Raw genomic sequence first — 57,671 nt, forward strand, 5'->3', positions numbered from 1 at the left:
ACAAATCCAATTAGCTCTATGGCAAATACAGATGTCTTGGCAATAATTTGTTTTTGTATATTCTTTGGTGTTGGCTTAGCCTTTTGTAAAGAAAGCAATGATGAGAGGATAAAAAACTCAGCAAATACAGTTTTTAACTTTTTTGATGGTATTAGTGAAATAATGTTTAAAATGGTTAGATGGATTATGGAGTATGCTCCAATTGGTGTTTTTGCCTTAATGTTTGCTGTGTTTAATAAAAGTGGAGCTGGAGCTTTCTCATCGCTTGCAAATGTTACAATAGCACTTTATGTAGGACTTGCACTTCAAGTAATTTTAGTTTATTGTGGAATTTGCCTCATTATGAAACTAAATCCGGTTGATTTTATAAAAAAAGTAAAAGATCCTATGCTTACAGCTTTCGTTACAAGAAGCTCAAACGCAACTTTGCCTATTTCTATGGATACAGCCGAGCATAAAATGGGTGTTCCAAAAGGAGTTTATAGCTTTGTTTTACCTGTTGGAGCAACTGTAAATATGAATGGAACTACCGTTTATCTTGGAGTTTGCTCTCTTTTTATAGCAAATGCTTGTGGGATTGATCTAACTATGGGGCATTATATAACTATTGTTATCACCTCTATATTAGCAGCTATTGGAACAGCAGGAATTCCTGGAGCAGGAGCTATAATGCTTCTTTTAATACTTGAATCAATTGGTCTAAAAGTTGAAGGAAATGTCGCAATTGCCTATGGTATGATTTTGGGAATAGATGCAATTTTAGATATGGGAAGAACTTCTATGAATGTCGTTGGAGATGTTGTAGCTTCTATTTGGGTTGCTAAAACCGAAGGCGAACTTGATGAAAGTAAATGGGAACATATCTAAATTTTAAATTTTAAGAGGTAAAAACGCCTCTTAAAATTACTTTTTAATTCCATAAAACTCATAAAAATAAATTTATTGTATTTTAATATTTTTGAAGCTTTCTTTGTAAGGTTTTTAATCTCAAATTTAATTTTATAAAATTTAAATTGCTAAAAATTTTTTTATTTAAAAAAATAGTAGATAAAAATTTAACTAATTTATCTAAACAGTAATTTTAAATAAAAAGTAAAAACTACTTATTCTACAAATAAATAAATTCTAAAATTTTACATAAATATCAGCTAAACTTTAAAAATAGTAAAAATTTAAAACAATATTTCAAAAAAGCTTAAAAATATCTTTGTTTTTCAATTTTTTCACCAAAATTTTATAAATTTGTAATTTTAGCATAATTTTCCTTAAAAATATATTTTATTTAAGTTATTTTTAATAAAATTTCGGTATAATTAATTCCTTTATTGCTACAAACTACAAAGGAGTTTCCCACTATGCCATCAAATGCAAAAAAACCACTTACCACAAAACAATCATTAGAAGAAGTTGAAGAGCTTTTTAAAGAAAATGAAAAAGGATATGTAACATACGAAAAACTTATTAAGCTTTTTGATAAAAGTCCAACCCAAGCAAATACTAAAAAAATAGAGTCTTTAGCTAACAAACATAAAGTTACCTTAAAAACCTCAGCCGAAGTTGCAGAAATAAAAAATATTGAAGATGCCAAAAAAAAGGCATTAAAAGCTAAAAAATATATAGAAGAAAATTTAGATGAAGAATTTGATATAACAAATGAAACAGAACTTTTAGAATGGGGAAGAAGTGAAAATCCTGTAAGAATGTATTTAAGAGAAATGGGGCAAATTTCACTTCTAACAAAAGAAGAAGAAATTGAAATAAGCAAGCAAATAGAGCTTGGTGAAGATATTATAATAGATGCTTTTTGTTCGGTTCCATATTTAATAGACTTTATACTTGATTATAAAGTTCCTTTAATAAATCGCGAAAGAAGAGTAAAAGAGCTATTTAAAAACTTTGATGAAGATAATAACGAAGAAGATGATATAGAAGATGAGGATTTTGAAGAAAGCGAAGAAGATAAAAACTCAAATAGAGAAAAAAGAAACGATAAAAGAGCTATAAGAGTCACAGAAAGCTTTAAAGCACTAGAAAAAGCTAAAAAAGACTGGCTTAAATATGCAGAAAAAAATGAGGATATTATAAAAGAAGGTGAAGATATGCTTTACGCAAAACTTAGCCTTACTTTTAAAAAGAAAATTTTAAAAGAAAAACTTATGGATCTAGGCCCTACAAGCAAGCTTATCAATGAGATAGTTAAACAGATGGAAACTGCTTTAAAAAGCGACGATCATTTTGAAAAAGAACTCAAAAGACTTGAATATAGACTTCCTCTTTTTAGCCCAGAGCTTAAGGAAAATCATGCTAAAATTTTAAAAGATATCACAAAATTAAGTAAAGATGAAATAACTGAAAGAGTTCCTGAGGCAACTATGGTTTCTACATATGTCGATATCAAAAAACTTTTCCAAACAAAAGAGGCAAGTAAAGATAGTTTTGATATGGATCCAAAAAGACTAGAAGTTATTTTGGAACAAATTAAAAGAGGTAAAAATATTTCAGATCGAGCAAAAGGTAAAATGGCAAGATCAAATTTAAGACTTGTTGTAAGTATAGCTAAGCGATATACTAACCGCGGACTTCCATTTTTAGATCTCATACAAGAGGGAAATATTGGATTGATGAAAGCAGTTGATAAATTTGAGTATAAAAAGGGTTATAAATTTTCAACATATGCGACTTGGTGGATAAGACAGGCTATTTCAAGAGCAATTGCTGATCAAGCAAGAACTATAAGAATTCCTATACATATGATAGAGACAATCAATAGAATAAATAAAATAAATAGAAAATATATCCAAGAAGAAGGAAAAGAAGCAGATATTAATGTAATTGCTGAAGAAATTGGCATGAGTGTAGATAAAGTAAAGCAAGTTATTAAAATAACAAAAGAACCAATAAGCCTTGAAGCACCAATTGGAAATGAAGATGATGGAAAATTTGGTGATTTTGTAGAAGATAAAAGCTCACCTTCACCTATAGATAACGTGTTAAATGATGATTTAAAAGAGCAAATTGACGCGGTTTTAGAGCAACTAAATGAAAGAGAAAGAACTGTTATTAGAATGCGTTTTGGGTTATTGGATGATGAAAGCGATAGAACATTAGAAGAAATTGGAAAAGCACTTAACATAACAAGAGAAAGAGTTCGCCAAATAGAAAGCTCAGCGATAAAAAAACTAAAACATCCAAAAATTGGAAGAGACCTTAAGAATTATATAGAAATGAACTTTTTGAAAAATTAAATATATCTAAAAATATAAATGGCTCTTTTAAAATAAAAACAAACATTTTAAAGAGCCATATCTTTACTAATGATGATTTTTTTATAAAAATATTTAAATTTTCTATAAAAAATGTCAAGATAATTTATTTTTACTTTTTAATTAACATTTTATTATATAAATAAAAAATTTTAATGCACCGAAAATTTTTTTTAAAAAAGACCCAAATTTAGCAGTATTATTAACAAGCAAAATAAATGCACTACTCTATCCAATATATGAAAAAATATTAAAAATTTTAACGAACAATAATCAATTAATATAATTTATAGATAGCTTTAAAAATCCTAGATTTTATTAATAATTTTTTTTGAATAAAATTAATAAAATAACTCTATATATTTAAAAAAATATTCTTATAAGATGGAGTTAAAATAATTATATTTTCGAGTAGCTCCATAAATAAAAATTTATTTTAAAACATTCTAAATTTACAGCACTACATAAAAATCATCGATAAGATGATATTTAAAATTCCATCTTATTTTTTACTGTATTGAATGGGCTATATAACCTGTTTCTTTTGATATGGTGATAATGCCATTTTTATTTCCACCATCGCTTATTGTTATATTGCAATCATTTTGTAAAAGCCCTCTTTCACCAACCACGCCTAAAAAATTAGAATAAGGTCTTCCTATCTCATCAAATATTATCTCAGTTTGTCCATTATTTCCACATGTAGAAATTATGCTTGTTATGCCATATTTTCTTTCAAGATTTAGCTCAGGTGAGCCTGTTGGATTTAAGTCCTTGCCTGGTGCTTGTGGATTTTTAGCATTTGTATTTCCTGAAGTTATAGAATAACTATTATTATTAAAAGTTATTTTCCATCTGTTTCGATACCAGTTAGAATCTCTAGGATTATATTTATTATCTAGCATTGCAAGATGTTGTGTGTATCTTACATGTGAAGCTACTTGATTAGTTGCTTCAACTAAGGTATCTCTATCTACTCTAGGTATGACAGCAACAGCCAAAATACCAACAACAACTATTATCATAATAAGTTCAATCATTGTAAAAGCTTTTTTATAACACTTCATAAAAACCAACCTTTTTGTATAAATATTTAAAATTATAGCATATTTTTATAAAAACTTAGATAAAAAATCTATTCTATATTATATGTCACATATCCAGTTTCTGCATATATTGTAATAATAGCTTTTTTATCTGTGTCATCTATTAAAGTTATAGTGCAATTATCGTTTAAATATCTTTGCACGGATTCTTCATAAGTTATTTTATCATAATTACCAGTCGTAGCAACTTTTTGCATTGGTCTTCCTGTTTCATCAAATGAAATTGATTTATTCTTATTATTATTTTTAGTCCCTCCCCCGCAGCTTTGAGAGAAATTAATTTCTTTTATACCGTATTTTTTCTCTATATTTAAATTTGGATTTCTCTTTGCCTTATCAGAATTTGACATACCACTCCAACCAGCACTTAAATATCTATTTGGATTATTCGGATCTTTTGCCACTTCGTTTGATGAGTTTAAATTTCCACTTACTGTTGTATCGCTATAAATTTGATAAGTTAAGCAGTTTCCTTGGCAGCCATTTTTATTAATAGAGTAAGCATTTGCACTAAATTCTATCATCCACCTTTTTTTATACCAGTTAGGATCTTTTGGATTGTACTTATTATCCATCATTGCAAGGTGTTGTGTGTATCTTATGTGTGATACTATTTGATTTGTTGCTTCAAGTAAAGTATCTCTGTCTATTCTGGGTATAATGGCAATAGATAAAATCCCCACAACCACTATTATCATGATAAGCTCAATCATAGTAAAAGCTTTTTTATAAAACATATATAATCCTATAAAGTAATTTTATACATTGTATCAAAAAATATAAAACTCTGCTTTTAGGACTCCCATGTTCTTTATCTTTATAATATGCTTTGGATTTGTAATTGCCTCGCTAGATAAGATAAGACTTGAACCTCTTTCTATGCCATAAAATTTAAGCCTTAAAGCAAGTTCATCATCAAAAACTACAATTTTAGTTAAATCTAGTTTTTCTAACTCTTTTGCAAGCTCTTTTGCTATGTCGTATTTATAAATAAAATGTTTTTGTGGATTATTTTTAAAAAACAAAAAGTATTGAAGCTGATTAAAGACAAGAAACAAAGATGACAAAGCCAAACTAAAACCTAAAAAGAAAGCCAAAATATTATATTTTTTTCTAAATTTTGGAAGCCTAACTCTATAAGAATTAAAAAAAACTCTAATAATTAATGGCATTCCTATAACACAATATGGCAAAAACTCCTCTAGCTCAACCTTTTGCCTAAGAGATAGTATAAGACTTGCACAAAAAGAGGTTATAACTATAAACCAAAGGATATTTTTCTCCTCTTTTACCCAAATCCTATAAACACAGTAAATAAAAAATAAAAATAAAAGCGGTGAAAAAACAGCTGCATAAACACCAATAGTATCTAAAAAATAGCTTTTTGGCTTTCCGCTTATATTAAAATCATAAAAAATAAAAGTTAAAATAAAAAGTAAAAAAGAAGGTATAAAAAGTTTTTTCTCTTTTATATAAAGTCCATAGAAAAATACCCCTAAATACAATATATTGAAAGATTTATCTATAAAGACTGAAATAATTAAAATAAAAATGGCTAAATTTATCTTTTTAAGTTCAAATAAATACAAAAATAAAAGCGTGAAAAATATAGAAATACCTGCCATATTTACTAAAATTGCACTCGCCATAACTCCTGGCAAAAACATATATGAAACTACACAAAACAGCCTATCAATCTTTCTTTTTAAAAACTTTTTTGATAACTTATAAAGCAATATGGAATTTGCTAAACTAATCACTAAAAAAGGTAGTCTCAAAGCATAGTCATTTTGTCCAAAAATTTTACAAGATAAATTTATTATAAAATTTACTAAATTTGTGTCATTATAAAAAATCTTTGCCTCATAATAACTTATACTTAAATTTGAAATCGCATATAGCAATAAAATAGCATTTATTATAAAAATAAAGGCAAATAAAAAATTTTCACTCTTATAAATTTGATTAAAATTTCTCAATTTAAACTCTTTTTAAGCAGTATCGAAAAAATAAAAGATATAAAAAGCATAAAACTCATAAAAAATAAAAATCCACTCCAACCGGAATTTGTGTAGATAAACCCTGGTAAAAAGCTACCAATAGATCCACCAAGGTAATAAAAACTTACATAAAGTCCATTTGCAATTCCTTTATGATTTAGATTTATTAAATTTATATATCCAGAGCCACAAGTGTGCGATAAAAAGTTACCAAAACATACAACGAGCATAGCAAAAAACATAATATAAAAATTATGTGTATGAAGTAAAAATGTTCCTAAAATAAATATCACCACACCACAAATCATGCTGTTTTTACTGCCATTTAAAAATTTATTAATTTTAGAAATATTAAATGATATTATAAGTCCTATAAGCCAGCCTGCATACATAATTCCTGTTTTTGAACCGCTATAACTTCCATCAATTTTAACAAGCTCAAATGGTAAAAAATTAAGTACACCTTGAAAAGAGAAAAATATAAAATATATATATAAACAAATAAATGCATTTTCTTTTATTAAAAACATATTTTTTATATCACTTATTTTTGGTTTAATTAAATTTGAGCCTTTAGTACCGCTAATTTTTGTAACTAAAAACGATGCAATTAAAAGCAATATTCCAATTACAATAAAAAAAACTCTCCAATTTCCAAAAATATCGTTAAATAATCCAGATAAAAATCTACCCAAAAATCCACCTAAAATAGTTATTCCTATATAAATACCTATATTTTTACCAACAGAACTTTTTGGCGAGTTTATGGAAATATAACTCATTATCCCAGTCAAAGCAGCTGGAGCTATAAGTCCTTGGAGTCCTCTAATCATCAAAAGAGCTAAATAACTTGATGAAATTGCAAAAGCAATTTCTAAAATACCAAATATTAAAAAAGCAAAAATAAGTATCTTTTTAATAGCGAATTTTTCTAAAATATATCCGTAAAAAATACTTGCAAAAGCAAGAGGAGTTAAAATAGAAGTAGTAAAAAGAGAGGCTTGAAATTTAGAGATATTTAAAATCTCTTCAAATAATGGCTGCAATGGTTGGGTGGCATACATGACACAAAGTGTTAATATAGCACACAAATACATCACAAAAAGCTCAAATTTACTCACTTAAAATCCTTAAATTTAACTCCAAATTTTAAAATTCAAATTTTTGATTCAAAGGTGTCATTTTCCCAAAAAAACTCTATCCATTCATTGGCTTCTTTTACTGTGAAATCAGGCTTTATCAAAGCTCTTTCCTTAAAAAATAAAGTAGCTATTTTAAACTCAATCTTTGGGTATTTTTTGCTTAAAACCTTATGAATTTCAACCATACTTTCACCGCTATCTATCATATCATCAACTAAAACTACTCTTTTATAACTACTTAAATCAGGCACGTTAAAAATTTCAACCTCATCAAGCTTTTTTGTGTTATCATAATGAACTGAATTTAGTGCAAATAAATTTCTGCTTTTGAAAATTGTTGCTAAAAAATGTCCAGCTGTTAACCCCCCTCTTGCAATTGCAACAAAAGCATCTGGCTTAAAATTTTGATCAATTTTTTTTGCTAAATCTCTTATATCTTTATCAAATTCTTCATAACTGTAATAAACCATATTTTTTCCTATTTTATAATAAATGACAACAAGCTAATAAAAGCAAGAGTTAAAATTCCAATATTTATAGGCTCTCTCTTTACCAACTTTACAAAAAAGTAAGCCACAAATCCAAATGCCAAACCTGTTGTTATAGAATAAGTCAAAGGCATTAATATAACTATAAAAAACGCCGCAACAGCTGTAGCTTGGTCACTAAAATCTATTTTTGATAATTCACTAAACATTAAAACCCCAACCATAACCAATACTGGATAAATAGCATTTGGCGGAATTGCTTTAAAAAGTGGCAGCATGAATAAAGTTAAAATAAAAAACATTCCAGTAAATACCGCAGTCAAACCAGTTCTTCCACCTTCTTCTACTCCACTTGCACTTTCAGCAAAAGCCGTTGTTGTACTTGTTCCTAAAAATGAACTTGTAGTTGAACCAAGAGCATCGACCACCAAAGTTTTTTCAAATTTTTTCATACCATCCTTATCATCAAAAAGTCTTGCTCTATTTCCAACACCTGAAAGTGTTCCAAGTGAGTCAAAAAGCTGAGTTATAAAAAATGTAATTATTGCTGGAAGTAAAGCTAAGCTTAAAGCACTTTTCACATCAAGCTCTAAAAATATAGGAGTAATAGAACTTGGAAGTGAAAAAAAGCTAGTTGGATAAGGTGAAATTTTAAAAACCCAAGCAATTATTGAGGTTGTTAAAACAGCTATTATAAAGGCTCCTTTTACTCTTAATGCCCAAAAGCAAATCACCATTAAAAGTCCTAAAAGCCCAATTAAAGTATTTGTGTCGTGGAAATCACCTAAAGTCACAAGTGTTGCATCACTATGAACTATTATACCCATTTGCTTAAGCCCAACAAAACTTATAAAGGTCCCTATTCCAGCACTAATTGCAAGTCTTAAATCCTTTGGAATGCTTTTTAAAATCCAAACTCTAAACTGAGTGAAAGATAAAATTAAAAATATAAATCCACTTATAAAAACAACTCCCAAAGCTGTTTGCCAAGGAATTTTCATACCTAAAACAAGCCCAAAAGTAAAATAAGCATTAAGCCCCATTCCAACACTCATTGCAATTGGCGTATTTGCAATAATTCCATTTAAAACGGTTGCAAAAATTGTTATTAAAGCTGTTGCTGTAATGAGTGCTTCCATAGGCATTCCAGCATTACTCATAATTATTGCATTTACAGGAACTATATACATCATAGTTAAAAAAGTTGTAAATCCAGCACTAAACTCAGTTTTAACACTAGTTTGATTTTCTTTTAGTTTGAAAAAATCCATTAATAAACCTTTATTTCGTTATATAAACTATCCCTCTCAACAGGAATAAGCCCAGAGGTTTTAATAAGCTCTATAAAATCTCCAACTTGAGTGCCCTTATCACTACTTGCACCAGCACTACTTTGAATGCTTTCTTTTTCTATAGTGCCATCTAAATCATCACATCCAAACTCTTGCGCTACAAGTGCTAAATTTATAGTTGTTGTAGCCCAGTAAGATTTAATATGTTTAATATTATCAAGCATTAATCTTGAAATAGCAAATGTTTTTAAAATTTCAACTGATCCTAAAAACTCCTTTATTTTTAAATAATTATTATTTCTCTGATAAACAAGTGGAATAAATGCATTAAATCCACCTTTTTTGTTTTTAATAGCCTTATCTTGCACATCTCTAAGTCTTAACATATGATCAATTCTATTTGCCCTAGTTTCTAAATGTCCAAAAAGCATGGTTGCATTACTTTCATGCCCCATTTCATGCCAAATTTCATGTATTTTAAGCCACTCGTTGCTTTTTACCTTTCCATTGCAAATTTTTTTTCTAATCTCTTCATCAAATATTTCAGCTCCTCCACCAGGCATCGAATCAACACCGTAGCTAACCATTTTTTCTAAAACTTCTTCATAGCTAAAACCATTTTTTCTAGATAAAAAATCAACCTCAGCAGCTGTCATTGCCTTGATATGCAAAAAAGGATATTTTTCTTTTATTTTTTTAAAAATTTCTAAGTACCACTGCCAAGAAACATTTGGATTGTGAGCAGAGACGATATGAATTTCTTTTGTACCTCTTTTTACCGTTTCATCAACTATTTGCATAATCTCTTCATGACTCATGGTATAAGCTTTATCATTTTTTCTATGAGATGAAAAAGCACAAAATAAACAAACATCAGCACATAAATTTGTGGGGTTTATATGGCGATTTAAATTAAAATAAACTTTTTTGCCATTTATTTGCTCTCTTTTTTTATTAGCAAATTTTCCTAAAGTATAAAGATCAAAATCATAAAGCTTTAATCCATCTTCATACTCAAGTCTTATATCGTTTTCTAATTTTTCTAAAATTTCCATTTTTATCCTAAAAATAAAATTGAAATTACATTATAAGCCTTTTGCACTTAAAAAAGCTTTTATTTTTATAAATTTATGAATTTTAAAGCTAAATTTACTAAATTTGCCTTTGTTAAACTTAAATTTGTATAATGCTTAATTAAAAAATAAATATTTATTATATAAAAGGATAAATTTATGTGTGGTATAGTTGGCTATATTGGTCAAAAAGAGAAAAAAAATATAATATTAAACGGACTAAAAGAGCTTGAATATAGAGGGTACGATAGTTCAGGAATGGCTATTATGGATGAAAATGGAAAGATTGATTGTTTTAAAGCTGTTGGAAAAATAAAAAATTTAGAAGAAAAAACTAAAAATTTTAGTTCAATAGGACAAGGTATAGCAATAGGCCATACAAGATGGGCAACTCATGGTAAACCAACTGAAATAAATGCTCACCCGCATTTTGGAGAATATAGTTTTGTAATCCATAATGGCATCATAGAAAACTATAAGGAATTAAAAGATGAACTTGAAAAAGATGGTATTAAATTTTTAAGTCAAACAGATACAGAAGTCATAGTTAAACTATTTGAAAAGATAAATCAAAAAGAAAGTGACCCATTTAAGGCTTTTAAAAAAACTATTTCAAGGCTTATTGGGGCTTATGCGATACTTTTAATAACAAAAAAAGCAAATGGAGAGATATTTTTTGCAAAAAATGCAGTGCCTTTAATAGTTGGTAAAAATGATGATGGTGAAATCTTTTTTAGCTCATCAGATTCACCATTAATAGGATTTTTAAAAGATGTTGCGTACTTAGATGATAATACTTATGGCGTAGCTAAATTTAGTGATATTAAATTTTTTAAAGATGAAAATGAAATAAATCCTAGTAAAAAAACTCTTCCTAGCGATAGAAGTTTTGCTCAAAAAGAGGGTTTTAGATTTTTTATGGAAAAAGAAATTTATGAACAAAGCGTAGTTGCAACTGAAACACTAATGGGAAGAATAAAAAACAATCAAATTTATCTTGAAGAGCTTGATAAAGAGCTTTTTAATAACATTGATGAAGTTATAATGTGTGCTTGTGGAACAAGCTATCATGCAGCCTTAACAGCAAGCTATCTGTTTGAAAGAGTTGCAAAAATAAGAACAAAAGTTGAAGTTGCGAGTGAGTTTAGATACAAAGATCCAGTTTTAAGAAAAAACTCACTTTTTATAGTTATTTCTCAAAGTGGTGAAACAGCTGATACATTAGAGGCTTTAAAAATAGCTAAAGAAGCCGGTCTTAAAACTCTTGCAATTTGCAATGTTGATAATAGTTCAATTGTTCGACTTGCTGATAATACTCTTTTAACAAGAGCTGGAATTGAAAAAGGAGTTGCATCTACAAAGGCCTTTTCAACACAAGTTATAACGCTTTGGCTTGTTGTTTTATATCTAGCAAATTTAAATAAAACAATAAGTAAAAACGAATTTGAAAAAGAACTTAAAACTTTACTCAAAATTCCAAAAATTTTAGAAGTTCCATCTGATTTGCAAGAAAAACTTCACCGTTTAAGTAAGCACTATCTTCATGGGCATGGCTTTTTCTTTATAGGAAGAGATGTTTTTTATCCACTTGCACTTGAGGGGGCTTTAAAATTAAAGGAAATAAGTTATCTTCACGCAGAAGGATACGCAAGCGGAGAAATGAAGCATGGCCCAATTGCTCTTGTTGATGAAAAGCTCTACACAATTGCTTTAATGCCTGAAAATATGCTTTATGAAAAAACAAGAAGTAATGTTGAAGAAATTGTTGCAAGAGATGGATTTGTATTTGCACTTAGTCCAAAAGAGTTTGATTTAAGTGATGACTTTATAAAAACAAGCAAACAAGATCACTATATGAGCGAATTTTTTGAAATGCTTGTGATACTTCAAATTTTTGCACTTGAAGTTGCTATAAGACTTGGAAATGATGTTGATATGCCTAGAAACTTAGCTAAAAGCGTAACTGTGGAATAAAAAGAGTTAAATATGATTTTTAAAGATGACTTTATTTTTATCGAAAGAGAAATTTCACAAATTCCTTGGATTAAAATTTTTACAAATGATGGCAAAAAAGAACTTAGCTTTTGTGATAAAGATACTATAAATAGGCTTTTTGAAGCTGTTTTAATAAGTGAAAAAACTATGATAGAGTTTTATAAACCTAAAAAGATAAATATTGCCTCTTTTGCAAATTATGTTCCAAGAGTGCATTTTCATGTAATGGCAAGATTTGAAAATGACGATTTTTTTCCAGAGTCAATGTGGGGCAAAAAACAAAGAGATTCTAAGCTCATTTTGCCTGATTTTAATGAATTTACTAAAATTTTAATAAAAAATCTCAGCAAATAAATTTATAAAGCAAGAAATTATCTTGCTTTATAAAAACTAAATAAAAGTATTATAGATATCGTCTAAAAGTAAAAACTTCTTATCTAAAGTTCCTTTATAAAATGGAAGTAAGGTGCTTTCATAAGCTTGTTTGAAAAATCCTTCTTTGCTTAATTCCAAAATTGACTTATTAACAAATTTAATTAAATCTTTATTGTCTTTTTTTGCAGCTGCTGCAATAAAATCAATATTACCAACTATTTTTATAGACATTTCAAAATCAGGATCTAGCAATGGGATATATGCAACCAAAATATTTGTATGCAAATATGCATCGCCCTCTCCATTTGTTAACTTTTCAAAGCAATCCTTAGAATTAGAACAATAAACAAGATCAAAGTTAGAGATACCTTTTTCCTCTAACCATTCAATACTTGTGGTGCCCTTAATAACTAAAAGCTTAACATTATAGAGATCTTTAACAGTTTTTATATTTTTTGACTTGTGGCTTATAACAGCAAGATTACTTGATAAATAAGGCATTGAAAAAGAAACTTTTTTAGCTCTTTCATCGTTTTGGGTATAGTTTGCAACCAGCAAATCAACTTTATTACTATCTAGAAAAGGTATTCTATCATTTGCATTTACTCCGACTAATTCTATATATCCATTTTCTCCAACAAGTTTTTCTCCAAGTTTTTTAGCTAACTCGGCCTCAAAACCCTCAAATTCATTATTGCTGTTTAAAACAGAAAATGGCGGCTGTGATAATCTCACACCTATCCTAACTTTTTTAGTTCTTTGAATTGTAGCTAAGTCATTAGCAAAACCAAAAACACAAAAAAACAACAACAAAATAGCAGTTATTTTCTTAAACATTAAATCTCCTTATATATTTTTATAAATGAAAGGCATAATTTTATTTAAATTAATTTTAAAATTTGCTTAAATATATATCAATATATTTTAACATTTATTAAACATAAATTGTTATAATAATAAAACTTATTTATAAATTAAAAAAAGGATAAAAATGAGAAAAATTTTATTTTCACTTGCGGCTTGTTCGCTTTTAACATTTAGTCTTGCAAATGCAAAAGAATACGTAGTTGATACAGCTCACACAGATGTTGGGTTTAAAATAAAACATATGCAAATTAGCAATACAAAAGGAAATTTTGCTGATTTTAAAGGAGTTGTTGATTTTGATGAGCAAACTATGAAGTTAAACAAACTCGAAGCAACAATTCAAACAGCCTCAGTTGATACAGGAAATGAAGGAAGAGATGAGCATTTAAGAGATACTGACTTTTTTGATACTAAAAAATTTCCTGAAATGAAATTTGTAATGACTGAGTTTAAATTTGATGATGGTGAAAAAGATGAAGGTATTGTAAAAGGTGATTTAACAATAAAAGGCGTTACAAAACCTATCGAGCTTGAATATGAATTTGGCGGTATATCAAAAGGAGATGTTGAAAAAATAGGCTTTAATCTAAGTGGAAAAATAGATAGAACTGACTTTGGCGTTGGTGAAAAAAGCCTAGCAATTGGAAGCGAAGTAAAGCTTGATATTGAAATTGAAGCTGACGCAAAATAATATTTTTAGAAAAATCCAACTTAAGTTTTTAGGTTGGATTTATAAAACTATATCTAACATAACATTACCAATATAATTAAATGCTCTATTTGCGATTATATAAAATTAATTATGGCAATGACATAAATAAATTTGGTATAATTCCACTTTCAAGTCAAATAAAATACACAAAATAAATTTGTTTGATTTATAAAAATTAGAAAAGGAAGCAAAATCAAAACTTTTAGAAATTTAATAATTTTATTTTTTTCATTTTCTTTTTTACTTTTAGGATATATGTTTTTTGAGTATAAAATAGATCAAAGTGATGAAAAAATAAAAAGATTTTTTGATTTTAATGCTGAACTTCTTTTAAATACTATAGAAGAAGAAAGGCTTAATGTCCTTGCACTATCTCTAATTCTTTCCCAAAATGATGATATAAAAAGTTGTTTAAAATATGAAAATAGACAAACCTGTAAAAAAAATCTAAAATTTTATATATCGATTTTACAAAATGTTCCTTTATATAAGGATATTTTAATTCACCTACATTCAAATGATTTAAAAAGTGTAATTAGAAGCTGGGATGATGAAAAAAAGGGAGATGATTTAAGATATTTTAGACACACTATATATGAAACTAAACAAAATAAAACACCAACATCAGGAATAGAAATAGGAAAATGTGGAGTTTTTATAAGAGGAGTTTCTCCTGTTTTTGCAAATAATAATTTTTTAGGAAGCATTGAGGTTATGCTTGGCTTTAATCATCTTTATAATCTCTCAAAAAGACAAAAATATAATCTTTTAATCCTTATAAAGGATAACTATAAAATAGAATGTTTTAAAAACTCATATATAAAAATTCATGGCTTTAACATAATTGATAAAAACGATATAAATTTAAATATTTTGCCTTTTTTAGACAAAATAGACTTTAAAAATCGAAATTTTATTAAGCTTAAAAATGATTATTTTTACTCAAAAAAATTATATGATTTTAAAAATAATCATATTGGATACATTATAATGCACAAAAACTCCAAATCAAAAATTAATGATATTTTTTAAATATTATCTAAAAGTTTTTCTTCGTAGAGTGGAATTTTATAAGTAAAAATCGATCCTTTTTTAGGGGTTGATTTAACATCATATAAAATATCATTTTTATTGCAAATTTTCATAACTATATTTAGTCCTAATCCAAATCCACCCTGTGATTGATTTTGTCTTGTATATCTTTGCCAAATAGTATCAACATCTTTTATCCCACATCCAAAATCTTCAATTATAAAAATAGCAAAATTATCATCGCTTTTTAAATAAACATTTATTTTGCTACCCTCATTTGAGTATTTGATAGCATTTGATAGGTTATTATCAATCAATCTTGTTGCTTCAATCTCACTTAAAAATACCTTTAAATTTGGTGAAATTTCACTTACGATTTGTATTTTTTTACTATGAGCGATTGTACTTGAAAAACGAATTCTATTTTCTAAAAAATTAGAAAAATTTAAGACTTTTTTTGGAAATTTTATACGATCATTTTTTATAAAAAACTCAACATCTTCATAGGTGATTTTCATCTGTTTTAAGGCTGCTTTTATACGGTGTGTTTGTTTATTTTTTGTTTTTAAAATTTCTAAATTTATACTTGCAACTCCAAGTGGAGTCTTAAGCTCATGCATAGCATCATTAAAAAATGTATTCATCATCTTTTTTTGCTCTAAATGTGGCTTTGTTATACTTACATAGACAAAATACATAACCAACATACTAGCCATTATTGTTATTGCAAGCATAAACAAAGCTAAAAGAACAATTCTTTCATAACTAATTTCTTTGCTAATTATTAAAAAGTAAAACCCATCATCATAAAAAAAGAAATCTTTATAAAATAAATTTTGCTTAAAATTTAGCTCATTAAAGTCAAAATTTGGCGGTAAAATAGTTAAATTTGAAAATACAATATTTAAATTTTTATCTAAAATAGCATATTTATAAATCAAATTTGAACTAAAATTTATAGAGCTTACATTGGATTTTACTTCGTTGCTTTTTGCTATTAAATCAAATAAATTATCTTTTTCAAGCTCTTTTTTTGCCAAATTTATAATTTGCAAGCCTTGCAAAACAAACATAAAAGCAACTATAAAAGTGGCGATTAATGGTATTTTAATCGTTCTTAACATTTATTTTATATCCAAGCCCTCTTTTTGAAAGTATAAAACTTTTACTAGTTTTTTGGCGAATTTTCATAATATGCATTCTAATATCAACGCTTTCATAATCTTGCAAAATTTCATCTATCATCTCGCCAATACTTACAAAGCTATCTTTTTTCAAAATCAAATATTCTAAAATTTCATTTTCTTTTTGGCTTAAATTTATAATTTGATCTTTAAATTTAATATTTTTTGATGATGAGTTATAATAAAACTCATCATCTATTTTTATAATATTTTTATCATTTTTTAAATAATATTTTCTCATAAGTTCATTTACTCTAAACTTAAGTTCAGCAATGTCAAATGGCTTTTTAAGATACTCATTACACCCTAAAGAATAGCCAATCTCCATATCATCAATATCTATTAAAGATGTCATTATCATAATAGGCGTGTTTAAATTTAAACTTTTTGCATATTTCATCACTTCATGGCCTGAAATTTCAGGAACTTTAATGTCAAGTATCAAAAGATGATAAAAGTTATCTTTTATTTTATCACAAGCCTCTAAGCCATTACTTGCCTCATCAACTTCATAGCCAAGACTTTCTAAATACTCAGCTATTGTTTTTCTATAGCTATAATCATCTTCTAATAAAAGTATCTTCAAAAAAGTTCCTTTTAAAATATTTTAAATTCCCAAACAGACCTGCCCAGCATAAACAAAGAAATACCTCAAACAAACAACACCTGTTATTATGGCAAATGAATCAAGCACAATAAAAACTGGTCTATAAGCGTGACTTTTAAGTGCAGTTGAAGCTATAATAATTGGGGTTATAAGTCCTATTAACACAACTCCAAACCAAAACAAAACTCCATAAGTTTGATGAGTTAAAGCTTCTTTTGCAGAAACAGCACTATTTCCACCTTCAAAATACAGTCCCAAAAATAAAATGATTAAAAGCGGTATTTCAAAAACAACTGCTCTTAAATCAATTTTTAAAAGATATTTTATACTATCTTTATTCAAATTTCCTTTAAAAAATATAATACCAACTAAAACTGTTGTTGCAATTCCACTTGAAAAACCTGATAGCAAAAATAAAATAGGCAAAACAGGAGTATTCCAAAGTGGTATTTTATATGCAGCACCAAGTAAAAATCCAGTATAAAGACCAACGCAAAGTGCTAAAATAAAAATTAAATACTCTACGTATTTTGCTAAATTAGAAAAAACTCTTATTAATTTTGTAACTGGTCTTAAAAAAGCTAAAAATTTAGACTTTTCTATCTCATTTTCAAAAATAATTACTGCAAACAAATAACTAAGCGGTGTAAATATCAGTAGGCAAATTACACCTATACTCATAACAGAGGTTAAGTTATATTTAATTAAAATCCAATAAAAACTAAGCGGCTTACTAAGCTCAGCTATTAATAGCAAAAGTCCAATAGTTATAGCAATAGGAGCAACTAATGCGCCAGCTTTTACCATTGCATCCCAAATCGAGTTTGTATTATCACTATGCCAGTTCCACTTAACAAGAAGTGATATAATTATAGCTCCTGCACTAAGCCCTGCTAAGACTAAATATATTGCAATGTACCAGCCCCAATGAATTTCACTATATTGAGTCATACTTCCCCACATATTATTCATAACGACCTCCTTTTTTATTCTCTATGAAGCCCAAATTTGGTTTTGTTCCATGATAAGCTTTAGGTATTTTTATAGCATTTTTAGAAGCTATTTTTCTAACTGGACTTTGTGGATCATTGATATCGCCAAATATTAATGCATCTGTTGGACAGACACTAACACAAGCTGGATCCAAACCTCCACTAACTCTTGTTTCAAAACAAAAAGTGCACTTATCAACTGCTTTTGTGATAGGATCTATAAACCTTGCATCGTAAGGACAGGCTAAAATACAATATTTACAACCTATACAGGTTCTTTTATCTACCATAGTTATACCATTATCTAATTTAAAACTAGCTCCTGTTGGACAAACATCAACACAAGGACTATTATCACACATAACACAACTATGTCTTGTAAAATCCATCTTTAAATATGGAAACTCACCTTTTAATTTTGCATGAACTTGAAGTCTATAAACACCATCTGAGACTTCATTTTCATTTCTGCAAGCAACTGAACATGCCTGACATCCAATACATAAATTTTCATCATGAATCATTGCATATTTTTTCATATTTTTTCCTTTAAGCCTTACTTATTTCAACACCAACATTTGTCACCATTGTCCCACAAACCGCGCCAGAAACAGGGTTTAATAACTTACTTTGATTTAGTCCATCACCAAAGGTTCTTTTAAGCCCTTGGCTAATATGCCCAAATCCATGATATACAAATAATGTATCTTCTCTAATACCTTCTGTCACCATAACGTTTGCATAAGCACTTGCGAATTTGCTTTTTACTAAAACTCTATCTCCTGTTTTTAGTCCTCTTTTTTTGGCTGCCTTTGGATGTATCCAAATAGGTGATTGACTCATCATATCATTTAATACTTTTATGTTTTGCGTATGTGCATTTGTATGAATTGGAGTTTTTCCGCTAGTTAAGCAAAGCTCAAATCCATCATAAGTATCCATATTATTTATATTTAAACAACCCTCACCTGGAAGCATCTTTTCAACTTCCTCACAAAATAACTCTATTTTTCCGCTTGGAGTTTTAAACTTCATCTTAGAACTCATAAACCCATCTTCATCGACAAATTTAGCAGCTTCTGGATATTTACTAACAAATTGACTAACTGATTTTTTATCCATATAATAAAGTCTTGGAGCATCAAATTTAACATAACCATCTTTTATCAAATCTGCTAGAAGCTTATGATTTCCCTTTACTTGCTTCATTCTAAGCTCATCAATATCCTCCCACTCATAGTTTTGGTCAATATTCATACGTCTTGCAAGTTCTCTAAAAATTTCAAAGCCATTTTTTGTATCACCAATTGGCTCAATTGCTTTATTTCTAAGTGCATAAGCAACTCCTGTACCACTTTTATCTTGAATACTTTCATCTCTTTCTAGATATGTGCTTTCAGGCAAAATAACATCAGCAAAATAGCTAAAATCATTCATATAAATATCAACTGAAAGTATAAAATCAAGTTTTTTTATCGCTTCAATAGTTTTTTCCTCACCAGCAACATTCATTGGATGATTAAATCTCGTATTTACCCAGCCTTTTACAGGATAAGGTTTTTCACTTAATATCGCAGGTGCTATCTCCATTAAAATTCCATGTTTTCTTGGGATAAAAAAGTATTTACCCTCTTCTCCAGCACCATCAATCCTTGGATCTTTTGGAACTTTAAAATTTTTATTTAAATTTGCTAAAGTTGGATAAATTTCACTTCCACAAAGTTCGTTATAAGTATTTGCTTTTTTTGCAAATCCGATACCACCTTTTTTTTCAAAATTTCCCATCAAGGCATTTGCTATTGCAATTGCTCTTGTTCTTTGATACTCAGCCCTTGTAGTTGTTGTTTTATGTCCCCAATCAATTACAACTGCTGGAGCCGCAGCCCAAATTTCATTTGCAATTCGCTCAACACTTGAAGCTTTAATACCAGTTAGGTTTTCTTGCCACTGTGGGGTTGCATCTTTTACAGCCTCTTTTAAATTTTCAAGTCCTACTGTATATTTTTCAACAAATTCTTTATCATATTTTCCATCTCTTAGCCAAATATGAATTAAACTCATAACAAAAGCTAAATCTGTTCCTGGTCTTACTGGAAGCCACTCATCTGCTTTTGCTGCAACTACGCTAAATCTTGGCTCTAAAACCAAAAGTTTTGTATCTTCTCTAGCTGCATTTTTTGCAAGTGCTTTTGTATTTGAAATAACAATGCCCTCAAATAAGTTATGACCGAAATTGACTATATATTTTGCATTTTTATAATCAATTTTTGGAGTAAAGCCATAAGTATGAGGAACAGCTATTTTTTCAGTTATTGGACAGCAAGACCAATGAGAAAAAATATTTGGACTTCCATAACTACAGGCAAAATTTGCCATTTCCGTGTGAGAATCTCCACTTTTTGACGTAAAAATAACTGATTTTGCACCATATTTTTCTTTTAACTCATTTAATTTTTTAACGCAATATTCATACGCCTCTTCCCAAGTTGCTTCTCTAAATTTTCCGCTTCCTCTTTCTCCATCTCTTATTAAAGGTTTTACTAATCTTTCCTTATCATAAAGCTGATTAATTCCTGCTCCGCCTCTTGCACAAACGGATGTTTTATTGGCTGGGAATTTTGGATTTCCACTTATAAAATCACACTTTCCATCTCTAACTCTAACCTCGATTTGACATCTTGATGAGCACATTTCACAAATGCTTCCTACTTTTTTGCTAGCTCCACCAACAACATCTGTTATGCCAGCATTTAGCTTTAAAGATGCCAAAGTCCCAACAGCAAAACTTGTTTTTAAAAGTCTCGCCTTCTAAAATCACTTTCAAATTTGCTCATGACATTCCTTTTTTTAAAAAATACTTAATATCATTAAGATAATATAATTTTTCTGTAAAATTAATGTAAAAATGATATTTGAAGTTGTGTTGATTATTTGTTAAAAAAGTGTATAATCATATATAAATTCAAAATAAAGGAGTTTTTATGAGAGAATTAACTATTTTTATAGGCTCTGCTAAGTCTGCTTTAAGTCAAATAGAAAAATTAAAAGATGAAGTTTTAGAACTTTTTGCTTTGATTAAACAAGATGGTAAAGATGATATCTACTATAAATACAGCATAAAAGATGGGGAGTTTTTAAAATATAATTTTAAATCATTTGATGAATTAAGTGATGAAATTTCTTATATAAAAGGTCCTATTTTATTTATAGAAAGCATAAAAGATGATAACATTTCAATTGATACTTTTTTAAAACAAAATCAAAAAATATATATGCTTGAATACCTTGAACAACTTGAAAATAATAATGAAAGCTTAAGTAAAGAGGCTTTAAAAGAGATAGAAAAATCACTTAAAAAATATGAAGAAATGGCCGAGGTTATAGAAAAAGAAATTAAACATTTAAATTTATTTTTAAACTATAAAGAGTTTTTTGACGATAAAAAAGAAAACCTTATGTATGAAATCAAAAAAACAAACTTTAACTCACTAAAAGATAAAATAATGCTATTTTTTAAAGGGATAAAAGGCGGAAAAAATAAAAAAAATTATAAGGCATTAATCACAAATCAAGACTTAAAAAAAGAATGCTGTGATAATAAAGATGAAGTCAAAGAGTGTAATAGCGACAAAGATTTAAAAAAATAAATAAAAAACTTAAACCCATAAATTATTATTAAAATATGGGTTTATTCAGATAAAAATTTTAAGAAAATACTGAGAGATATCTCTCTCCTGTATCACATAAAATAGTAACGATAGTTTTGTCTTTATTTTCATCTCTTTTAGCTAGCAAATTTGCAGCAAAAACATTTGCTCCACTTGAAATTCCAACTAACAAACCCTCTTTTGTGGCTAAATTTTTAGTTGTATTAAAAGCATCTTCATCACTAATATCTAAAAACTCATCAATTACACTTTTATCTAAGTTTTTAGGCACAAAATTTGCACCAATTCCTTGAATTTTGTGACTTCCTGCCTCTTTTTTTGTAAGAAGTGGTGATGAGAGTGGCTCAACAGCTAGAACTTTAATATTAGGATTATAATTTTTTAAAGCTTTTCCTACGCCACTTACAGTTCCACCTGTTCCAAAACCAGCTACAAAAATATCAACTTTTCCATCAGTATCTTTTAAAATTTCCCTTGCGGTAGTAAGTTCGTGGATTTTTGGATTAGCTGGGTTGTCAAACTGGCTTGGAATAAATGAATTTGTAGTTTTGCTAGCTAAATTTTTACTTTCTTCAACAGCTCCTTTCATACCAAGAGATGGATCTGTTAAAACAAGCTTAGCTCCATATATTTTTAAAAGTTTTTGCCTTTCTATGCTCATAGAACTTGGCATAGTTAAAATAAGCTTAAGCCCATAGTAAGCACATATCATAGCAAGTCCAACGCCAGTATTTCCACTAGTTGGCTCTATAATAGTAGTATTTTTATCAATTTTGCCTTTTTTTATAGCATCATCTATCATAGAAAAGGCAGTTCTGTCTTTTATGCTATGACTTGGGTTTAAAAACTCCACTTTTGCTAAAATTTCAGCATTTTTTGAAAAACTATTAATTCTTACAAGTGGGGTATTTCCGATTAAATTTATAACGCTAGAAGCTACTTTCATATCTATCCTTTTTTTAAATAGTAGAATCTAAATTTTTTGAACTATCTTCTGTTGTTTTTATGATATTGCTTATGGGCAAGCTAAATACCTCTTTAAGTTTTTCATCGCCATTTTTAAAAAATTGTTGCAGTATCTCATCTTTAACATCTAAATTTGTCATCTTAAAATCTTTTTCTAATGTATGAAAAATATCGTAAAAACTTATCTTTTGGGCTGGTTTTCTTAAAAAATATCCACCGTTTTTACCTTTTTTACTAGAAATTATCTTTGCATTTCTTAAATCATTTAAAATTTGCTCTAAATATCCTTTTGAAACTCCTGTTTTATCGGAGATATCTTTTATAGAAATTGGTGTAAATTTACTAGCATTGGCTATTTCAGCAATAGCCATAAGCCCATAAACTCCTTTTGTTGTTAAAATTGGCATTATTCTAATCCCTTCTTTAAGTCATCTATTAAATCATCTGCATTTTCAAGACCTATACTAAGTCTAATAAGCCCATCTTTTATACCGGCTTTTTTAAGTTCATCTTTGCTTAGTTGGGAATGTGTCGTAGAAGCTGGGTGAGTTATGATTGATTTACTATCACCGATATTTACAACAACTGAGAAAAGCTTAACTTTATCTGAAATTTGCCTTGCTTTTTCATAGCTTTCAACCTCAAAAGCCAAAAGCCCGCTAGCCATACCATCTTTAAATTTTGATTTTATAATACTATTTGAGTTTGAGCTGCTAAGTCCTGGATAATTTACACTTTTTACCAAGGGGTGATTTTCCAAAAACTGAGCTATTTTTAAGGCGTTTTGTGAGTGTTTTGCAACTCTTAAATCCAATGTTTCAAGCCCTTGAATAAGCTGAAAAGCATTAAATGGTGATAGGGTAAAACCAAAATCTCTCATAAGTCCAAATCTAGCTCTTAAAGTAAATATATCAAAACTATCAACTAAATCAGCATAAACAAGCCCATGATAACTCTCATCAGGCTCGTTAAAATGTTGATATCTTGGATTATTTTTTAAAAAATTATTTAAATTTTTATTAGCTATTACAGCTCCGCCCAAACTCAAACCTTGACCGCTTATATATTTACTCGCACTATGGATTACAACACTAACTCCATCTTTTAAAGGGTTGTAAAGCGTAGGCGTTGCAACTGTATTATCAGCAATCGTTGCAATTTTAAATTTATTTGCGATTTTTACTATTTCATCAACTTTTGCAACTGAAATTTGAGGGTTTGACAGAGTTTCAAAAAGTATAGCTTTTGTATTATCATCTATCAAATTTTCCAAATTTTTAGGATTTTCAGGATCGAAAATCTTAGTTTTTATGCCAAATCTTTTAAGACTATAAGCAATCAAAGTTGTACTTCCGCCATAAACTTTATCTGAAAGTATAACATTGTCGCCATTTGCAGCTAAATTTGCAATTGACATAAAAGTTGCAGCTTGTCCACTTGAAGTAGCGATAGCATCACTTCCTTCTTCTAATGCACAAATTCTTTTTTCAAAAATTTCGGTTGTTGGATTTGTAAGTCTTGTATAAATAGGTCCAATATCTTTTAATGCAAATCTATCAGCCGCCATTTTGGCACTTCCGAAATCATAAGCTGTATTAAAATAAATAGGAACTGCCATAGTCCCATAGCCTAGTTTTGAGTCATATCCAAAGTGGGTCGCAATAGTATCTTTTTGCATAGTCATTCCTTGTTATTAAAAATGCTTCGAAATTATATTACAAAGTATATAAGAAGTCAATATTATTAATATATAAAAATCAATATTATTTAAAATATCTTTATAGTAAATAACTAAATATATTTGCAAAAATAACTAATTATTTATTGTAATAAATTTCAAATATTTCTGATAATAGCATAATTTTATATATTTAAAAAATAATAAAATTTAAGCCAAATTTAAACAAAAAAGTTATAAAATACCAGCTTTGAAAGTCTCATTAGCTCAGTTGGTAGAGCATCTGACTCTTAATCAGAGGGCCGCAGGTTCGAACCCCGCATGGGACACCAGCTTTGAGCAAATAGTTGCTTTTAACAATTTATGGCCCTTTCGTCTAGCGGTTAGGACATCGGCCTCTCACGCCGGCAACACGAGTTCGATTCTCGTAAGGGTCACCAAGTAGTAAATTCTCATGGTAATTTAACTCAAAAATTAACTCATTTTAACAACATAAAATCATAACAAAAAACCATTTTTGGTGGCTTTTTAAACGTATGGTTTAAGAAAACTTATAGTATGTTTTATCTTAAAATAACATTAAATTAGGTATTTTGATAATATGGCTGTGGCAAAAAACTGTGGCATTAGAATTTAAAAAGCACTACAAATGAGCAAATCTATAATTCAAATATGCAGTTTGAGAGTAAAAATCCAACTAAAAAAGTTTTACTTTTTTTCTGATTTATTTATAAGATGATGGTCGAAAAAAAGAAGTAGATGATTAAAAAAATTCACTATAAAATCCTACAAAATAAGGCTTTTCTCCAAAAAATTTCATTTTGTGCGAAATAAAAATATAAAAAATGATTTAAAAAAAGTAATCTATAAAGAGCCAAGAGTAGTAAGCAACCAATAATTATATTTCTTTAAAGATTTGCAGTTTTTAATCGTTGTATTAAATTTTGCCATTGTCTACCACAAAATATTCTCTTAAATTTACTTACTAGGATTTTTTTAACATACAAATATATCATGCAGTTATTAATACTGGTATATTTACAAATAGATCTTGTATAAACTTGCCATCTGACATATTATTACATGTCTATTATCTTTTTCATTACTCATGATAAAACAATAAATGTCTTTAAAGTAGTTTTTCTGCGTTTAATCTGTGCAGCCTAATTCTTGTTGTGCCTTAGATAGCTCTTAAAAGCAGTATTAATTCTTATATTTGACATTGTTTTCTCCTTGTTTTAAAACTCCAAAGGTATAAATTTAGTATCTATAAAGTCTAAATTTATACCTTTTTTAGCTAAAAAATACTTTTTAATTTTTTTGTAATCACTTATTTTTGGTAAAAAATCAATCATATCATCATCTTTTCCATAAATTATTAAGCCAGTATAAAATTTAAACGAATATTTTTTATTTAATATGAAATAAAAAGATGTATTTATAAAGTAGCTATATATTGGTATTGTCAAAATAAATAGTGCTACAAATGTCTTAAATATAAATAAAACTATCATTACTAAAATACCTCCATATATTATAATTTTAGATACACCTTTATTTATTTCAACAAGATGTGTATCCGTAGGTATGCACCATTTAATGTTTTTTATATTATTTACAAAAATCATTTTTTCCGTTTTACTATTTGCAATGTATTTTATTTGACTATTGGTTATGAATATACGAAAATTATTTTTATTGTTGACGATTCTTAAAAAACTGCATAATGTAATAGAAGTAAAAATAGCAATGTGATAAAAGTTATCTTTGTATAATAAAATTACAAAAATGGCAATTATAGACGATATCAAACAAAATATAAAAGTAAGTAAAGGTGAGTAATTTTTTACAATTAAAGGTTCTTTATCATAATCTCTTTTGTTTGATTTTGTTTTATTATTTGAAATTTGGGGATTATCTAAATTTGAATTATCCAAATTTAAATCTTTTTCTAAATTTTTATTAGAATTCTCTTTATTATTAGAGCTATTGCCTAAATTCACTCTATTCTTAGGTCTATTATTTCTCAGATATTCTCTAAGTTTTTCTCTTTTATCATCATCCAAATTTTAGCCTTTTGTTGTTTAATTTAATATTCTAAATCTTAAATACTATTTAAATTTTACTTAAATTAAATATTTTTTTAAAAAAATTGTTGTTTTTATAGTTAAATTTCAAGCTGTTTTTTGCAATGCTTTCTCTATTTATAATTTCTTACTTATTCTGAAACTGATTTGATATCTTTATCTAAATTTTTATCAAAAACTATTTGAATATATTCTTTTAGGTCTTTATAGTCTTTTTCGTTAAAAAAGAAAATAGAAAACCCTTTACGAATAATATTTCTATAACTTCTATTCCAACCTACATCTAAATAAAATTTATTATAATATTTAAAAAAATTTTTAATGTCTCCATTTGATTTTTTATATATAATCATCCTAATTAAAACATCATAAACAAATGGAAAAACCAATACAAATGGTGCAGTTATAGCAAATAAAACAACTTTAATTTCACCATCTAAGAAACCTAATATCATTAAAACAAACAAAATTGGTAAATATAAAAAATTATACATTTTCATTGTGTATAAAAAAGAGTTAAATTCTAATTTTTCAGTTTTTCTAAAAGAATATTTCTCTTTTAATTCATTGTTTTTATAAAATAGTGCCATTGAATTATACGACATCACAAATGCATTACTAAAAATTAGAATAAAAAATAAATCTATCAAAAAAAAAAAAAAAAAATATTGCACAAACTAACATTATTTTTAAAATTATGAATTTTTCATAACCATCTTCCAAACATGAAGCGTAATAATAAATTAAAACAAAAAATAAAAGCATATTTAAAAAAGAGTGTATTCTAATTGAAATAGTGTAATCTTTAAGAACCAAAGGCTTCTTGTCATAATCTCGTTTATTTGAATTTGTTTTATTGTTTGAAATTTGAGAATTGTTTAAATTTGAATTATACAAATTTAATTCTTTTTCCAAATTTTTCTTTTCTTTATTATTAGAGCTATTTCCTAAATTTACTCTATTTTCAGGTCTATTATTTCTCAAATACTCTCTAAATTTTTCTCTTTTATCATCACTCAAATTTTAGCCTTTGCTGTTTTTATAATTAAATTTCAAGCTGTTTTTCTAGTAACGCTTTCTCTATTTATAATTTATCCATTGTTTAAAATGTTTTTATCATCAAATAATTGATTTTTTTCTCTATATCAATGCCTAAAACTTCCAAAAAATAATTTCTCAAATTATCCTTATTCTTTTTTGAAAATATAGGTATATATACATTACCATATCTATTTTTTATAATTAAAAATCCAAGAGAAAAACAATTTTTAATTGATTTATTTCTAACAATAGATAGCAATATAAAAGGACAATAAATCAACATAATTATCCCACCAATTGTATGTGCCATATCTAAATCTATTAAAAATAAAAAATATAATACAATTAGCAAAATAGGAAATAATTTTGTTCTCTTATCAATAATGAAGTCTGTATCTTTTAATAAATTTGTATCTATAAAATCAACCTTGTTTAGAGCAATTTTTGAATTAAAAAATTTAAACTCTATATCATTTTTAGCTATATTTTTTTAACATACAAGGCTACAATAATTATAAAAATAATAGTAGTAATATATCCGAAATCACTACTATAAGTATCATGACTTACACTAATAATTCTAAAAGTTATAATTCCTTTATCAAAAAGTATTTTATTTAAAATCACATAAAAAATAGCAGGTATAAAACAATAAAATAAAATTTCTTTCCTAAAGTCTTTAATAACCAGAGGCTCTTTATCGTAGTCTCTTTTATTTATGAAATTTGATGAGTTGCTGTTTTTGTTACAATTTAAATCTTTGCTAGAGCTTTTAAAATTTTGACTTGTGTTGTTTTGTAAATTTGATTGATTGTTTAAATTATCTTTTGAGCTTGATAAATTATTTTTTAAATTTAAGTTCTCATCTGATTTTAGATTATCATCTATATTGTTTTTTAAATTTGAATTATATAAATTCTCATCTTTTTTAGAATTTAAATTTTTATCCAAATTTAAATCATTTTCTAAATTTTTATTAGAATTTTCTTTATTATTAGAGCTATTTCCCAAATTTGTTCTATTCTTAGGTCGATTATTTCTTAAATACTCTCTAAGTTTTTCTCTTTTATCATCACTCAAATTTTAACCTTTTGCTGTTTTAATAAAAACGATGTATTTTGCTTTTTTAAAACTTGAATTATTATTTAAATTTCGCTTAATCTATTTTTATTAGTATACCATCTTGAGTATAAGTATAGTATATGAAGTTATCCATATTAGTGTCTTTTGAGTTTATGGTAGTAATATTTAATTTATTAATGTTGCGCTTAAATACTTTAAAGTAGTAAGTCTTTCTTTATCCAATAAGCACCTAAGCTACTATCAATCCAAACTTTTAATTTATTATAAATTTACCTTTACTGCTTATTATGCCATCTTTATTATCATCAAATACTTTGTTTATACTTAAATATTTTAAATATAATAACTTATAGTGGCTAATAAATAGCCACTATAAAATTTAAGCTGTTTGCCAGCCGCTCATAACTATATTCATAAGCTCAGCATTGTTTTTAACATTATCATGAGTAAGAACTATCATATTGTCTTTAGCATAACTATTTAAATCTTGTATTACTTTTGAAATCTGATCTTTTGTTATAAACTCTCCAGTTGAAGAAAGCTCTATTTTTTCTATTGATCTTCTATCATCTAAGAAATGTCCAAAAGCAGATATTAAACCTTTGTTCTTTTCATCATATTTTATAGACAATACTCCAGCTATATTTAAAAATGTTATATCTTCTTTTTTAACATCTTTATCAAATAGTATAGTGTCATAACCACCATCTTTATTTGCTAAATTTGCAGCAGGCATATCACTTATAGTGTCCATACCATCGCCTTTTTTAAAGAAATAAGTATCATCTCCCATTCCACCTTTTAGGATATCGTTACCATTTCCACCATTTATAAAGTCATCTCCTAATCCACCATCAATACGGTCCCAGCCTTGACCACCAGATATATAGTCATTTCCTTTTCCACCAAATATAATATCTTGACCTGTTCCACCAACTAATACATCATCACCACTATATCCATATAATACATCATCTCCTCTACCGCCAAACAGTACATTATCCTCATTATCTCCTACCATTTTATCTCTATAAGCACCTGTTACTTCTTTCCATAAATCTTGCAATGTATGAGGAAGTTCTTCTGGGACTATCATACTATTTGAAAAATCAACCCCTTGAGATTCAAGTGAATTTATCACATTATTAAATATAGTAAGTGAACCATCAACTATATTTTGTGCTATGGTAGTATTTTGCATAAGAGAAGCAATTCCTGCTAAACTTGTGCTTGCAAGACCTATTGTTATACCAAGTGCAGGATTTGTTATAGCAACCGCGTTACCAGCTATTGCCAAAAAACCATTAAAAAGATTAATAATATCACCATCTTTAATCTTTTCATTTTTTTCCAAAGCTGTGTTCATAGAGGCTACTGCATCATCAACCCTTTTAATAGCATCATTTAAAGAACCGTTCCACTCTTTGGCTGTTTTTTGAAGATCTTTAAATATACCTTCTATAAGTCCAAAAATACCACTAAAAAGCTTAAAAGAATCATTTGCTATACCTATTCCTTCTTTAAGGCCACCTAGGTCAAAAGATTTAGCAGAATATGTCACAGCACTCATTGCATCAAGAGATCTTGTTGCTATCTTTTTATAGCTACCATTTATAACATTTACTGAATCGCTATAATTATTCTTCCCGTCTATGACAACGCCATCTTTTGCATAATAGTTTAAAACAATTTCTTTTGCATCCATTTTTTTCTCCTTATAAGAATGTAAAATCTTTTTAATTATAGCACTTTAATGTAACAATACAAAGCTTATTAGTAAATTTTATACAATTGTTTAAAAAAATATTATTTTAAATTTTGTTTATCATACAAATTCTTATAATATCCATTTAATTTAATAAGCTCTTCATGAGTACCTCTTTCTTTAATCTCACCTTTATCCATAACTATAATCTCATCACAATTTCTAACTGTACTTAGTCTATGAGCTATTATTATAAATGTTTTATTTTGTTTAATTTGAGATAAATTTTGAGTGATTATACTTTCACTTTCATAATCAAGTGCTGAAGTTGCCTCATCAAATATTAAAATTCTAGGGTTGTTTATTAAGGCTCTTGCTATTGCAATTCTTTGTTTTTGTCCACCACTTAGTGATGATCCTCTTTCTCCAACTGCTGTATCATAGCCTTTATCTAAAGTAGCTATAAACTCATTTGCTCCAGCAATTTGGCTAACTTTTATTATATCTTCCATACTAGCTCCAGGAGAAGCAAATGAGATATTATCTTTTATACTTCCACTAAATAAATAACTCTCTTGTAAAACCACTCCTATGTTTTGTCTAAGAATATAGGGATTTAAATGTCTTATATCTATACCATCAATGTAAATTGCACCTTCATCTTGCAAATAAAGCCTTTCAATTAACTTTGTGATTGTGCTTTTTCCACTTCCACTTCTTCCAACTATTCCTATGCTTTTATTTGGAGTTATGTGTAAGTTTATATTTTTTAAGACCAAATTTGAACTTGGTGTATATTTAAAACTGACATTGTCAAATTTTATATCACCTTGAATATTATTTAAAGTTATTGGTTTATTTGTGATTTGTTCTGTTGGGGTATTTAAAATATCGCCTAATCTATCTACGCTAAGTAAAGCTTGTTGAAACTCATTCCAAAGACTAACTAATCTCATAACTGGGGAGCTAAACTGTCCTGCAAACATCTGAAAAGCTATTAATTGTCCTACGCTTAAATTTCCTTATTTTTTGAGTTTTTCTTGGTTGAATTATTATTATTTGAACTTTTACTATTTGACTTATTATCATTTAAATTTTTACTATTTACACTTTTATTATTTGATTTATTATCTTTTTTAACAACTTTTAAAACAGTAAAATAAAGTCCATTTTTATCTTGTAAAACAAAAGGAGCTTCATATTTAGTTAAATTTTCTAAGCTTAATGTTTTTATTTTAGTTTTAAACTCACAAGTTTTAAGAATTCTTACAAACTCTTCAATACTTGGCTCATTTTTAGTAAGTGCAAATTTATTAATTATAGATTTTGGGTCAAAGGGAATTTGGTTAATTGCACAGATAAGTCCTAAAATAAATTAATTTGTATAATCTTTGATATAAAGCCTAATATTGTCTTTACCGAATTTCTTTGAACTAGTAATAAACTTTCTATCTTTTAAAATGTCTATTAGGTTTTTATTGTAATTGTTATTTTCTAAAACTGTTTGTGTTCCATCTAAATTCTTTATTTTTGAATATTTTTCAGGCAAATTTCCTATAAATTTTAAAAACTCTTCATCGCTTAATTTGCTGTTTTGCTCTATTATTAAATTTATTCTCAATACCAAATCATCTAAAAAATTAAAAATCTTTTCAATTTTATCAATTGGCCACTCATTTGCCATATCCATATATTTATAAACTAAACTAGCTATAATATCATTTGAAATCAAATTAAAATCTAATTTTCAATCAAATCCTCCTTTAACTTTTTTGGTAAAATGCTGTCGTTTATTTGAAGAATTTTAGTGATATCATCTGTTTGAAAATCAAGGCTATCAAATTTTTCTAGCAATTTATCTATATTTTTCTCAACCAAAGCAATATGTAAATTTTTGGTGTTTTTCTTAAGGTAATTAAAATAATCTTTTTCTAATGAGATTATTTTGTATCTAATAAGTAATGAAATTTTTTCTTCATCAAGCCTTGATAAATCTAAATCTGAATAACACCAACCAAGATTTTTAATTAAATACTCATAGGATTTAATATCTAAATCATTTGATCCGATAATAAACATTAATAAATCTTGCGTAAAAAATTCATGCTTTTCTTCATAATCTGGTCCACATCTTACTTTAGAAATTTCTTCTGCATTTTCTTTCAAATTTAGAAAATCTATCAAAAACTCATTTTTTGTATCTTTATCATTAAAATATTTAAATAAATTATCCCAACTAGTTTTGACTTTATCAAGTTTAAATAAATCTTCCCATAGTGTTTTATCAATACTATTGATATCTGATATTTTAGTCTCTTCTTTTTTAATGATCTTTATTTTTAAATTTATGTCAAGATTTTTATTATTTAATAAATTTATGATAGTCTCTTCCGATTCTTTGGTATTTGTCTCTATTTTTAAAAATACATTTTCAACATATTCATTAATATTATCCAAAATATAATGAATAAGCATTCCACTATCTTGAGTTAATTTATTGGAATTTATTGTTGTAAAATGAGCTTTTTCCAAATCTCTATCAACTTTACCTCGATAGGCACATCGATAAAAAATCATCTTATTTACCATATCTAAATTTAATTCGTAATGGTAATTTTTAAAAATAAATTCCACTATTTTATCATTCTTATTCAAATTAAGTTGTGAAAATTTTAGATTCATTTCTTCTATAAGTTTAATGACTTTTTCTATCTCATCTTCATTAAAAGAAGGCATACTGGTTAAATTATTTAAGCTATAACTATCATAATTTAAATTTTTAATATCTTCATAATTTGCATAACATATCATCCATTTAAAATAAACATTAAGATTATCAGGTTTTTTATCTGCAAGAAACGACCATATATTTTTATAATATTTAACAATATTTTTTATGAATTTATCTCTTTGACTGCAATTATCTAAACAATACAATATAAAATCTTGTGATATTTTACTTTCATCTGAGAGTTTATGAAAAACAGCTTCTATTTTTTTAAAATATTTATCTTCGTTTTTAAATAAAAAATTAATTAAATTTATATTTAAAATACTTTCCTTTTTAAACTCTTCTAAACGCAACCTATGCTCTACAATATCATTTAAATTTTCCAACTTATAATTAAAATCCAAAGCTTTGCCACTATTTTTTATATTTAGTAAAAAATCTCGCTCTTCTTTTGTAATACTAACACCAAAGAAATTTGATATGTAATTTTCATAATCTTCACCAATATATCCATAAGACAGTAAATATTTCATAAGTTTATCGTTTTCAAAATTAATATTTTCAAAAATATTAATATCTGAAAAATTTTCAAAAAGTTCTTTGATAGTCATACTCTTTAATTGTCCTTTTTTATCCTCTAATTTTTTAATATTTTTTAAAAAAGTATTTTTTCCATTACGGGCTTTATCAATAATGATTTCTTCTCTATCTTTATAACTACCCAAATCTTTTTCTAGGTCTTCAAATTTAATATCTGAATAATTGTGGTAATTACTAGTTGATATACCAACGGATTCAATGAGTAGCTTAAAATTTTTATCCTGTAGACTGTCTTCTATGTTAAAATAATCTATATAAGAATTTTTATTTTTAACATAAATTATTTTATTAAATGTTTGATTTGATTTTTCAATAATTTTTAAAATATGGCTCTGTTAAAATATTTTATTGATTTTATTAAAAAATTAAATTTTTATTTTATAATATTTTGCTTTGAAATTTTCATACTTTGCTCACTTATATCTATTCCGATAACATTACGATTATTTTTTAAACCTGCAATTAAAAAGGAGCCACTACCACAAAAACAATCCATTATAATAGAATTCTCATTAGACGATTGCTTTACAATAAGCTCTAACATTTCTAAATTTTTTTCAGTTGGGTATTTTGGATATTGTGGATCTTTAAAATTACCCCAAATATCTTGTATTTTTTTTCCTTTGTGATCTTTTGCATATTTTTTAATGCGAGGGTTGTTTGTTTTTGACCATTCTATTAAACCTGTTTTATCTAACATTTCTAATTCATCAGGAGAGCTTCTCCAGTGTCTTCCTTTTGGCGGTAATAAGCCACGCCATTTTTTTCCAGTGTTTCCATTTAGTGTTTCACCTGGTGCATGGCAAGGAACAGTAGTATATCTTTCGCCATTTTTGTCTATTTTAGGAAATTTTTTTAAAAGCTCTTCATCGCTAAGTTTTATAGATATGTCATTAAAAATTTGCATACATTTTTTTTTAGCATAGACATAAATTGTATCTTTTATATTTCCATATGCTTTTCTTTTAAAGTTTTTAGGATTTGATTTTATACGAGTAATTTCATTCAAAAAATTATCTTTTCCAAATATTTCATCTAATATAATTTTAATATAATGTCCCATTTTTATATCAATATGTAAATATAAAGTTCCTTTATCGCTTAATAATTTATGAATCAAAAAAAGTCTTTCTCTAATAAATTCTAGATAATCATCTAATTCAAAAATATCACTATATGCTAATTTATCTGTTTCTGAATTAGATATTGAAGATGTTCTAGAATTTGAATAAAAAAAATCCTGACCTGTATTAAAAGGGGGATCTATATAAACTAAATCTATTTTATTATTATATGTTTTTAATAAAATAGACATTGCTTGAAAATTATCTTGATATATAAGTTTAGTTTTTTGATCTGAATATATAACATTTAATTTATCTGATGAACATCTATTTATTTTTTCTAAAATTTCAATTTCAGTCTTTTTTATATCATAATTTAAAGATATAGACATTATAACGTAACCACAAAACTACTTAGCAATAATGCAGACATTATAAGTTCATTAGTTGAATTATTAACAAACTCAGACATATGATTTTTAGTCATTCTAGTGGCTGTATTTTGAATATATAATACACCATCTAATATTGCAATAGGAAAAATTTGATAATCGCAAGGCGTAAAAGAACCATCTAGTAAAATATTTTTAGCATCGTTTAGTTGTGCATTTTGATGACCACCAAAATCTGTAAGAAATTTAGCTTCTCCTATTGCTACATTTTCACCTCTTTTTGCAATAAAATCAATTCCTTTATTCCCTGTGTATCCAAAAATATCTTTTGCTAAATTTAACATAATATTATCATTGCCAATAAAAACCATTAGCGTATCTGTATTTAAAAAGACATCTATATTATCTGTTTTATCAAAATTAAAATTAGTAGAATTTACCCAATTTTTAAAATGTTGACCCATTTGTCTATTTGCTTCAATAGGTCTAGTAATCTCATTCAAAACATTTGTAAGCCCCATATTTACAATTATATTTTCAATTCTACATACAGTATTTGGATTGCGATCAATTGCACTTCTATCTCGTCTAAGATATGCAACATAAGAATCTTTAATAGGAAAAATATCTAAATTTAATAATAATCTTAATAAATTACCTCGTTCAAAATTTGGCGGACTTGTAAGCATGGATGATAATTCATTAATAGTTTCTTGATCTAAATTTCTTCTTATATTAGATATTACAGGATAAACAGAATATAATCTGTCTAAATAATCATAATTATTTGCAAGCTCTAAGCTGTTTTGTGTCCATAGTGTCATTGTTTCCCTTTCTAAGCCACATCTGGCAATGGTATATTTGGTCTATTAGCGATGTTAATAGATTTACTTATACAATCATTCTCTTGTATAAAATCAAATAGAATTATCTCTTTGTCATTTTTATTGTCTTTTGCAAAATTTACAAAATTATGATAAACAAGATAGTTATTAAGATATTTAGTTGAAACACCTTTAAAATTATAAGTTATCATTGCTTTCAATCTACTATGATAACTATTTATAGTTTGAATATTAAATGTTCCAGCTTTATATTTGTTTCTTGGTATTCTAATATGACTTAACTCCATATCTTTTGCAAGTTTTAAATAAGCTCTAAAACTATCAGTTACAAACATACTATCTTTTATAATTTTACCATTTAAAACCTTTTCTAAATCTTTTAATTTAGGTTTGCCAAGATTTGATACTTTTGCAATAGATAAACAATTTAAATTTATTCCACAACTTACACAGACCTGCTCTCTACTTAATCCACGCTTAGTAGCAGGTGTTCCTCTTTTCTTTGCTAAGCGTGGCAATTTAAAATTTTTATGATTACCTTTAAAAGATAGCGGTATAAAAGTTTCATCAGCTTCAACTATTCCATTTAATTCAACTTCACTCATCATAATTTGCAAAGCATCTAAAATTTTATGTCTCCAAGCAAATGCAGTAGGTAGTGAAATATTACAAATCTTAGCTGTTTTTCTAAGTGAATATTTTTCTATCATACAATGAATATATAATTTCCAGGTTTTTATATCTTTTTTAACACTAAAAAATATCGTATTATTTGTAGTAGTAAATGTTTTATTACAATCTCTACATAAAAATCTTTGAGTATTGCTACTTTTTCCATTTTTAACAAATTTAGTAGATTTACAATGAGGACAATATTTAATCTCTTTTTTGATAGATACTTTGTTAGAAGTTTCTTTATTTTTTATCTCTTTTATGAATGATTTTTTATCATCATTTGAAAGAGAGTTAAAAAGCTGTAAAATTATATCTAACTCTGTTGTCTTATTTTTCATCGCAAACCTCCTTACTATCGTTATTTTATATAGGAAATTATAATATAAATTAGCTTAAAAATCAATAAAATATTTTAACAGAGCCTAAAATATATAATCTTCTTAAGTCTTTTATGTCATTAAGGTTTTCATTTTCAATTTTTTTAATGTCTTCTTTGATTTTTAATATTTCCTCATTAAGTTTATTAATATGTGTTTCTAAGTATTTTGCTTTTTCTTCATAAAAAATGTTATAAACCAAACCTTTTGATTTATGTAAGTTTTCAAAATCATTAGGTTCAAAATTTTTATATATTATCATTGCCAATAGTTTAGTTTTATAAAGTTTTTCATCAAGTTTTTTGTCAAGTTTTTTGCTATAAATTAAACATTCATTATATACATTTTTTACCAATCTCATATCGTAAATAAAAAGGGATATATCATAAATAAATTTCTTTTCAATTGAATCATGAAAATATTTGAAAAACATATCTTTGGAATTTGTTGCATTTATATAAGGGATAATAGGAATTATAAAATCAAAAAATTTAGTTCGCTCATTTGCATTTTTAAACATTTCATCTTTTATGGCATAAATAAAAACTATTTTTTTATTTACTTGTTCAGAATTATTTATAAAACTATTTAGCTCTCTTAATTTTGTAAAGATTTCTAAATTATTAAATCTATCCAAATCTTGAAATACAACTGCATCATAATTTGTTCTTTCAAAAAAGTATAGTATTTCATCTAAATATCTATTTAACAAAGAAGCACTTTCATTGTTTGCAACTAATTCTAAATTTTGTAAATTTAATTTTTCTATATTCATATTGCTAAGTGAAATTAATATTTTTTTGATAATAAAAAATAATCCAACAAGTAAAACAACTACTGATATTTTTATAGTAATATTTTCATTATGGATTTTTAATAAAAATTCACAAGCTCGTAAAATATGCTCTATTGTTTTTTGATTAAAAACAATAAGATAAGCCAAAATAAACACTACAATACAAATAGCTTTTAACCAAAGCCATTGTAATCTATTAATTTTTTTAAGTCGTGATTGTGGAATAGTTTTATTTTTTACTTTATAAAAAATTTGTTCTAAAATACTTTTTTCAATCAATGATAAATCTACTTCTTGATTATTTTCTTTTGCATCTCTAGATGTAAATGTTGCAAGAGATATATCTAAAAATTTGTACTGGATATTATTTTTTTCAAATGTTTTTATGAAACTACTCTTTCCTGAGCCATAAATACCAGAAATTGCAATATTTTTTACATTATTGTTATCAAATGCATTTTTTAGTGCTTGACTATATTCTTCAATATCTTCTGCCTCGTCATTTGGAATTAAAAATTGATATTTTGCTTCATTTAACATATATTTATTAGATAATTTTAAATAAATTTTATTAATTGTCCGAATTAAGTAAAGTAATATTGCTGTAAATATTTTTAATATTTTTTGTTTCATAATTTTATTTCCAATACAAGTAAAACACCCATAAAATCATATATCTTTAAACAATTCATATTAGAATCACGATCTTTCTGCTTAATAAATTATGCATTATACACTTTTTGAAGCTTTTACTTAGTTATTTTTTTGTTTTCATAAGTATAGACTGTTTTATTATAATATTTAAAAATTTAAGTTATTTTTTTAAACAATGATATTTAAAAGAATTTTGGGCATATAAGCTCAATCAGTCTTGATACTTTTAAAATAACACTAGACATATTTGATATTTTAAGTTAAGAATAAATTAGACTTAATACAACTTACTATTATAAGTTTTAATAAAGCTTGATATAAATCCTTATTGTCTTTTTATATTATGTCTAAACTCACACTCTTTTAAATAAAGTATAAAATTGTCTCTTTTTATGTCTTTTAATTTACTTAATCTATGTTTAGAGCATAACCATAAAAGTTTTTAATTTCATTTATACGGCTTTTAACCATTTGCAAATTCATTTTTAGAATGTTTTCTAAGCATCTTAGTAAATTATACTAATGTTTAAGTCACTTAAAATTCCCTAAAATATGAAGTAAAATGTAGGTGTTTTATTATCTGCTTCTTTATCTCTTATTCTTTTAGTTGCAAGTTAACTTTCATCTATTTGTATTTTACCATTAAATTTAGATATTTTTTTACATGCATTCATCATTTAAATTTTTATTTATTTTAGAATTTTATTTATTGCATTTCTTAAAATATTGCAAACTCAAGCTATTTTTACCGCCTCTATATCTAAGCAAAAATACTTTAAAATTTCTCTAAATTTCTTCTCTAAAAAATTATATATTTATTTTTTATCTTTTAAATAATATTTTTAAGCTCATTTATTAGAGCTTAAGTTGTCTTTAGCCTATTTTTATTATTAGTTTAATAGTATTTAATTAATTTTTAACACGTTAAATACTATAAGATAAATAGTTATTTATTAATATGAAAATTTCTAAATACATTATAAAAATAAAACTAATAGATAAAAATAATATTTAATATATGGTAAGATTAGTCCATTTTTATTTTAAATATTATTGCCATGGATAAAACTTTTTAAATAGAAATTTAGTTATTTTATTATCCCCCCTCACCAACTTTTACACTCATTAATCCCACTCATTATATTTGCTTTATTTATAAAATATCCTGCTTTTAGTAGATGTTCTTTATAACTCATCTCTTTTTTAAGTAAAACAACATATGAGTTTAATACCTCTATTTTTGAACTTTCTTTTGCTTTATTTAAAGCTTCTTGCATATTATATGAGTTTTTTGAAATTTCTTTTAACTCTTTTAGTATTTTATTAAAACTATCTTCTTTACTTAAAAATAGTTCTAAATCAGCTATATCTTTTTCATACTTTAATCTTGCTTCTTCTTTTCTAAGTAAAATCTTTTCTTTATTTATCTCTTTATCTTTTATTCTAGCTTTTTTCTTTCCACCATCAAATAAACTTAAATAAAGTGATAATCCAACTCTATATCCATGTCTTTTTAAATCTTTTGTAGAATCAAAATAATCATCTCTGTCATTTCCGTATAAATCATACTTTGCATATAAAGAAATAGTTGGATAGTAAGATCTTTGTTCAGACTTTAACTCATACTCATTTGTTTTTAACTCATAATCAAATTCTTTTGCTATAAAAGTATCTTCAAATTTAATAAATCTAAACTCTTTATTAAAAACATTGAAATCTTCTAATTTAGAGATATCATCTATTTTAGATCCAACTATTTGATTAATTGTATTTAGTGAATTATTTGCATTTAATCTAATACTAGATAATTCATAATCTGTATCTGCTAAAATAATTGCACTTTCTCCAAGAGCTAATTTATCAATCTCTCCAACACTAGATAATCTTTTTTGATAAGTATAAAGCTTTTGATAAATAAGCTTTAATATCTCATAATATCTTATTTGATTTTTATATCTTAAAGCTTCATAGTAATTATCTAATAATTTTAATGAAACCTCATAGTTACTCATACACCTTTTATATTTACTTGCATAAATATTTTCTTTTGCTGCTTTTACTTTAAAACTATCTTTTTTAAAAGTATATAAATCATAATTTATCACAAATGAGACAGAGTTAGAATAAGATGTGTTTGAGACAAGATTATCTTTACCAACATATAAAGAGCTATATCCATCATTAAATCTTTTTGAATACTCACTATTTGCACTTATTCCAATTTCAGGGTAATAACTAGCTTTTGAGTAATCATACTCATTAATAGCACTCATAATATCTTGCTTGGCTAAATTTAAAGTAGGAGAGTTAATTAAAGTATAGTTTAATAGCTCATTAAAGCTATAACTACTTTTAAATTTGTTTGATGAGCTATATTTATTGTCATCTATAAATTTATCAAATTTTGTATTGTTGATAAATTTATTATTTAAGATAAATGAGTTTTTGTAATTAAGATTATTGATTGTAGTATTTATATCAGTTTTATTTAAAATGTTTTTATTGTTTGATATTTCTTTATTTACATATAAATTATCAATTCCCAAATAGCTATTAAATAACTTATCTTTTTTTATTTCTTCTTTGCTAAAGACAAATACAGCAAATAAAAAAATACACATCAATAAACGCATTACAAACCTTTTTAAAAATAAAGAATTTATTTTATATAAGTTCATATTAAATATAGATAAAAAATAAATTATATTATTAAAATAAAAGATATTTATTTGGGTTTAATATTTAAAAGAGAATTATAGGTTAAATAAGGGGGGAGTAAATTGCAGATAAAATTATTAATTTAAAGATGATTCTCTGATAATTTTAAGTAAACAAAAAACATATAATTGAAAACTATTATAAATATAACTAAAATATCATTCAAATTTAAGAAATAAAGTTATATAATTTCTTCATTACATTAAAAGGCTAAATTTGAAAAATAAATTTTTAAATTCATTTATAATTATAACTTTAATTTTAGTTGCTTTTATAGTTTATAATAAATTTAAACTCTCTGGAAATTCTCATTTTACAGTCACAGCTGATACAGTTATAAAACCAGGTTCTGAAATTTCAAAGTATGTTACGCAAGAAGAAGTTGATAGTTTTAGTTTTAGATATTCCGATATTCACTGTGATGAAGAGACAAACTCCACTCTTATACCTTTAAGAAAAGCTTTAATGGATAAAGATACAAATAAAGTATTGAATTTCATAAAAGACAATAATCTCTCAGCAGATGTAACAATGCTTGATAAAAGAACTCCTTTAATGTATTCAAGTTTTTATAATGATACAAATACTACAAAAGAGTTAATTAAACTTGGAGCTGATGTTCATAAAAAAGACAGATATGAACTAAATGCTCTAGCTTATGCTATAAGCATAAACTCAGCCAACACTGTAAAAATACTGCTTGATAATAATTTAACCGTAGAAGAAACTCCTGTGGTACAAATGTATGGCAGTAAAACCAACTTTTACAGGCAGCTTGATAAAATCATAATAAACGGTGATGATATTGAAATGATATATAGCAAGGAGTTAACTTTGTTTAAATGTGGTGAGGGAAGATATGGTGATGGTTTGGATCCGTTTTTATATGTGGTTAGATCTAATCTATATGATACCGCAAAAGTTATATTAGAAAGCGGATATATTCCTACAAAATGCAAATCAAATTCAAATAAATATGGAGCTGATTGCTATGATAATATATCAAAATATGAAAACTACGAACCTATGCTAAATCTTCTACTTGAACACAATGTCTCAGGACAACCTTCAAAAGAACTTATGAAAAAGGTGTATGATGAGTGTTATAATGATTATAATATATTTTTAGCTACAAAAAATAAATTTTTAAAAGGTGATTTAAACTTAATATTGGAAGAAAAAATTAGTTTAAACGGAACGTTAAAAACTTATGAAAAATATTGCAATAAACCTAATTCCAATTTTTTGAATACAAAGTCATATATAAGCTGGAAAAATAATTATAATAAAAATTATGAGCTTTATGGATTTTTAATGGCAAATAAAGATGATAAAAGCAAGGTGATTTATCTTGATAAAAATCAAAATAAATCTGGTAATTAAAAAAGTAATATACAACCAAATATAAAAGGATAAAACAAATGGCAAAATTTAATAAAGGAAAATGGAGAGATATAAAAAAGGCTGAGTTTAGAAAAAGTCTAAAGAATAGTATGCTAGGCAAACATGATAAAATAGTAGATAAAATTTGCGATTGGCACTCTTCTATACTTGACGAAGTTTTGAGCACAAAAGATATTGACACAATAGAAAAAGCAGAAAAAGAATTAAAAAATATAAAATATGCAAAAGCTTTTTTTATCTTTAGTGGAGCTACTCTTTTTATTTTTGATTCGGTTAATAATATTGTTGAATATAAAAACCTACCAGTTGATACAACTGGTTCAAGTATAGATGATGGAAATAAAAATTTATATATTGATATTCCTAACAAAAACGATTTGCTATTTATTGCTAAATCTATAGGTGGAGATATTTTATCTTTAGTTAGTAGGCTTAAAATTTTAAAATTTTTAGACAAAATAGGAGATTATGCTATGGGTGTAAAAGATGCGATTGAAGAAGTCGCAGATATTAACCTTAATAGATTTGATATTAGCCAAATCTTTTTAGAAAACCATAGAATAACGATAGATTATAAAGACATAAACTCAAACACAACTCAAGAAAGAAAGTATATACTTTATAAAGCTAATCCTATTTTTGATAAAGCTTTAGGCAGTGCTTGGGATAAAATAAGTGCAGATATGCGAACTCTTGATAGAGTTATATTTACTAGAGATGAGGCACCTGTTGAACTTATATATCATAAAAAATATAAAAATAAAGATGATGGCGAACTTAATACTTTTGAATTCAGACAAGGTCGCGATGAAAGTAAAATAATTTCAGTATTAAAAAGAATAAGCTATATAAATGATAAAAATGGAGATATAGTTCATATAGCAAAAGACGGCACACCTCAAAAATTAATAGTTAATTATTATGCAAATTACGGTGCAGGCGCAAGCAATATATACGATGACTTAAGAATTGATCCGATATCTGATAAATTAAAGGCTATAAAATACTCCGCTAAATACTGCCTAAAAGAACTTAAAGGATATGCTTTATATGGTGGATTTTCTAGTGTTAGTGAATATGACGACCTGAATATATATTCCAACAAACATAAAGATAGTAGATTAGAGTTTTTTAAAGCTGTTATAAGGGATAAAATAGCTGAAATTTCACATACAAAAAAAGACAAAAGATATAATACTTATACTGATACAAAAACGAATACTTTCTTATGGAATACAAATGGAACTTTTGCACCAGCTAAAAAGATAGTATTTGTAGATGGTAAATATTCTAGCAGTGCTTCTGGTAAATATGATATATTTGGATACTCAAACCCAGATACTATAAATTTAACAGAATATGCCGGTGATGTCTATGCCGAACTGGGTCTAGGCTCAGACACCATAACCACAGGCAGTGGCAATGACACAATATACACCAATGCAGATATTGATGATAGGTTTGACAATGAAGATAAAAACACTATTAACACAGTAAATTCAGGTGCAGGTGATGATACAATATATGGCTCTAAAGGAATAGATAAGGTAAATGCCGGTGATGGTGATGACACTATTTATGGCAAAGATGGTGATGATATTTTAAATGGTGGCGATGGTGATGATATCATATATGGTGGTGCGGGAATTGATACCATAGATGGCGGCAAAGGAAACGATACTATATACGCAGAAGATAGTGTAAATATAGATAATGCCCAAACAAATAAAGAGCAGCATATTCTAATTGGCGGAAAAGGCAGGGATACTATACACGGAAGTAATGGTGCTGATAAAGTATATGGTGATACAGAATATGATATTTCTACTGGCGGTAACTCTTTGCTTTTAAATTCTAACGGTGATACTATTTATACTTATGGTGGAGATGATCATATATATGGTGGTGGTGATAATGACACCATATATGCAGGAAGTGGAAGCGATATCATTTACGGTGGAGATGGAGATGATACCATATATGCAGCAGATGATAATTCTTCATATACTCAAACAGATACCTCTGATGACAACAACACAATTTATGGTGAGGGCGGTGATGATATTATTCACGGCGGTGCAGGAAATGACACTATAGATGGTGGTGAAGGTAATGACACGATATATGCTTATGATGGCGATAATGAAATAATAGATATGAGTGGTAATAATATTATAAACTCAGGCAAAGGCAAAGATAGAATAACAACTGGGGATGGTAATGATACCATAAATTCCGGAGCAGGCAACGACACCATAACCTCAGGTGGCGGCAATGATATAATATACACTAATCATGGCAAAGACGATGATGCTGATACTATAAAAGATAGTGGCGGGTATGATGAATATCATGTTGGTAATGGCGATACTATAGAAGATAGTGATGGTAGCGGAAGAGTATGGTTCAATCACTCTTACTCATTAAGTGGTGGGGTTGAAACCAAGCCTAATAGCAATGTATTTAAAGGTGGTGGATATACATACACCCTAAATGGCTCAACTCTAAAAGTTGTTGATGACAGTAATGGCGATAGTATAATTATAAATAATTATAACCCACATAAAGCATCTCTTAATATTCATTTAACAAACAAAGTAAAAGTTATAGTGGAAGATGCACAAGCCAAAGAAGCAGATGAGAAAAAAGTAATAAAAGTAAGAGTAGAGGGAAATATATTTAAATGTAATTACTTAGATCTTAAAGCCTACACCGGAAGTGGATATATATTTACTCATAAAACTTTAAAATTTAGAAATGATAAACTAGAAGATAGTTACACATATCATTGGAAAGATGATTTTTATACTGATAAATATCACGGAGACCCTGATGGAAAAGATATTATAAACTTATCTCCATTTAATTCTGATAGTAAAGGTGTAGTAGTTGATAGCGTAGATAGTGGAAAGCTTACTATAAATGATGATGATACCCCTGTTAAATTAATATTAGATGCTAATAATACTACTGAAGGTGCTGAAAGCATTTGGGGAGTTATAACTACAAGCAGACCTTTAAGATATGGTGAATATATATTTTACAAGTGGTGGTACAGGACACTATCTAACTAGTTCAAATAATAAAACAGAAGTAAAACTATCATCTTGGGATGATGATGAGATAGTAGAAGATGATAGCAAGTTTAAAGTTAGAATAACTAATTGGAGTTCTAATACCACAGTTCTTGGTTCAAATGAAAAAAGACTTACCATCTATGATGATGACAATGACAAAGATCCTGAAGATGAAGTATCGCCTATTATCATAGATATGAATAAAAACTCCATTACTTCATCTGCTATTGATAGCTTAACACACTTTGATCATAACAATGACTCTTTAAGAGAAAAAACTGCTTGGATAGATAGTGGTGATAGTTTCTTAGCTCTTGATAAAAATAATAATGGTTTAATAGACAATGGCGCAGAGTTATTTGGAAATCATACTATAACAGATACAAGTTATCCATATATACCAAGTGGTAGAACAAATGGATTTGAAGCACTAAAACTATATGATGATAATGGTGATGGCATTATAAATATGCAAGATAAGGTATTTGATAAACTGCTTCTTTGGAATGATATAAATAAAGATGGTTTAAGTCAAAGCGATGAGTTATCATATCTAAAAAATAGTAATATAGCTGCCATATCATTAGATTATAAAAACACTAACACTATAGAAAATGGTAACACTATAAAACAAAGCTCAAAAGTTTTCTTTAAAGATGGCACAACTACAATAGCTAATGATGTATGGTTTAAAGTAGATCCATCTAAAGTTGTAGAAAAAGATATAACCTTTAGCGATGAGATAAACTCCTTGCCACAAATAGAAGCTAGAGGTGGATTTAGCTCTTTAAGAAAGGCTAGTTCTAATAATGAAAATTTACTAAATTTAATTAAAAAATATGAAACTTCAAATACTCTAACTCCTGATAAAAAAAAGCTCTTAGCTTATGATATAGTTTATGAGTGGGCAGGAGTATCAAGTGTAGATAAAGATGAAATAAAAAGCTACTCTTTAACACAAAGAGATTTCTTAATATATGAAAAACTTACAAATAGACCTTTTAGACAAGGTGGATATGAAACTACACCTAGACCTAATGCTTCGGCTATGATACAAGCTAGAGTTACAAAATTTAAAAACTATGTATATGCTAAATTAGAGCTTGGTACAGTATATAAAGATATGGGTTTAGATCTTGAGTGGATGTATTTAAACATTGGTGAAGATAACGAACCTAGATATAACTTTGATCCACTAAAAGATAAAGTATTAGAATTATATAAAAATAAAAACTATGAAGAGATAAAGCATCTTGTTGGTTTAGTAAGACTTGCTGGTTCATACAAACCAAAACTCATAAACGATTTAAATAATTCTCTTAGAGTTATATCTCTTGGAGATAACTATCTATCTTCATTAATACTTAGTTCATACATAAAAGGATCTGATCTAAACGACACACTTCAAGGTGATTCTAGTAATAATATTTTACACGGTATGAAAGGTGATGATACACTATACGGCGAGGATGGTGATGATGTATATGAGTTTGAAAAAGAGTTTGGAAGTGATATTATACACGATACAAGTGGAAATGATACTATACAATTTATAGATAAAGACATTAAATTTAGTGATACTATATTTCAAAAAGAACTTTCTAATCTTATAATAACTTATGGCAATGATAAGATAGTAGTTAAAAACTACTTTGATGTTGATGGTGAGTTAGGAAATGGTGCTATAGAAAACATTATATTTAGTGATGGCACTAAGCTTACATCAAAAGATATGATAAAAATAAAAACCATAGCAACAAATGGTGATGATGGATATTACTTAACTAGTTCAAATGATGAATTTAACGCTCTTGGTGGTAATGATACCATATATGGTGGCGCAGGAAATGATATCATTTATGGTGATGATGGTAATGACTTTTTAAGTGGTGATAGTGGCGATGACACCCTAATAGGTGGAAGTGGTAATGACACTTTACAAGGTGGCATGGGAAATGATACTTATGTATTTGGTAGAGGCTTTGGAAATGATGTAATCTTAAACTTTAATCCAGATAATGAAACAGATACTATTAAATTTATTGATGGTATAAGTCAAGATGAACTTAACTTTAAAAGTATTGATGGAAATTTAGTTATAAGCTTTAAGGATAAAAATATAAAAGATACTATTACTATAAGCAACTTCTTTAAAGATAAAAACTATATGATAACAAATATAGAGTTTGATAAAAGCTATATGAGTTTAAGTGATATTATGAATAAAGTAATTCTTTCTACTGATGATAGCTCTAATAATATAAATGTAATTGATGATAATAGCTACATAATTGATGGTAAAGGTGGAGATGATATTATTACTGCAAGTAGTGGTAATGATACAATAATAGGTGGAAGTGGAAATGATACTTTAACAGGAGGACTTGGAAGTGATACATATAAATTTGATGATAACTTTGGAAATGATACGATAATAAATTATAACCCTACTTTAAAAGATATAGATACAATAGAATTTACTAGTAAAAATATAACTAAAGAGAGTTTAAATTTCTCTAAAGATAAAAACGATCTTCTTATAGTTAAAGATGAACTCAACTCTATAAGAGTAAAAGATTATTTCTTACTTAATTATAACAAAGAACCAGTAAATGCTATAAATACTATTAAATTTGCTAATAAAACTACTTTAAGTATAGAAGATATTGATAAACTCTTAATATCAAATAGTTCAGATAAAAATGATGAAATAAGTACTATTAGTAGTAAAAACTTTGCTATAAATGCTAAGGGTGGAGATGATGTAATAACTACTAATGGTGGGGATGATTATATAGATGGTGGAAATGGTAATGACATTATAAGTAGTGGAAGTGGAGATGACATACTAATAGGTGGCAAAGGTAATGATACTTTAAATGGTGGAAGTGGTAATGATACTTATATATTTGAAAGAGGATTTGGCAATGATACCATTATAAACTATAACCCAGATCTTTATACTGATACAGTAGAGTTTAAAGGTATTAATAAAGATGAATTAACTTTTAAGCAAATAGATTCTAACTTAGTTATTAGCTTTAAAGATGCCACTATAAAAGACTCTCTAACTATAAAAGATTTTTACAAACTTGACTATAAAAAAAAGAGCAGTTAATGCTATATCTTTAATCAAATTTAATAATGAAATTTTAAATTTAAAAGATATCAATGACCTTGCACTAAAAAGTATCTCTAATGATGGAGATAAGATAAGTGTTGTAACAAGTGATGATTATGTAGTTAATGGTGGAAATGGTAATGACACTATTACTACAAATAGTGGAAATGATATTATAAATGGCGGCAGGGGCAATGACATTTTAAATGGTGGAAGTGGTAATGATACTTATGTATTTGAAAGAGGATTTGGCAATGATACCATTATAAATTACAATCCTAACTTAGATAGCACAGATACTATTAAATTTATAGATGGCATTACTTTAAATGATTTAACTTTTTCACAAGATGGCAATAACTTATATATAACTATGGATGATGAAAACTCTGTCACAGTTAAAGACTTTTTTAATGGATAAGCTATTAAAAAAATAGAATTTAGTGATGGTAAAACTTTAAATTTAAAAGATATTTTAGATCTATCTTTAAATGGCGCAAATGATAATAATGATACATTAAAAGTCATCACAAATGATAATTTTATAGTAAATGCTAAAGGTGGTGATGATAAGATAACACTAAATGGTGGAAATGACTATATAGATGCAGGAAGTGGCAATGATACAGTAAATGCAGGAAGTGGAAATGATATCATAATTGGTGGTAGTGGTAATGACTCTTTAAATGGTGGAAGTGGAAGCGATACTTATAAATTTGCTAGAGGCTTTGGTAAGGATTTAATCATAAACACTATAAATCAAGGAGAAATAGAAACTATTGAGTTTATAGATGATATAAAACTTAGTGAGCTTAAATTTAGTAAAAAGAATTTAGATTTAGTAGTAGGCTTTAAAGATGACACCATAACCGATAGTATTACTATAAAAGATTTTTATAAACCACCTTATAATAGTGGTATAAATAGAGTTAAATTTAGTGACTCTACTATTTTAAATTTAAAAGATATAAATGATTTAGTACTTAATTCTAATAGCAATGATTTAGCTGTTAATACAAACCACAACTATACTATAAACTCAAACATTAAAGATGTTACTATAACTACTCTTGGAGGAAATGATGATATAACAAGCACTGGCAATAGCTATATAGATAGTGGAGCTGGTGATGATAGTATTATTACAAAAGCTGGCAAAGACACTATCAAAGCAGGTAGTGGAAGAGATTATATAAATAGTGGTGATGGAGATGACTATATAGATGCTGGAAATGGTGATGATATACTAGTTGGTGGTAGTGGAAATGATACTTTAATAGGAGGACTTGGAAGCGATACTTATGAGTTTAGTGGTAACTTTGGAAATGATATTATCATTAATGAAGATGAAAAAAATACTACAGATAAAATTAAATTTAGTGATGACACTAAAGCAAGTGATCTTAAATTTTATCAAGATGATAATAAAAACTTAATCATATCTAAGGGCAAAAACTCCATTACCATAAAAGGCTTTTATAGTTTTAATAAAGATAATATGCCAAATAGCGTTATAGATCAAATCCAATTCAATGATGGAAGCTATCTTAATCTAAAAGAAATTAACGCCTTAGCTCTTTTATCAAGCGATGATAGCAATAATTACTTAAGCGTAGTTACAAATGATGGCTATGAAGTAAATGCTAAAGGTGGGGATGATTTTATATCTACTCTTGGAAGAGATGATAAAATCTTATCTGGTAGCGGTAGTGATAAGATATATAGTGGCGCAGGAAATGACTATATAGATGCAGGCGATGGAAACGACATAATAGATGCTGGAAGTGGAAATGATATCTTAATAGGTGGAAAAGGAGATGATACTTTAATAGGTGGTAGTGGTAGTGATACTTACATATTTGATAAAGAATTTGGAGATGATTTAATTATAGATGGAGATAAAGATGTAATTAAATTTAGTAGCTTTACAAAAAAAGATATATCATTTAAAGCAAATAAAGATGATTTAGTTATAAATACAAGTGATAATAGCTCTATTAGAGTAAAAAACTTCTATAAAAATACAACTATTGGTAAAATAGAGTTTAGTGATGGAAGCTTTATTAAAGCAAGTGAAATTTTAAATTTATCTTTATTAAAAGAAAGCCAGGGAGATGACATCATTCATATGTTAGGAGATGATGATTATACTATAAACTCTCTTGGTGGGGATGATGATATTATTACAAATTCTGGAAATGATTATATAGACGGTGGAAGTGGAAATGACAGTATAAAATCAGGTGCTGGAGATGACACTATAATTGGTGGTAGTGGCAATGACGTACTTAGTGGAGAAGCAGGAAATGATACTTATATATTCCACTCTAACTTTGGAAATGATACCATAATAAATAAAGATAGTTCAAATACAACAACAGATACCATCTGGTTTAAAGAACATAGTTTAAAAGATTTAGAGTTTATATATAAGGAAAGTAGTGGAAATTTAACTATAAAAGATAGCTCTAATAACTCTATTGTTATAAAAGACTTTAAAAATGATCCAATAGATAAATTTATTTTTAAAGATAATACAACTATATTTAAAGAAGATATCGCCAATATTGCTACAATCATAGGAAATGATGATAAGGTATTTGTAAATGGATATACAAATGCTGGCTTTGGCAATGACACTTATAAAATATCTTTAAGTAGTAATGGTGGAGTAATAAAGGATTTATTTACTCTATTTGGCACTAGTGTAGAAAGTGGAAATGATACAATTGAGTTTAGTGATGATGTTAAAAACATAAATTACTCTAAAGATAAAAACTCATTAATAATAAATGCAGATGGTGGCTTTAAGTTAACCATAAAAGACTATTTTACTAAAAACAGCTCCATAGAAAATGTTAAATTTAGTGATGGAAGAATATCTAGCTTTAAAGATGAGATAAATCCATTTTTATCTCCAATACTAGAAAAAACTAAATTTAGCTTAGATGAAGATAGCATACTAAAAGAGAACTTATCTATAAAAAGCCAATCTAATACGCCTCTTAAATTTGAAATATTGTCTAATCCAAACAATGCGTCATTAACTATTGATAAAAATGGGGCTTTAAGCTTTATACCAAATTCTAACTTTAATGGAAGCGATAGTGCGATTATAAAAATAACTGATGAGTTTGGATTTAGCACTACAAAAGAGCTAAGCTTTGATATAAATCCTATAAATGACGCTCCTGTATTTGATTCTACGAGAACAAACTATACTTTACAAGATATAAGAGAAATCAGTGGTGTTTTAAAAGCAAGTGATATAGATAGTAGCACTCTAACCTACAAAGTAGTTTCTAATCCAACAAATGGAAGCATGATTCTTAATAAAGACGGAGCTTTTACATACAAGCCAAATGCTTTTTATATAGGAGAAGATAAGGTCATAGTAGAAGTAAGCGATGGAGAGTTATCTAGTGTAAAAGAGTTAATCTTTAACTCAGTAATCTCAGCTCCAATAATTGATTCTACTAAATTTAAATTTAATGAAGACACAGTTTTTAACAACTCTTTAAAAATCATAAATCCAAGTAATTCAAAGCTAACCTATGAGCTAGTAGGAGATGGATTAAATAGTTCAGTCTTTTTAAAAGATGATGGAAACTTTATGATAACTCCAAATTTAAACTATAATGGAGAAGATTTTATAACTATAAAAGTAACTAATGAGTATGGATTAAGCGATATAAAAACTATTGCTTTAAATATACTTCCTGTAAATGATGCTCCATCAATCACAAATAAAGATGAAAGTAACTTTATCTTAGAAGATGTAAGATATCAAACAGGTCAAATCATAGCAAGTGATGTTGATAATGATAAGTTGTCTTATAGGGTAGTAAAGCATCCTAGTAATGGAAAATTAAATTTAGATAATAATACTGGAAAGTGGAGTTATGAACTTATTAGTAAAGAATCAAGTAGTGCTATAATTGAAGTTAGTGATTTACATGGTGCAAAAGACACTATAACTTTAAATTTTAGCTCCAAAATTTCAGCTCCAACAATCATTACCGATACTTTTAAATTTGATGAAGATACTACTTTAAGTGGAAATCTATCTTATGTTAATAATATAGGTGGAGATGTTAAATTTGAATTAATTAATAATCCTAAAAACTCTAAAATAACCCTAGATAATTCTGGTAAATACACTATAACACCAAATGCAAACTTTAACGGAAATGACAGTATAAAAGTAAAAGTTACTAATGAGTTTGGACTTAGCTTTGAAAAATTTATAAATATAAACATAAATCCTATAAATGATGCTCCAGAGTTTAAAGAAAGCATTTCTAGTTATGAATTAACTAATACAGATAAAGTTACAGCAAATTTAGAAGCGTTTGATATAGACTCTAATGATTTAATTTATAAAGTTGTATCTAATCCAACAAATGGCTTTATTACAATCGATAAGAGTGGAAATTTCACCTATACTTCAAATAAAGGCTATAAAGGAAATGATAGTGTTATAGTAGAAGTAAGTGATGGAGAATTATCTACTACAAAAGAGCTTAAGTTTAATATGAATGGCTATGAGTATAATAGTGGTAATTTAGAAATACCATCAAATGACTTAATAGACACAACTCTTAAACTGCCAAATTTAAATGTTGAAGATATTAAATTTAATAGATCAAATAATGATTTAATTTTAACACAAAATAGTGGAAATATAACTATAAAAGATTATTTTACAAAAGGTGCAAAAACAATCGATACTTTAATCTTTAAAAACAATCAAACTATAAATATAGACAATACTAAATTAGTTTTACCAAACAAAAAGTCTTGGCAGATAAAACCTAGTGCAAATTTAAATAACTCTGGAATAATATTTAGTGATTTAGAAAACTCAATCTTAAATGGTAGCAACAAAGATGACATTATAATATCAACAGGAGATAAGTCTAAAATACACGCAAAAGATGGAAATGATACTATTATTTTAAATGGTAATAAAAATGAAGTCTATGGTAGTTCTAAAAATGATACTCTTATTTCTAATGGTAAAAATAACTTTTTAAAAGGTGAAAACGCAGATGATACCTACATCATAGGAAAAAATGCAAATAATACCATCATAAGAGATAAAGAGTATGTAAATTTAATAGATGGAGGAAATGATACTTTAATACTAAATGATATAGATAAAAGTAGTGTAGAGTTTAAACTAGGTGGAAGCTTTAATAAAGATCTAATTATTAATTATTCAAATAGCAATAGTAAAGACATTAAAACCCTAACTATTCAAAACCAAACTAATAAATACTCTGCTATAGAAAATATTAATCTAGATGGCACAATGCTTGGTACTGAAACGATTAATAAAATCATACAAGATTTAAACTCATATAGCAATGATAGTGTAATAAACCTAAATAGTCCTAATGATATGAAAAACAATCCTGATATTATGCAACTATATACTAATGGGTGGAATTAGTTAAAATATAACCATACTAGCTAGATGCTGGTGTGGTTATATAGATAAAATCAGTAAGTACTCATAAAAAAGCATAAACCAAACTACGCAAATCTTTAACTGATAAATTAAATCTTTAAACATAAATTTAGCAAAACACAAATTTAAACAATATCATAAACTCTATAGAGTTTAAATATTATAAATCTACATAACTATAAATTTTAAATAAATCTATAATTTTAATAATCTAACTAAATTTTAAGTATAGTAAAAGTATAATTTTGAAATCAGTTATTAAAAAGGCAAATCTATGAAAGCTATAAAAATCATCTTTGTTTTATTTTTAACTATAACTATCTTTTGTATTTTATTTATAAGAATCGTGCCTGATTATTCAAATAAATATGGCTTTGAAATAGTATCTATTAATGACTATAAAAAATATAAACAGGGATATTGTTTAAAAGAAGATAGGATTTTAAGTAAAGATGAGCTTTATAAAAGAGCTACAATGGATTATTTTAATAAAGATGAAATTATAAAAATAAGAATTCAAAAAGGATATTGCGAAAGGGTTGACAGCATATATGGATTTTGTGATGATAAAAATATAGAAAAAATTGGATTTTACAAAATTGAAGGATTTACAAAAGACAATATAGTTGATATATTTAAACAACAATATGAAAAATTTATACATCAAAAGAATTCTTTTAACAATAATTATTTCTATTTTTTTTCAGAAGCCTTTAATACAAAAAAATTGGAAATAAACAAGTTGGAATTAGATATTGACTTACAAAAAAATACAGCAGGACCAAATATTTACATGTTGCTATTTGATGGTTCTTCATATTATATTTATATCAATAAAATCGAATCGTTCTATTTTTATGAAAATGGAGATTTTATAAATATATCGGCTAATCCACTAATAGGACCTATATATGGGATTAATGACAGTAATGGTGACACATTTTCAAGTAAGTTTGAAAAATACTTCAAGGAGTTTAAGAATAAGAAATATTTTAATAAATTGTACGAATATGATTACACTGTTGATAATTGTGGCTTTACCAATATAGATATAAATAAAAGGGTAAAAGTTGGTATTAATGCGTCACTCAAAGGTGGCTAAAAGCCTAGTAAATTTTAAGAATTAATTTAACACAAAGGATTTAAAATGATAGAGAAAAAAGTTTTAGAAGATATTGTAAATGAGTATCTTTGGGGTCAAAGTAAAGCACCTAGTAGTAGTGAGTTAGCAGATAATAAATTTACAGACAGAGATAAAAATATTACCCTTAAAATTTTAAACCAATAAATTTTTAAATAAATCTATAAATTTAATAAAGATTTAACTAAATTTTAAGTATAACAAAAGCATAATTTTTAAATCAATTATTTAGAAAGGATAGTTATGAAAATTTTAAAGATAACTTCAATACTACTTTTACTCATAATTATCTTTTGCATTTTATTTATAAGAATTGTGCCTGATTATTCAAACAAATATGGCTTTGAAATAGTATCTATTAATGACTATAAAAAATATAAACAGGGATATTGTTTAAAAGAAGATAGGATTTTAAGTAAAGATGAGCTTTATAAAAGAGCTATTTTGAATTATTTAAAAAGCGATTTAGTCATAAAGAAAAAATCAGAGCAAGTCTATTGTCAAAAATTAAGTTGGGTAACGCCAGGTGCTTGTAAAGATAGCAACATAGAAAAAATTGGTTATTATTCTATGGATGGCTATAGCAATGATAATATATTTGAGAAATTTAGCAAATACTATAATAATAACAACTATTCTAAACCATATGATGATAAGAGATACTTTTTTTTAAATATATTTAATGCCAAACTATACCAAATTTCAGATAATGATATTGTGATTGATTCAAAGAGTAATACTGCTGGATTTAAAACTCCAAAATTATTTTATATTGGAAATTTTGATTATAGATTATATTTAAACGAATCATTTGTATTTTTTAATGATGGAAGTTTTGGAAGCAAGTATATTTATTTATCAAATACAATGTTAAATAATAATTTATATTCTAAATTTAAAAAAGAGATAGAAGACTTTAATTTTTATAAGGGTAATAAAAACACTAAAGGTCATTTATGGCTGATAGATAATTGTGGGAAAAGCAATATTGAGATAAAGATTGATGATACTGTTAAGCGTATAGTAGATATAATGGTTAATGGTGGCTAAAAGCCTAGCAAATTTAAAACATCAAATTCAACACAAAGGATTTAAAATGATAGAGAAAAAAGTTTTAGAAGATATTATAAATGAGTATCTTTGGGGTCAAAATAAAACACCTAGTAGTAGTGAGTTGCCAGATAATAAATGGATAAGAGATAAAAATTCTAAAAATATAACTATTAATATTGATACTTCATCATTAATTAATAGTGCTAAGAATTTAGTAAATTTAAAAGATTTTGCAATATTTAAAACATTTTTTAGTGGAAAAACAAGAGATGGAAATATGCTAAATCCTACAATACTTAGTTCTGATGTAGAAATAGATAAAAACGGAAATTATATACTTACTCAAAATCAGTTTGCAGATTTGTTTTATGATGGCTATGAAGATATTAATAGTGCTAAAAACCCTCTAAGAAGCATAACCTTTTATAATCGTGGTTTAGATGACCCTGACTTTGCAAGAAGGGCTTTTATATTTGGTAGCACTACTTTAGGAATTGATACAGATAATATAAGATATGTCCTAGATAAAAATTTAAATCCTATAGAAGTTAGAAACGCTAGAATAAAGCTAAATCCTAAGCAAGATGATAGGATTGGTGATAACTTTGATTTTTTCAGTAATGATGGCATAGCAAGTCTAGTAAACCCAACTTTAGCAAATATCATAGACCCTTCAAGGATAGGTAGAACTGTTAATATGAAATTTGATATTGAAGATATTAAGGCAGATACTGTAAATTTTGGAACTGTGTCTAAAGCTAGATATGATTCTATGTTTGATTATGATAACATAGCAAAAGAGATACTAGGTGAGTCTTTTTTAGATTATTTAAACCCAACACTTACAATAATTAAAGCATCTGCACTTTCGGCATACTTAGTAAAAATCACAATTTCTGCGGTTAAAAATATCTATAAAGAATTTAAAAACAACATAGTAAATTTAGATTCTATTAAATACATTGATGAAAATGGCAAATTTGTAATGTATGATGGCAGTGGTGATGGTAAGCTTAATGGAACTATTCTTGATGATGGTTTTGATTTAAGTAAAGATATAAAAGTTACTGATATTTTTTCTCAAAACTCAATATACAATATAGCTTCAGTAATTGTTGATGGAATTTTAGTAAATTATGCTTCTATTAAATTATCAAAAGAGACTATTATTTCTAATGTAATTAATGGAGTTGT

The 57,671-nt window shown here is 26.7% G+C and carries 46 protein-coding genes, 2 tRNA genes and 2 pseudogenes (2 of these 50 running past the window's edge); 19 read left to right on the plus strand and 31 right to left on the minus strand.

From position 1 onward, the window contains the following. Positions 1-867, plus strand: the 3' portion of a protein-coding gene (locus CURT_RS06190) for a dicarboxylate/amino acid:cation symporter (RefSeq protein ID WP_018713673.1). Its footprint begins 432 nt before the window's first position; the window shows 867 of its 1,299 coding nt (coding positions 433-1,299); its start codon lies off the left edge, out of view; it ends in the stop codon at positions 865-867. Between the two features lie 488 nt (positions 868-1,355). Further along, positions 1,356-3,245, plus strand: a complete 1,890-nt coding sequence (gene rpoD, locus CURT_RS06195; protein ID WP_018713672.1) for an RNA polymerase sigma factor RpoD — start codon at positions 1,356-1,358, stop codon at positions 3,243-3,245. 527 nt (positions 3,246-3,772) lie between these two features. On the opposite strand, the gene CURT_RS06200 is transcribed toward rpoD, so the two are convergent. The 7 genes from CURT_RS06200 to mqnE form a co-directional block, all read right to left on the minus strand. Continuing rightward, positions 3,773-4,330 carry a pilus assembly FimT family protein gene (locus tag CURT_RS06200; RefSeq protein WP_018713671.1) on the minus strand — a complete coding sequence of 186 codons (558 nt, stop codon included), beginning with the start codon at positions 4,328-4,330 and terminating at the stop codon, positions 3,773-3,775. Between the two features lie 68 nt (positions 4,331-4,398). Beyond that, positions 4,399-5,106: a pilus assembly FimT family protein gene (locus CURT_RS06205; RefSeq protein ID WP_018713670.1), complete on the minus strand. Its 708-nt coding sequence runs from the start codon at positions 5,104-5,106 to the stop codon at positions 4,399-4,401. Positions 5,107-5,139: 33 nt separating this feature from the next. Beyond that, positions 5,140-6,348 (minus strand): glycosyltransferase family 39 protein, encoded by a 1,209-nt coding sequence (locus CURT_RS06210; protein ID WP_018713669.1) that lies wholly within the window; start codon positions 6,346-6,348, stop codon positions 5,140-5,142. Next, positions 6,345-7,490, minus strand: a complete 1,146-nt coding sequence (locus CURT_RS06215; RefSeq protein ID WP_018713668.1) for an MFS transporter — start codon at positions 7,488-7,490, stop codon at positions 6,345-6,347. Before CURT_RS06215 ends, CURT_RS06210 begins: the two co-directional genes overlap by 4 nt. 35 nt (positions 7,491-7,525) lie before the next feature. Beyond that, positions 7,526-7,981 (minus strand): phosphoribosyltransferase, encoded by a 456-nt coding sequence (locus tag CURT_RS06220; RefSeq protein WP_018713667.1) that lies wholly within the window; start codon positions 7,979-7,981, stop codon positions 7,526-7,528. Positions 7,982-7,989: 8 nt separating this feature from the next. Next, positions 7,990-9,270, minus strand: a complete 1,281-nt coding sequence (locus CURT_RS06225; protein ID WP_018713666.1) for an NCS2 family permease — start codon at positions 9,268-9,270, stop codon at positions 7,990-7,992. Further along, entirely contained in the window at positions 9,270-10,346 is a 1,077-nt protein-coding gene (mqnE, locus tag CURT_RS06230; RefSeq protein WP_018713665.1) for an aminofutalosine synthase MqnE, read from the minus strand. The genes CURT_RS06225 and mqnE overlap by 1 nt, the downstream gene beginning before the upstream one ends. A 177-nt stretch (positions 10,347-10,523) precedes the next feature. Between mqnE and glmS the strand changes: the two genes are divergently transcribed. Further along, positions 10,524-12,338: a glutamine--fructose-6-phosphate transaminase (isomerizing) gene (gene glmS, locus CURT_RS06235; RefSeq protein WP_018713664.1), complete on the plus strand. Its 1,815-nt coding sequence runs from the start codon at positions 10,524-10,526 to the stop codon at positions 12,336-12,338. Positions 12,339-12,350: 12 nt separating this feature from the next. Beyond that, positions 12,351-12,713, plus strand: coding sequence for an HIT family protein (locus CURT_RS06240; protein WP_018713663.1), 363 nt, complete (start codon positions 12,351-12,353; stop codon positions 12,711-12,713). A gap of 36 nt (positions 12,714-12,749) precedes the next feature. Here the strand turns inward: CURT_RS06240 and CURT_RS06245 are convergent, their stop codons facing one another. Further along, on the minus strand, positions 12,750-13,571 hold the full coding sequence (locus CURT_RS06245; RefSeq protein ID WP_018713662.1) for a transporter substrate-binding domain-containing protein: 822 nt from the start codon (positions 13,569-13,571) through the stop codon (positions 12,750-12,752). 154 nt (positions 13,572-13,725) lie between these two features. Between CURT_RS06245 and CURT_RS06250 the strand changes: the two genes are divergently transcribed. Together CURT_RS06250 and CURT_RS06255 are read left to right on the plus strand one after the other, a co-directional pair. After that, positions 13,726-14,292 carry a YceI family protein gene (locus tag CURT_RS06250; protein ID WP_018713661.1) on the plus strand — a complete coding sequence of 189 codons (567 nt, stop codon included), beginning with the start codon at positions 13,726-13,728 and terminating at the stop codon, positions 14,290-14,292. A 276-nt stretch (positions 14,293-14,568) separates the two neighbouring features. Then, positions 14,569-15,345 carry a cache domain-containing protein gene (locus CURT_RS06255; protein WP_018713660.1) on the plus strand — a complete coding sequence of 259 codons (777 nt, stop codon included), beginning with the start codon at positions 14,569-14,571 and terminating at the stop codon, positions 15,343-15,345. On the opposite strand, the gene CURT_RS09480 is transcribed toward CURT_RS06255, so the two are convergent. The 5 genes from CURT_RS09480 to phsA are packed head-to-tail and all read right to left on the minus strand — an operon-like array spanning position 15,342 to position 20,897. Beyond that, entirely contained in the window at positions 15,342-16,469 is a 1,128-nt protein-coding gene (locus CURT_RS09480; RefSeq protein ID WP_018713659.1) for a sensor histidine kinase, read from the minus strand. The two genes, CURT_RS06255 and CURT_RS09480, sit on opposite strands and share 4 nt — an antisense overlap. Beyond that, positions 16,453-17,115, minus strand: a complete 663-nt coding sequence (locus CURT_RS06265; RefSeq protein WP_018713658.1) for a response regulator transcription factor — start codon at positions 17,113-17,115, stop codon at positions 16,453-16,455. The genes CURT_RS09480 and CURT_RS06265 overlap by 17 nt, the downstream gene beginning before the upstream one ends. A gap of 21 nt (positions 17,116-17,136) precedes the next feature. Next, positions 17,137-18,108 carry an NrfD/PsrC family molybdoenzyme membrane anchor subunit gene (gene nrfD / locus CURT_RS06270; RefSeq protein WP_018713657.1) on the minus strand — a complete coding sequence of 324 codons (972 nt, stop codon included), beginning with the start codon at positions 18,106-18,108 and terminating at the stop codon, positions 17,137-17,139. Beyond that, complete coding sequence (locus CURT_RS06275; RefSeq protein ID WP_018713656.1) at positions 18,101-18,667, minus strand: 4Fe-4S dicluster domain-containing protein; 567 nt, start codon at positions 18,665-18,667, stop codon at positions 18,101-18,103. The genes nrfD and CURT_RS06275 overlap by 8 nt, the downstream gene beginning before the upstream one ends. A 10-nt stretch (positions 18,668-18,677) precedes the next feature. Next, a complete protein-coding gene (gene phsA / locus CURT_RS06280; protein WP_115651847.1) occupies positions 18,678-20,897 on the minus strand; it encodes a thiosulfate reductase PhsA in 2,220 nt (739 codons plus the stop codon). A gap of 212 nt (positions 20,898-21,109) precedes the next feature. Between phsA and CURT_RS06285 the strand changes: the two genes are divergently transcribed. After that, a complete protein-coding gene (locus CURT_RS06285) occupies positions 21,110-21,775 on the plus strand; it encodes a hypothetical protein (protein ID WP_018713654.1) in 666 nt (221 codons plus the stop codon). 58 nt (positions 21,776-21,833) lie between these two features. On the opposite strand, the gene cysK is transcribed toward CURT_RS06285, so the two are convergent. The 3 genes from cysK to CURT_RS06300 are packed head-to-tail and all read right to left on the minus strand — an operon-like array spanning position 21,834 to position 24,440. Continuing rightward, the gene (cysK, locus tag CURT_RS06290; RefSeq protein WP_018713653.1) at positions 21,834-22,742 is read right to left on the minus strand and encodes a cysteine synthase A; all 909 of its coding nucleotides are present in this window, start codon (positions 22,740-22,742) and stop codon (positions 21,834-21,836) included. Between the two features lie 13 nt (positions 22,743-22,755). Beyond that, positions 22,756-23,169: an RrF2 family transcriptional regulator gene (locus CURT_RS06295; protein WP_018713652.1), complete on the minus strand. Its 414-nt coding sequence runs from the start codon at positions 23,167-23,169 to the stop codon at positions 22,756-22,758. After that, entirely contained in the window at positions 23,169-24,440 is a 1,272-nt protein-coding gene (locus CURT_RS06300) for an O-acetylhomoserine aminocarboxypropyltransferase/cysteine synthase family protein (protein WP_018713651.1), read from the minus strand. The genes CURT_RS06295 and CURT_RS06300 overlap by 1 nt, the downstream gene beginning before the upstream one ends. 256 nt (positions 24,441-24,696) lie before the next feature. Between CURT_RS06300 and CURT_RS06305 the strand changes: the two genes are divergently transcribed. Further along, positions 24,697-24,772: transfer RNA gene (locus CURT_RS06305), tRNA-Lys, on the plus strand. A gap of 33 nt (positions 24,773-24,805) precedes the next feature. Next, positions 24,806-24,880: transfer RNA gene (locus CURT_RS06310), tRNA-Glu, on the plus strand. Positions 24,881-25,678: 798 nt separating this feature from the next. Here CURT_RS06310 and CURT_RS09485 read toward each other — a convergent pair. From CURT_RS09485 to CURT_RS06385, 15 genes and pseudogenes are all read right to left on the minus strand, one after another. Further along, positions 25,679-26,506, minus strand: coding sequence for a hypothetical protein (locus CURT_RS09485; protein WP_018713650.1), 828 nt, complete (start codon positions 26,504-26,506; stop codon positions 25,679-25,681). A 152-nt stretch (positions 26,507-26,658) separates the two neighbouring features. Further along, the gene (locus CURT_RS06320; protein ID WP_217907048.1) at positions 26,659-27,117 is read right to left on the minus strand and encodes a hypothetical protein; all 459 of its coding nucleotides are present in this window, start codon (positions 27,115-27,117) and stop codon (positions 26,659-26,661) included. Positions 27,118-27,145: 28 nt separating this feature from the next. Further along, entirely contained in the window at positions 27,146-27,547 is a 402-nt protein-coding gene (locus CURT_RS06325; RefSeq protein WP_176324084.1) for a hypothetical protein, read from the minus strand. Between the two features lie 501 nt (positions 27,548-28,048). Beyond that, the gene (locus CURT_RS06330; protein WP_018713646.1) at positions 28,049-28,648 is read right to left on the minus strand and encodes a hypothetical protein; all 600 of its coding nucleotides are present in this window, start codon (positions 28,646-28,648) and stop codon (positions 28,049-28,051) included. A gap of 382 nt (positions 28,649-29,030) precedes the next feature. Next, positions 29,031-30,356 carry a calcium-binding protein gene (locus tag CURT_RS09320; RefSeq protein WP_018713645.1) on the minus strand — a complete coding sequence of 442 codons (1,326 nt, stop codon included), beginning with the start codon at positions 30,354-30,356 and terminating at the stop codon, positions 29,031-29,033. Positions 30,357-30,457: 101 nt separating this feature from the next. Next, positions 30,458-31,342 carry a peptidase domain-containing ABC transporter gene (locus tag CURT_RS06340; protein WP_081617957.1) on the minus strand — a complete coding sequence of 295 codons (885 nt, stop codon included), beginning with the start codon at positions 31,340-31,342 and terminating at the stop codon, positions 30,458-30,460. 26 nt (positions 31,343-31,368) lie between these two features. Further along, entirely contained in the window at positions 31,369-31,728 is a 360-nt protein-coding gene (locus CURT_RS09620) for a cysteine peptidase family C39 domain-containing protein (protein WP_115651889.1), read from the minus strand. A gap of 3 nt (positions 31,729-31,731) precedes the next feature. Beyond that, the gene (locus CURT_RS06350) at positions 31,732-32,088 is read right to left on the minus strand and encodes a hypothetical protein (RefSeq protein WP_018713964.1); all 357 of its coding nucleotides are present in this window, start codon (positions 32,086-32,088) and stop codon (positions 31,732-31,734) included. An 8-nt stretch (positions 32,089-32,096) separates the two neighbouring features. Beyond that, the gene (locus tag CURT_RS06355; RefSeq protein WP_018713963.1) at positions 32,097-33,812 is read right to left on the minus strand and encodes a hypothetical protein; all 1,716 of its coding nucleotides are present in this window, start codon (positions 33,810-33,812) and stop codon (positions 32,097-32,099) included. A 248-nt stretch (positions 33,813-34,060) separates the two neighbouring features. After that, positions 34,061-35,143, minus strand: a complete 1,083-nt coding sequence (locus CURT_RS06360; RefSeq protein WP_115651837.1) for a site-specific DNA-methyltransferase — start codon at positions 35,141-35,143, stop codon at positions 34,061-34,063. Further along, on the minus strand, positions 35,143-35,967 hold the full coding sequence (locus CURT_RS06365; RefSeq protein WP_018713960.1) for a hypothetical protein: 825 nt from the start codon (positions 35,965-35,967) through the stop codon (positions 35,143-35,145). The genes CURT_RS06360 and CURT_RS06365 overlap by 1 nt, the downstream gene beginning before the upstream one ends. Before the next feature lie 11 nt (positions 35,968-35,978). Beyond that, positions 35,979-37,001, minus strand: a complete 1,023-nt coding sequence (locus CURT_RS06370) for an IS1595 family transposase (RefSeq protein ID WP_018713961.1) — start codon at positions 36,999-37,001, stop codon at positions 35,979-35,981. 61 nt (positions 37,002-37,062) lie between these two features. Then, positions 37,063-38,376: a YobI family P-loop NTPase gene (locus CURT_RS06375; protein ID WP_143297694.1), complete on the minus strand. Its 1,314-nt coding sequence runs from the start codon at positions 38,374-38,376 to the stop codon at positions 37,063-37,065. Positions 38,377-38,745: 369 nt separating this feature from the next. Continuing rightward, a pseudogene (locus CURT_RS06380) lies at positions 38,746-39,305 on the minus strand (IS1595 family transposase). Between the two features lie 291 nt (positions 39,306-39,596). Beyond that, a complete protein-coding gene (locus tag CURT_RS06385) occupies positions 39,597-41,111 on the minus strand; it encodes a TolC family protein (protein ID WP_172539781.1) in 1,515 nt (504 codons plus the stop codon). Positions 41,112-41,424: 313 nt separating this feature from the next. Here CURT_RS06385 and CURT_RS06390 point away from each other — a divergent pair, with 313 nt between their 5' ends. The 10 genes and pseudogenes from CURT_RS06390 to CURT_RS06440 form a co-directional block, all read left to right on the plus strand. Further along, positions 41,425-42,591, plus strand: a complete 1,167-nt coding sequence (locus CURT_RS06390; protein WP_115651846.1) for an ankyrin repeat domain-containing protein — start codon at positions 41,425-41,427, stop codon at positions 42,589-42,591. Between the two features lie 38 nt (positions 42,592-42,629). Continuing rightward, positions 42,630-45,686, plus strand: coding sequence for a calcium-binding protein (locus CURT_RS09540; RefSeq protein ID WP_115651845.1), 3,057 nt, complete (start codon positions 42,630-42,632; stop codon positions 45,684-45,686). Then, complete coding sequence (locus CURT_RS09545) at positions 45,637-48,807, plus strand: calcium-binding protein (protein ID WP_115651844.1); 3,171 nt, start codon at positions 45,637-45,639, stop codon at positions 48,805-48,807. The genes CURT_RS09540 and CURT_RS09545 overlap by 50 nt, the downstream gene beginning before the upstream one ends. Continuing rightward, positions 48,782-49,231, plus strand: a complete 450-nt coding sequence (locus tag CURT_RS06405; RefSeq protein ID WP_026320365.1) for a calcium-binding protein — start codon at positions 48,782-48,784, stop codon at positions 49,229-49,231. Before CURT_RS09545 ends, CURT_RS06405 begins: the two co-directional genes overlap by 26 nt. 123 nt (positions 49,232-49,354) lie before the next feature. Beyond that, positions 49,355-50,131: pseudogene (locus CURT_RS09625) on the plus strand (calcium-binding protein); the annotation flags it as partial. A gap of 177 nt (positions 50,132-50,308) precedes the next feature. Next, the gene (locus tag CURT_RS06420; protein ID WP_018713914.1) at positions 50,309-54,265 is read left to right on the plus strand and encodes a tandem-95 repeat protein; all 3,957 of its coding nucleotides are present in this window, start codon (positions 50,309-50,311) and stop codon (positions 54,263-54,265) included. A gap of 292 nt (positions 54,266-54,557) precedes the next feature. After that, on the plus strand, positions 54,558-55,385 hold the full coding sequence (locus CURT_RS06425) for a hypothetical protein (RefSeq protein ID WP_115651843.1): 828 nt from the start codon (positions 54,558-54,560) through the stop codon (positions 55,383-55,385). Between the two features lie 45 nt (positions 55,386-55,430). Then, positions 55,431-55,571 (plus strand): hypothetical protein, encoded by a 141-nt coding sequence (locus CURT_RS06430; protein ID WP_018713912.1) that lies wholly within the window; start codon positions 55,431-55,433, stop codon positions 55,569-55,571. Positions 55,572-55,667: 96 nt separating this feature from the next. Continuing rightward, positions 55,668-56,474, plus strand: a complete 807-nt coding sequence (locus tag CURT_RS06435) for a hypothetical protein (RefSeq protein ID WP_018713911.1) — start codon at positions 55,668-55,670, stop codon at positions 56,472-56,474. 46 nt (positions 56,475-56,520) lie between these two features. Further along, positions 56,521-57,671 carry the beginning of a VWA domain-containing protein gene (locus tag CURT_RS06440; RefSeq protein WP_039750244.1) on the plus strand. It continues 2,170 nt past the right edge of the window, so only the first 1,151 of its 3,321 coding nucleotides appear in the window; it begins with the start codon at positions 56,521-56,523; the stop codon falls past the right edge of the window.

Source organism: Campylobacter ureolyticus (genome assembly GCF_013372225.1).
Classification (GTDB): Bacteria; Campylobacterota; Campylobacteria; order Campylobacterales; family Campylobacteraceae; genus Campylobacter_B; species Campylobacter_B ureolyticus.

Coding starts and splice junctions, on each gene's coding strand:
- rpoD (WP_018713672.1), top strand. CDS start 1,356: ATGCCATCAAATGCAAAAAAACCACTTACCACAAAACAATCATTAGAA.
- CURT_RS06200 (WP_018713671.1), bottom strand. CDS start 4,330: ATGAAGTGTTATAAAAAAGCTTTTACAATGATTGAACTTATTATGATA.
- CURT_RS06205 (WP_018713670.1), bottom strand. CDS start 5,106: ATGTTTTATAAAAAAGCTTTTACTATGATTGAGCTTATCATGATAATA.
- CURT_RS06220 (WP_018713667.1), bottom strand. CDS start 7,981: ATGGTTTATTACAGTTATGAAGAATTTGATAAAGATATAAGAGATTTA.
- CURT_RS06225 (WP_018713666.1), bottom strand. CDS start 9,270: ATGGATTTTTTCAAACTAAAAGAAAATCAAACTAGTGTTAAAACTGAG.
- mqnE (WP_018713665.1), bottom strand. CDS start 10,346: ATGGAAATTTTAGAAAAATTAGAAAACGATATAAGACTTGAGTATGAA.
- glmS (WP_018713664.1), top strand. CDS start 10,524: ATGTGTGGTATAGTTGGCTATATTGGTCAAAAAGAGAAAAAAAATATA.
- CURT_RS06240 (WP_018713663.1), top strand. CDS start 12,351: ATGATTTTTAAAGATGACTTTATTTTTATCGAAAGAGAAATTTCACAA.
- CURT_RS06245 (WP_018713662.1), bottom strand. CDS start 13,571: ATGTTTAAGAAAATAACTGCTATTTTGTTGTTGTTTTTTTGTGTTTTT.
- CURT_RS06250 (WP_018713661.1), top strand. CDS start 13,726: ATGAGAAAAATTTTATTTTCACTTGCGGCTTGTTCGCTTTTAACATTT.
- CURT_RS06255 (WP_018713660.1), top strand. CDS start 14,569: ATGTTTTTTGAGTATAAAATAGATCAAAGTGATGAAAAAATAAAAAGA.
- CURT_RS09480 (WP_018713659.1), bottom strand. CDS start 16,469: ATGTTAAGAACGATTAAAATACCATTAATCGCCACTTTTATAGTTGCT.
- nrfD (WP_018713657.1), bottom strand. CDS start 18,108: ATGAATAATATGTGGGGAAGTATGACTCAATATAGTGAAATTCATTGG.
- CURT_RS06275 (WP_018713656.1), bottom strand. CDS start 18,667: ATGAAAAAATATGCAATGATTCATGATGAAAATTTATGTATTGGATGT.
- CURT_RS06285 (WP_018713654.1), top strand. CDS start 21,110: ATGAGAGAATTAACTATTTTTATAGGCTCTGCTAAGTCTGCTTTAAGT.
- cysK (WP_018713653.1), bottom strand. CDS start 22,742: ATGAAAGTAGCTTCTAGCGTTATAAATTTAATCGGAAATACCCCACTT.
- CURT_RS06295 (WP_018713652.1), bottom strand. CDS start 23,169: ATGCCAATTTTAACAACAAAAGGAGTTTATGGGCTTATGGCTATTGCT.
- CURT_RS06300 (WP_018713651.1), bottom strand. CDS start 24,440: ATGCAAAAAGATACTATTGCGACCCACTTTGGATATGACTCAAAACTA.
- CURT_RS06320 (WP_217907048.1), bottom strand. CDS start 27,117: ATGGCACTATTTTATAAAAACAATGAATTAAAAGAGAAATATTCTTTT.
- CURT_RS09320 (WP_018713645.1), bottom strand. CDS start 30,356: ATGGATGCAAAAGAAATTGTTTTAAACTATTATGCAAAAGATGGCGTT.
- CURT_RS06340 (WP_081617957.1), bottom strand. CDS start 31,342: ATGTTTGCAGGACAGTTTAGCTCCCCAGTTATGAGATTAGTTAGTCTT.
- CURT_RS06360 (WP_115651837.1), bottom strand. CDS start 35,143: ATGTCTATATCTTTAAATTATGATATAAAAAAGACTGAAATTGAAATT.
- CURT_RS06365 (WP_018713960.1), bottom strand. CDS start 35,967: ATGACACTATGGACACAAAACAGCTTAGAGCTTGCAAATAATTATGAT.
- CURT_RS06370 (WP_018713961.1), bottom strand. CDS start 37,001: ATGAAAAATAAGACAACAGAGTTAGATATAATTTTACAGCTTTTTAAC.
- CURT_RS06375 (WP_143297694.1), bottom strand. CDS start 38,376: ATGTTAAATGAAGCAAAATATCAATTTTTAATTCCAAATGACGAGGCA.
- CURT_RS06385 (WP_172539781.1), bottom strand. CDS start 41,111: ATGTGTATTTTTTTATTTGCTGTATTTGTCTTTAGCAAAGAAGAAATA.
- CURT_RS09540 (WP_115651845.1), top strand. CDS start 42,630: ATGGCAAAATTTAATAAAGGAAAATGGAGAGATATAAAAAAGGCTGAG.
- CURT_RS09545 (WP_115651844.1), top strand. CDS start 45,637: ATGGTGAATATATATTTTACAAGTGGTGGTACAGGACACTATCTAACT.
- CURT_RS06420 (WP_018713914.1), top strand. CDS start 50,309: ATGCCAAATAGCGTTATAGATCAAATCCAATTCAATGATGGAAGCTAT.
- CURT_RS06425 (WP_115651843.1), top strand. CDS start 54,558: ATGAAAGCTATAAAAATCATCTTTGTTTTATTTTTAACTATAACTATC.
- CURT_RS06430 (WP_018713912.1), top strand. CDS start 55,431: ATGATAGAGAAAAAAGTTTTAGAAGATATTGTAAATGAGTATCTTTGG.
- CURT_RS06435 (WP_018713911.1), top strand. CDS start 55,668: ATGAAAATTTTAAAGATAACTTCAATACTACTTTTACTCATAATTATC.